At 63.5% G+C, this 56,934-nt stretch carries 54 protein-coding genes and 2 tRNA genes (2 of these 56 running past the window's edge); 20 read left to right on the top strand and 36 right to left on the bottom strand.

All coding sequences use genetic code 11. From position 1 onward, the window contains the following. The 7 genes from mutM to HX613_RS13355 form a co-directional block, all read right to left on the bottom strand. A protein-coding gene (mutM, locus tag HX613_RS13325; RefSeq protein ID WP_235345767.1) for a bifunctional DNA-formamidopyrimidine glycosylase/DNA-(apurinic or apyrimidinic site) lyase crosses the window boundary here: on the bottom strand, positions 1-257 show its 5' portion. Its footprint begins 667 nt before the window's first position; 257 of the gene's 924 nt are visible here — the first part of the coding sequence; it begins with the start codon at positions 255-257; its stop codon lies beyond the left edge, outside the window. 10 nt (positions 258-267) lie between these two features. Further along, positions 268-972 (bottom strand): ribonuclease III, encoded by a 705-nt coding sequence (rnc, locus tag HX613_RS13330; RefSeq protein WP_235345768.1) that lies wholly within the window; start codon positions 970-972, stop codon positions 268-270. Between the two features lie 3 nt (positions 973-975). Continuing rightward, the gene (gene rpmF, locus HX613_RS13335; protein ID WP_009885115.1) at positions 976-1,179 is read right to left on the bottom strand and encodes a 50S ribosomal protein L32; all 204 of its coding nucleotides are present in this window, start codon (positions 1,177-1,179) and stop codon (positions 976-978) included. Positions 1,180-1,181: 2 nt separating this feature from the next. Continuing rightward, positions 1,182-1,700 carry a YceD family protein gene (locus tag HX613_RS13340; RefSeq protein WP_235345769.1) on the bottom strand — a complete coding sequence of 173 codons (519 nt, stop codon included), beginning with the start codon at positions 1,698-1,700 and terminating at the stop codon, positions 1,182-1,184. Between the two features lie 121 nt (positions 1,701-1,821). Then, a complete protein-coding gene (locus tag HX613_RS13345) occupies positions 1,822-3,009 on the bottom strand; it encodes an MFS transporter (protein ID WP_235345770.1) in 1,188 nt (395 codons plus the stop codon). A gap of 3 nt (positions 3,010-3,012) precedes the next feature. Continuing rightward, positions 3,013-3,501 (bottom strand): pantetheine-phosphate adenylyltransferase, encoded by a 489-nt coding sequence (coaD, locus tag HX613_RS13350; RefSeq protein WP_235345771.1) that lies wholly within the window; start codon positions 3,499-3,501, stop codon positions 3,013-3,015. Further along, complete coding sequence (locus tag HX613_RS13355; protein WP_235345772.1) at positions 3,498-4,259, bottom strand: GntR family transcriptional regulator; 762 nt, start codon at positions 4,257-4,259, stop codon at positions 3,498-3,500. Before HX613_RS13355 ends, coaD begins: the two co-directional genes overlap by 4 nt. 115 nt (positions 4,260-4,374) lie before the next feature. Here HX613_RS13355 and ehuB point away from each other — a divergent pair, with 115 nt between their 5' ends. Genes ehuB through ehuA form a run of 4 tightly spaced genes read left to right on the top strand, consistent with a single transcriptional unit; the run spans position 4,375 to position 7,545 of the window. Further along, complete coding sequence (ehuB, locus tag HX613_RS13360) at positions 4,375-5,256, top strand: ectoine/hydroxyectoine ABC transporter substrate-binding protein EhuB (protein ID WP_235345773.1); 882 nt, start codon at positions 4,375-4,377, stop codon at positions 5,254-5,256. Between the two features lie 24 nt (positions 5,257-5,280). Then, positions 5,281-6,084, top strand: coding sequence for an ectoine/hydroxyectoine ABC transporter permease subunit EhuC (gene ehuC, locus HX613_RS13365; protein ID WP_235345774.1), 804 nt, complete (start codon positions 5,281-5,283; stop codon positions 6,082-6,084). After that, entirely contained in the window at positions 6,081-6,740 is a 660-nt protein-coding gene (gene ehuD / locus HX613_RS13370) for an ectoine/hydroxyectoine ABC transporter permease subunit EhuD (protein WP_101571292.1), read from the top strand. Before ehuC ends, ehuD begins: the two co-directional genes overlap by 4 nt. Continuing rightward, positions 6,727-7,545 (top strand): ectoine/hydroxyectoine ABC transporter ATP-binding protein EhuA, encoded by an 819-nt coding sequence (gene ehuA / locus HX613_RS13375; protein ID WP_268826855.1) that lies wholly within the window; start codon positions 6,727-6,729, stop codon positions 7,543-7,545. Before ehuD ends, ehuA begins: the two co-directional genes overlap by 14 nt. A gap of 49 nt (positions 7,546-7,594) precedes the next feature. Here the strand turns inward: ehuA and HX613_RS13380 are convergent, their stop codons facing one another. Genes HX613_RS13380 through thiL form a run of 5 tightly spaced genes read right to left on the bottom strand, consistent with a single transcriptional unit; the run spans position 7,595 to position 13,579 of the window. Further along, the gene (locus HX613_RS13380) at positions 7,595-7,876 is read right to left on the bottom strand and encodes a hypothetical protein (RefSeq protein WP_235345775.1); all 282 of its coding nucleotides are present in this window, start codon (positions 7,874-7,876) and stop codon (positions 7,595-7,597) included. Continuing rightward, entirely contained in the window at positions 7,873-8,667 is a 795-nt protein-coding gene (locus HX613_RS13385) for an RsmD family RNA methyltransferase (RefSeq protein WP_235345776.1), read from the bottom strand. Before HX613_RS13385 ends, HX613_RS13380 begins: the two co-directional genes overlap by 4 nt. Positions 8,668-8,698: 31 nt before the next feature. After that, the gene (locus HX613_RS13390; protein WP_235345777.1) at positions 8,699-10,846 is read right to left on the bottom strand and encodes an ATP-dependent DNA helicase RecG; all 2,148 of its coding nucleotides are present in this window, start codon (positions 10,844-10,846) and stop codon (positions 8,699-8,701) included. Further along, positions 10,843-12,507, bottom strand: coding sequence for a DAK2 domain-containing protein (locus HX613_RS13395; RefSeq protein WP_235345778.1), 1,665 nt, complete (start codon positions 12,505-12,507; stop codon positions 10,843-10,845). Before HX613_RS13395 ends, HX613_RS13390 begins: the two co-directional genes overlap by 4 nt. A 1-nt stretch (position 12,508) precedes the next feature. Continuing rightward, complete coding sequence (gene thiL, locus HX613_RS13400; RefSeq protein WP_235345779.1) at positions 12,509-13,579, bottom strand: thiamine-phosphate kinase; 1,071 nt, start codon at positions 13,577-13,579, stop codon at positions 12,509-12,511. Positions 13,580-13,611: 32 nt separating this feature from the next. On the opposite strand from thiL, the gene HX613_RS13405 reads away from it, so the two are divergent. Further along, positions 13,612-14,130, top strand: a complete 519-nt coding sequence (locus tag HX613_RS13405; protein WP_235345780.1) for a DUF3515 family protein — start codon at positions 13,612-13,614, stop codon at positions 14,128-14,130. 512 nt (positions 14,131-14,642) lie between these two features. Next, on the top strand, positions 14,643-15,317 hold the full coding sequence (locus HX613_RS13410; RefSeq protein ID WP_235345781.1) for a hypothetical protein: 675 nt from the start codon (positions 14,643-14,645) through the stop codon (positions 15,315-15,317). 396 nt (positions 15,318-15,713) lie between these two features. Here the strand turns inward: HX613_RS13410 and HX613_RS13415 are convergent, their stop codons facing one another. From HX613_RS13415 to leuC, 7 genes are all read right to left on the bottom strand, one after another. After that, complete coding sequence (locus HX613_RS13415) at positions 15,714-16,829, bottom strand: D-alanine--D-alanine ligase family protein (RefSeq protein WP_235345782.1); 1,116 nt, start codon at positions 16,827-16,829, stop codon at positions 15,714-15,716. Positions 16,830-16,885: 56 nt separating this feature from the next. After that, positions 16,886-17,419 carry a YbhB/YbcL family Raf kinase inhibitor-like protein gene (locus HX613_RS13420; protein ID WP_143922470.1) on the bottom strand — a complete coding sequence of 178 codons (534 nt, stop codon included), beginning with the start codon at positions 17,417-17,419 and terminating at the stop codon, positions 16,886-16,888. A gap of 84 nt (positions 17,420-17,503) precedes the next feature. Continuing rightward, positions 17,504-18,517 (bottom strand): NAD(P)H-dependent glycerol-3-phosphate dehydrogenase, encoded by a 1,014-nt coding sequence (locus tag HX613_RS13425; protein WP_235345783.1) that lies wholly within the window; start codon positions 18,515-18,517, stop codon positions 17,504-17,506. Then, complete coding sequence (locus tag HX613_RS13430) at positions 18,514-19,281, bottom strand: lysophospholipid acyltransferase family protein (protein WP_235345784.1); 768 nt, start codon at positions 19,279-19,281, stop codon at positions 18,514-18,516. Before HX613_RS13430 ends, HX613_RS13425 begins: the two co-directional genes overlap by 4 nt. Then, a complete protein-coding gene (gene murA / locus HX613_RS13435; protein ID WP_235345785.1) occupies positions 19,278-20,594 on the bottom strand; it encodes a UDP-N-acetylglucosamine 1-carboxyvinyltransferase in 1,317 nt (438 codons plus the stop codon). Before murA ends, HX613_RS13430 begins: the two co-directional genes overlap by 4 nt. Before the next feature lie 155 nt (positions 20,595-20,749). Then, positions 20,750-21,349, bottom strand: a complete 600-nt coding sequence (gene leuD, locus HX613_RS13440) for a 3-isopropylmalate dehydratase small subunit (protein ID WP_235345786.1) — start codon at positions 21,347-21,349, stop codon at positions 20,750-20,752. A 12-nt stretch (positions 21,350-21,361) separates the two neighbouring features. Next, the gene (leuC, locus tag HX613_RS13445; RefSeq protein WP_204232495.1) at positions 21,362-22,852 is read right to left on the bottom strand and encodes a 3-isopropylmalate dehydratase large subunit; all 1,491 of its coding nucleotides are present in this window, start codon (positions 22,850-22,852) and stop codon (positions 21,362-21,364) included. A gap of 196 nt (positions 22,853-23,048) precedes the next feature. Between leuC and HX613_RS13450 the strand changes: the two genes are divergently transcribed. The 8 genes from HX613_RS13450 (at position 23,049) to HX613_RS13485 (ending at position 31,570) form a co-directional block, all read left to right on the top strand. After that, positions 23,049-23,765, top strand: a complete 717-nt coding sequence (locus HX613_RS13450; protein WP_009882470.1) for an IclR family transcriptional regulator — start codon at positions 23,049-23,051, stop codon at positions 23,763-23,765. A gap of 10 nt (positions 23,766-23,775) precedes the next feature. After that, entirely contained in the window at positions 23,776-24,546 is a 771-nt protein-coding gene (locus HX613_RS13455; protein WP_235345787.1) for a DeoR/GlpR family DNA-binding transcription regulator, read from the top strand. A gap of 140 nt (positions 24,547-24,686) precedes the next feature. Continuing rightward, positions 24,687-25,775 carry an ABC transporter substrate-binding protein gene (locus tag HX613_RS13460; RefSeq protein WP_235345788.1) on the top strand — a complete coding sequence of 363 codons (1,089 nt, stop codon included), beginning with the start codon at positions 24,687-24,689 and terminating at the stop codon, positions 25,773-25,775. Beyond that, positions 25,744-27,369 carry a sugar ABC transporter ATP-binding protein gene (locus HX613_RS13465; RefSeq protein ID WP_235345789.1) on the top strand — a complete coding sequence of 542 codons (1,626 nt, stop codon included), beginning with the start codon at positions 25,744-25,746 and terminating at the stop codon, positions 27,367-27,369. Before HX613_RS13460 ends, HX613_RS13465 begins: the two co-directional genes overlap by 32 nt. Continuing rightward, entirely contained in the window at positions 27,366-28,334 is a 969-nt protein-coding gene (locus HX613_RS13470; protein WP_235345790.1) for an ABC transporter permease, read from the top strand. The genes HX613_RS13465 and HX613_RS13470 overlap by 4 nt, the downstream gene beginning before the upstream one ends. Next, complete coding sequence (locus tag HX613_RS13475) at positions 28,331-29,455, top strand: ABC transporter permease (RefSeq protein WP_235345791.1); 1,125 nt, start codon at positions 28,331-28,333, stop codon at positions 29,453-29,455. Before HX613_RS13470 ends, HX613_RS13475 begins: the two co-directional genes overlap by 4 nt. A gap of 115 nt (positions 29,456-29,570) precedes the next feature. Beyond that, the gene (locus tag HX613_RS13480; protein ID WP_235345792.1) at positions 29,571-31,268 is read left to right on the top strand and encodes a sodium:solute symporter family protein; all 1,698 of its coding nucleotides are present in this window, start codon (positions 29,571-29,573) and stop codon (positions 31,266-31,268) included. Positions 31,269-31,285: 17 nt separating this feature from the next. Next, a complete protein-coding gene (locus HX613_RS13485) occupies positions 31,286-31,570 on the top strand; it encodes a hypothetical protein (RefSeq protein WP_235345793.1) in 285 nt (94 codons plus the stop codon). Positions 31,571-31,617: 47 nt separating this feature from the next. On the opposite strand, the gene galK is transcribed toward HX613_RS13485, so the two are convergent. Both galK and galT read right to left on the bottom strand, forming a co-directional pair. Beyond that, a complete protein-coding gene (galK, locus tag HX613_RS13490) occupies positions 31,618-32,856 on the bottom strand; it encodes a galactokinase (protein ID WP_235345794.1) in 1,239 nt (412 codons plus the stop codon). Continuing rightward, positions 32,853-33,989 (bottom strand): galactose-1-phosphate uridylyltransferase, encoded by a 1,137-nt coding sequence (galT, locus tag HX613_RS13495; RefSeq protein ID WP_235345795.1) that lies wholly within the window; start codon positions 33,987-33,989, stop codon positions 32,853-32,855. Before galT ends, galK begins: the two co-directional genes overlap by 4 nt. A 180-nt stretch (positions 33,990-34,169) precedes the next feature. On the opposite strand from galT, the gene HX613_RS13500 reads away from it, so the two are divergent. Both HX613_RS13500 and HX613_RS13505 read left to right on the top strand, forming a co-directional pair. Then, positions 34,170-35,138, top strand: coding sequence for an aldose 1-epimerase family protein (locus tag HX613_RS13500; protein WP_235345796.1), 969 nt, complete (start codon positions 34,170-34,172; stop codon positions 35,136-35,138). Between the two features lie 72 nt (positions 35,139-35,210). After that, positions 35,211-36,080, top strand: a complete 870-nt coding sequence (locus tag HX613_RS13505; RefSeq protein ID WP_235345797.1) for a DUF4282 domain-containing protein — start codon at positions 35,211-35,213, stop codon at positions 36,078-36,080. A gap of 226 nt (positions 36,081-36,306) precedes the next feature. Here the strand turns inward: HX613_RS13505 and HX613_RS13510 are convergent. The 5 genes from HX613_RS13510 to HX613_RS13530 form a co-directional block, all read right to left on the bottom strand. Further along, positions 36,307-36,379: transfer RNA gene (locus HX613_RS13510), tRNA-Glu, on the bottom strand. 38 nt (positions 36,380-36,417) lie between these two features. After that, positions 36,418-36,489, bottom strand: a tRNA-Gln gene (locus HX613_RS13515). Positions 36,490-36,667: 178 nt separating this feature from the next. Next, on the bottom strand, positions 36,668-37,957 hold the full coding sequence (locus tag HX613_RS13520; protein WP_235345798.1) for an alpha/beta fold hydrolase: 1,290 nt from the start codon (positions 37,955-37,957) through the stop codon (positions 36,668-36,670). A gap of 2 nt (positions 37,958-37,959) precedes the next feature. Further along, positions 37,960-39,426, bottom strand: coding sequence for a glutamate--tRNA ligase (gene gltX / locus HX613_RS13525; RefSeq protein ID WP_328284963.1), 1,467 nt, complete (start codon positions 39,424-39,426; stop codon positions 37,960-37,962). 78 nt (positions 39,427-39,504) lie between these two features. Then, the gene (locus HX613_RS13530; protein WP_235345799.1) at positions 39,505-40,311 is read right to left on the bottom strand and encodes a fumarylacetoacetate hydrolase family protein; all 807 of its coding nucleotides are present in this window, start codon (positions 40,309-40,311) and stop codon (positions 39,505-39,507) included. 73 nt (positions 40,312-40,384) lie between these two features. Here HX613_RS13530 and HX613_RS13535 point away from each other — a divergent pair, with 73 nt between their 5' ends. The 3 genes from HX613_RS13535 (at position 40,385) to HX613_RS13545 (ending at position 45,320) form a co-directional block, all read left to right on the top strand. Beyond that, positions 40,385-43,219 carry an ATP-dependent RNA helicase gene (locus HX613_RS13535; protein ID WP_235345800.1) on the top strand — a complete coding sequence of 945 codons (2,835 nt, stop codon included), beginning with the start codon at positions 40,385-40,387 and terminating at the stop codon, positions 43,217-43,219. Beyond that, the gene (locus HX613_RS13540; protein WP_235345801.1) at positions 43,216-44,199 is read left to right on the top strand and encodes a 3-methyladenine DNA glycosylase; all 984 of its coding nucleotides are present in this window, start codon (positions 43,216-43,218) and stop codon (positions 44,197-44,199) included. Before HX613_RS13535 ends, HX613_RS13540 begins: the two co-directional genes overlap by 4 nt. 68 nt (positions 44,200-44,267) lie before the next feature. After that, positions 44,268-45,320, top strand: coding sequence for a zinc-binding dehydrogenase (locus HX613_RS13545; protein ID WP_235345802.1), 1,053 nt, complete (start codon positions 44,268-44,270; stop codon positions 45,318-45,320). A 20-nt stretch (positions 45,321-45,340) separates the two neighbouring features. On the opposite strand, the gene HX613_RS13550 is transcribed toward HX613_RS13545, so the two are convergent. The 9 genes from HX613_RS13550 to HX613_RS13590 all read right to left on the bottom strand — a co-directional run bounded on the left by HX613_RS13550 (position 45,341) and on the right by HX613_RS13590 (position 54,198). After that, positions 45,341-45,775 (bottom strand): HIT family protein, encoded by a 435-nt coding sequence (locus tag HX613_RS13550; protein ID WP_235345803.1) that lies wholly within the window; start codon positions 45,773-45,775, stop codon positions 45,341-45,343. Between the two features lie 15 nt (positions 45,776-45,790). Next, positions 45,791-46,369: a maltokinase N-terminal cap-like domain-containing protein gene (locus HX613_RS13555; RefSeq protein ID WP_235345804.1), complete on the bottom strand. Its 579-nt coding sequence runs from the start codon at positions 46,367-46,369 to the stop codon at positions 45,791-45,793. 1 nt (position 46,370) lies between these two features. Next, positions 46,371-47,156, bottom strand: coding sequence for an FAD-dependent thymidylate synthase (gene thyX, locus HX613_RS13560; RefSeq protein WP_235345805.1), 786 nt, complete (start codon positions 47,154-47,156; stop codon positions 46,371-46,373). Between the two features lie 240 nt (positions 47,157-47,396). After that, a complete protein-coding gene (locus HX613_RS13565; protein WP_235345806.1) occupies positions 47,397-48,281 on the bottom strand; it encodes a peptidase E in 885 nt (294 codons plus the stop codon). Continuing rightward, entirely contained in the window at positions 48,242-48,736 is a 495-nt protein-coding gene (locus tag HX613_RS13570) for a hypothetical protein (RefSeq protein ID WP_235345807.1), read from the bottom strand. The genes HX613_RS13565 and HX613_RS13570 overlap by 40 nt, the downstream gene beginning before the upstream one ends. Before the next feature lie 2 nt (positions 48,737-48,738). Then, positions 48,739-49,827, bottom strand: coding sequence for a lipoate--protein ligase family protein (locus tag HX613_RS13575; protein ID WP_235345808.1), 1,089 nt, complete (start codon positions 49,825-49,827; stop codon positions 48,739-48,741). Between the two features lie 46 nt (positions 49,828-49,873). Next, positions 49,874-52,138: a prolyl oligopeptidase family serine peptidase gene (locus tag HX613_RS13580; protein ID WP_235345809.1), complete on the bottom strand. Its 2,265-nt coding sequence runs from the start codon at positions 52,136-52,138 to the stop codon at positions 49,874-49,876. A gap of 26 nt (positions 52,139-52,164) precedes the next feature. Continuing rightward, positions 52,165-52,803 carry a GNAT family N-acetyltransferase gene (locus HX613_RS13585; RefSeq protein WP_235345810.1) on the bottom strand — a complete coding sequence of 213 codons (639 nt, stop codon included), beginning with the start codon at positions 52,801-52,803 and terminating at the stop codon, positions 52,165-52,167. A gap of 429 nt (positions 52,804-53,232) precedes the next feature. Beyond that, entirely contained in the window at positions 53,233-54,198 is a 966-nt protein-coding gene (locus HX613_RS13590; RefSeq protein WP_235345811.1) for an HNH endonuclease, read from the bottom strand. 555 nt (positions 54,199-54,753) lie between these two features. Between HX613_RS13590 and HX613_RS13595 the strand changes: the two genes are divergently transcribed. After that, positions 54,754-56,256, top strand: a complete 1,503-nt coding sequence (locus HX613_RS13595; protein WP_235345812.1) for a carboxylesterase/lipase family protein — start codon at positions 54,754-54,756, stop codon at positions 56,254-56,256. Positions 56,257-56,599: 343 nt separating this feature from the next. Here HX613_RS13595 and HX613_RS13600 read toward each other — a convergent pair whose 3' ends face one another. Then, positions 56,600-56,934: the 3' end of an alpha/beta fold hydrolase gene (locus HX613_RS13600; protein ID WP_235345813.1), read on the bottom strand. It continues 469 nt past the right edge of the window; 335 of the gene's 804 nt are visible here — the last part of the coding sequence; its start codon lies off the right edge, out of view — the gene reads right to left on this strand; the stop codon is at positions 56,600-56,602.

The following is a 56,934-nucleotide window of genomic DNA, read 5'->3' on the forward strand; positions in this document are numbered from 1 at the left end:
GCCGGCTCGGCAGCCGGGCCGGCACCGAGGTCCTCCCCCAGGGTCAGCCACATGAACTTGCCGCGACGTTCGGCACCGATGATCCGCCGCCCGGACACCGCTGCGACGAACTCGTCGACTGCGGAAGCATTGATGCGACGCTGGGACGTGGTGCCGAGAATTCGGGGGTCGATCACCTCGGCGCCGGTGATGGTGGTGCCGGCAGTCCATTCGTGGACGCCGAGGCGCACGCTCTCTACCTCAGGAAGCTCGGGCATCAGGAATGCCTCAGCGCGTGTAATCCGGATAGATGGTGCGGATGGCCTTGACAGCGACTTCCGCGGCTGCCGCTTCGGCGTTCTTCTTCGAAGAGCCGTCGCCGGTGCCCCAGCCGTTGTCACCCAGAAGGGCGGTGGCGGTGAAGACCATGGCGTGGTCTGGCCCCGAGGAGACGATCTCGTAGCTCACGGCACCCAGATCAAGATCGGCCGCTGCTTCCTGCAGAGTCGTCTTATAGTCCATTCCGGCACCCAGATTCACAGCATCGGAGAGCATCGAATCAATGAGGCGGTGGACGAAGGCGAAGGCCTCTTCACGTCCGCGGGCGACGAAGGTCGCGCCGATGAGGGCCTCGACGGTGTCGGCAAGGATCGAGTCCTTGTCGCGGCCGCCTGTCAGCTCTTCGCCCTTGCCCAGAAGAATGTGGGGGCCGATCTTGTGTCTGCGCGCGATCGATGCCAAGGCTTTGGTGTTGACCACGGCGGAGCGCATCTTGGCCAGTGAACCTTCGGCCAGATCCGGGTTGTCATAGTACAGCGACTCGGTGGCCACGAGGCCCAGGACGGAGTCGCCGAGGAATTCGAGGCGCTCGTTCGTGGGTATGCCGCCGGCTTCGAAGGCGAAGGAGCGGTGAGTCAGGGCCAGACGAAAAGTCTCGGGATCAATATCGATCCCGAGACTCTTCTGCAGTTCTGCTGTGGTGTCAGTTTCCACAGGTCAGACGTCAGCGACCTTGCGTCCCTTGTATTCAAGGAACAGCGGGGTGCCGGCTGCGTCTTCGACAACTTTGGCCTGGTGAGGGCGCGAGTACACAACGCGACCGTTCTCCACAGTCTTGACCAGGCTGGGAGCCTGTGCCTTCCACTGCGAACGACGGTGGCGGGTGTTGCTGCGCGACAATTTACGCTTTGGAACAGCCACGTCTAGCTCTCTTTCTTCTCATCCAACAAACTCTTCAATGATGCGAACGGCGAATCCGATTCGCTGTCGTCGATCTCAAGGTCCTCACCGAGGGTGAAGCTGAACTCTTCGCTCCGGTCCTTTGACGGACTGAAGGGCAGAGCCATGACAACAGCGTCTCTGATCGCGGGCTCGAGGTCGAGCTGATCGCGGTCGATGAGGTAAGAATCCTCGTCGCCATCGGCCTGCTCATAGACATACATCTCTTGGATGTCGACATCTATAGGCAACTCGATTTCGTCGAGAGTCCTCACATCTTCGCCGCGGGCCGTGGCCGAGACTGTGCCCGACACGTAGATTCCCTCCGACACGCTTTCGAACATCAGCTCGAGTGTCAGTGGTGAACCTTCTGCGACCCCGATCACTTCGATCTTGAGATCCGCTGGAGCAGACAGGGTGGTGTTCACCCGTTCCCATTCACCAGGATGACCGAGCAATCCCATCGACCTGAGATCGTAGACGAACTCAGACTGCTTCTTCATGCTCACTCCTCCTTTACGTGATTGAGGATGCCTACTCCTGCGTTCACACGCGACTCACCATTCTAGTCATCATCGGCGGTCATTACCAATCGAGCCTCGAAGTATGCGCAGGTGTTCCTGGTCACCATTTCTCGTGCTGATTGCGCCAGGTCACCCCGCCGGCGGCCAGGAGCAGCGCCCCGGAGATCGTGAACACGATTCCGGATCCGGCGACGGCAGTGAGCAGGGAGGCTGCCGAGGGGATCGCCACCTGGCTGAGTCGGTTGCCGGCAAGGCGGATCGACAGAACTGCCGCCCGATTGGCCGGATCCGACAGGGTCGAGACCCAGGTCATCGTCAGCGGCTGGGTGAGTCCGAAGCAGAATCCGGCCAGGATCAGCAGGATCGCCAGCATCCACGGCTGAGTGAACACCGGGATGAGGATGATGCAGACGCCTGCCGCCGCCGAGGCCGTCCACAGGAGCGAGAGGCTGCGCCACTTGCGTGTGAGCATCCCGATGATCAGCCGCGAGACCACCGAGGCCAGTGTGCGCAAGGTGAGCAGCCACGTCACAGTCGTCACCGACAGCCCGTTCTGCTGGCCGATAAGCGGGAGGTAAGCAGTCATCAGGTCGACGGCGGCCAGGGTGGTCATCGAAGCGAGGATCGCGGGCTTCATCCCCCGGATCGAGAGCAGGGACCAGGGCGTACGGGCACCCTTGGCCGCCTCGGCGCGGGAGACGTGAGGGGTCCGGCCGCGGAGCATGACGATGACCGCAGCAACCAGTGTCAGCGCGGAGATCCCCGTCATGAACCACAGGGCGCTGACGATCTGCGGGGCACCGTCCGTCGCACCGGCGATGGCTCCTGCCACGGGCAGACCGATCGTCTGCCCGATCGAGACGCCGAGAGTGAGGTAGCCGAACTTCGAGGTCAGCGCCGAGGCGGGGAAGCTCTGTGGTATCAGCGCCTGCGATGCAACGGTCGTCAGCAGCTGTCCCAGGCCCAGGCACATCGTGGCGATGAGGAGCACGCCGAGGTTGGGGGCCATCGCTGCGAGTCCGACGGGCACGATCGACAGGATCGTTCCCGTCCACAGCACAGCGGTGGCGTATCCGCGGTCGACGAGTCGGCCGACGAGGAGTGCCGTGAGCAGCGGCACGAGGGAATAGCAGGCGGTCATGAGACCGAGGACGACTCCGCTGCCGCCGAGTTCCAGGGTCCGGTAGGAGATGAGAACGCGCACGCCGTTGTAGGTGGCATGAGCGACCACGGTGTGGAAGATGAGGCCGAGGAACCACGCCCGAGAGGAGGAAGAGGGAATCGGCATGCGTCAGCGGCTGGCGTTCAGCGCCGACAGCACTGCGCCCGGAACGAGACCTTCGATGTTCCCGCCGCCGGAGTGAACTTCCTTGATGAGCGAGGACGAGACGTGTTCGTACTCGGGGCTGCCGGGGACGAAGATGGTCTCCAACTCGCTCAGATGCTTATTCATCAGTGCCATCGGCAGCTCGTAGGCGAAATCCGTGCCCGAGCGCAGCCCCTTGACCACTGCAGGCGCTCCGATGGAGGCACAGTAGTCGACGAGGAGGCCCCCGGCGACGGTCTCGATGGTGACGTTCTTCGTCTCTCGGGTCCGCTCATCGTCGGCCAGCGAGGCGCGGATGAGATCGGCGCGGACCTCGGGATCGAATCGTCCGGATTTCTTGGGATTGTGCACGACGGCAACGACCACCTCGTCGAAGAGTCGGGCGCTGCGGGCAATGACATCGAGATGACCCATGGTGATCGGGTCATAGGAACCGGGGCAGACAACCTTCATGACCTCATCTTATCTCTCAGCTGCGACCACTGGTCGTCGACGAGCTCGTCCTGATCGTCGGCTCTGACGATGACAGCCCCGGGTTCCGTCAGGGGGTTGTGCAGTCGAGCAGCGGCTCCGGCCATGACCCTGCCCACGACTGCCAGGGACCGTGCTTCGTTCCCGGCTGCGATCGCCTCGTTCAGTTCTCTGTGTGTCTCGATGAGGTCGCACCTGACCTCATATCCGCGCGGGTCGGAGAGTGAGAGCAACCGAGTGTGGACCATCGAAACTTTCATCAGGCCGCTGAGCCTGACCGACCCGGAGCAGGCGACGATCGAGTGATGGAAGTCGAGGTCGGCGTCGCCGATGGTGCGGGCGGTGTTCTCCTCGATCGCGAGCTCGAGTTTGGCCAGCGCCTGGTGGATGCGGGCAATCGGCTTGCCCGAGCGGATGACGATCTTCACCGCCTGCGCCTCGATGGCCTCTCGGACGGCATAGACGTCATCGATGTCGTCGGTCGTCATCCGCTTGACCCAGACGCCTCGGCCGGGCGCGTGTGTCATCACCCCTTCGCTGACGAGTCGCTGCAGAGCCTCCCGCAGTGAGGGCCTGGAGACGACGAGGAGTTCCGCCGTGCGCACCTCGTTGATGGACTGCCCCGGTGCCAGTGAGCCGCTGTAGATGGCGTTCCGAATCTGGTCGGCGATGAGGTCGATCGTCGAGGATCTGATGACCTTGCGCAGGACAGGAAGCTCCGAGGTTGGGGGTTGAGGCATATCACGATCATATAACGTTGTCTGACAGTGTGACATCCGGACAACAAAAGTATTGAATAGTGTTCTTGAGACGCATGTCACGAAGATGTGTCGACGTTCAATGAAAGGGACAGCTATGAAAGCCATCAAGGGGCTTGCCGCCGCGACCTCGATCATCGCCCTGACGCTCACACTGGGAGCATGCGGTGGAAGCGATTCCGATAAGAGCGCTCTCCAGAAGGCCGTCGACGATGGAAAGATCACCGTCGGCTTCGCCGGTGAGGCTCCGTACAGCTTCGAAAAGGACGGCGAGCTCCAGGGAGCCTCCGTGGCTATGGCGAAGGCTGTCTTCAAGGAACTCGGCGTCGACGACGTCGAGGGCGTCAACACCGAATTCGGTTCGCTGATTCCCGGGCTGAACGCCGACCGCTTCGGTGCGATCTCAGCGGGCATGTCCATCCTCCCCGATCGCTGTGAGCAGGCCGCCTTCGGCAACCCGGAGTTCATGTACACCACCGCCCTGATGACCAAGAAGGGCAAGCAGGACGGTATGAAGACCATCGATGATGTGAAGAAGAAGGGTCTCAAGCTCGCGACCATGACTGGCGCAGTGGAGTCAGACTACGCCAAGGACCTCGGCATCGAATCGCAGAAGGTCGGCACTCCGCAGGACGGCATGGACGCCGTGACCACGGGCCGTGCCGATGTCTTCGCGCTGACCGCCATCTCACTCAACTGGATGGCCAAGAACAATAAGGACGCGGGCGTCGAGGTCGGCGATTCCTTCGTCCAGGAGATCAAGGGAGTCCCACAGATCGGTGCCGGTGCCACAGTCTTCCGCACCGATGACACCGAACTCCGCGACAAGTGGAATGAGAAGCTCGACGAGATCGTCGGCGACGAGAAGAAGTACCTCGATGTCGTCGGTGACTTCGGCTTCACGAAGGAAGAGCGCCCTGACGGTGAGATCACGACCGATCAGCTGTGCAAGGGCGAACTGCCCACTGCCAAGTCCTGAACCGGCCCCTAGTCGCTGCCGATCATGACTGACAATGTCACAACGTTGCTGAATTTCCTCCCACAGCTGTGGGAGGGAATTCAGACGACGCTCATCCTCACCATCGCCGGCTCGATCGGCACCATCATCATCGCCCTCATCCTCGGACTCGCGATGACCTCCCCTCACGCGTGGATGCGCATCCCTGCCAGGATCATCGTCGAATTCTTCCGCGGCACTTCGCTGCTGGTCCAGATCTTCTGGCTCTTCTACGTCTTTCCGCTCCTCGGAGTCGAACTCGATCCCCTGATGTGCGGTATCGGTGCCCTATCGCTCAACTACGGTGCCTACTCCGCCGAGGTGGTCCGATCGTCGATCAAAACGGTCAACCCCGGCCAGTGGGAGGCAGCCATCGCGCTCAGTCTCTCACCGACACGGCGCATGATCCGCGTCATCTTCCCTCAGGCGTGGGCCCTGATGATCCCGTCCCTGGCTACCCTGCTCATCCAGCTCCTCAAGGGCACGGCAGTGGTCTTCTTCATCACGCTCAGCGACCTTACGGACAAGATCCAACAGCTGCGCCAGTCAACCGGCGACACCTACTTTGCGTTCACCGTCGGCCTCCTCATCTACTTCGTCATCGCGTGGCTGATCCAGGAGGGCATGAACCTTCTCGAACGCCAAGCCACCAAACGGCTGGGACGCAGACGCCCGAACTCCCGGTCCGATCGACGTGAAGCCCGTCGAGATGCTCGTGTGGAATCGAAGCGCGATCATCTCAAATCTCATGCTGCTGCCAACGACGGGGCCTCCAAGCCAGGTCCTGCCGGTCAAGGAGGTGGCCTGTGATCTGGAACTGGGAATTCGCCGCCGAAGCGCTGCCGATCCTCCTCCGCGGATTCGTCAACACACTCATCGCCACAGTCGTCGGCACCATCATCGCCGCGATTCTGGGCCTCCTCATTGCCGTGGCTATACGCTCACTGCCCCGCTGGATCAATTGGCTGGTCAGACTGCTCGTCGCCTTCGTCCGCAATACGCCGCTGATCGTGCAGCTGATGTTCGTCTACTTTGCGTTCTCGGACCTCCCTGGACTGAAGAGCATTCCGGCGCTCGTCATCGGCTGCATCGTCATCGGCATCCATTATTCGACATACATGTCAGAAAGCTACCGTGCGGGCATCGATTCGGTGCCTCCGGGTCAGCGCGAGGCTGCCACAGCTTTGTCCCTGCCACCGGTGCGCACGTTCACCGCCGTCGTCCTCCCGCAGGCGCTGCGCGCCACGATCCCGTCATTGGGCAACTACGCCGTGGCCATGTTCAAGGACACCCCCTACCTGTTCGCGATCTCGGTGGTCGAACTCGTCAGCTCCGCGAAGGACTTCGGCGGTTCCACGTTCGCCTACACGGAAGCCTTCACCTTAGCCGGGATCATCTTCCTCGCCGCCAGCTACCCGACGTCCCTGCTCATCCAACGATTGGACAAGCGCCTTGCCACCTACTGAGAGCACCTCAACAACGCCGACGGCAGACCCCGCAAGCTCGGCCACACCGGCGATCGAGTTCAAAGAAGTGGAGAAGTCCTTCGGCAAGACCACCGTCCTCAAGGACCTCAACTTCACTGTCGCGCCCGGGGAGCGTGTGACTCTGATCGGACCCAGCGGTTCGGGAAAGACGACGATCCTCCGCCTTGTCATGACCTTGGAGGAGCTGACCGGCGGCTACATCTTCGTCGACGGCGAACCGCTGACGCATACGGAGAAGAACGGCAAGCGAGTCGAGCTGCCGTCGAAGACGACCCGCGCCATGACGACGCGGATCGGAATGGTCTTCCAGCAGTTCAACCTCTTCCCCAATATGACGGTGCTCGAGAACATCATCGAGGCGCCCATCCACGTGCTGGGCAGGTCCAAGGCCGATGCCGTGGCAGAAGCGAAGTCGCTGTTGGACAAGGTCGGACTCGCAGACAAGGCCGATGAGCATCCCACTCGCCTTTCGGGCGGTCAGCAGCAGCGTGTGGCCATCGCACGGGCACTGGCGATGAGTCCGGAGATCCTCCTCCTCGACGAGGTGACCTCGGCTCTCGACCCGGAGCTTGTGGGAGATGTCCTCGGAGTCCTCCGCGATATCGCAGAGACGACCGACATCACGATGCTCCTGGTCACCCACGAGATGCAGTTCGCCCGCGAGGTCTCACACCGGGTGATGATGTTCGACGGCGGCCAGGTCCTCGAAGAAGGTCCGCCGGATCAGATCTTCAACAATCCGCAGCATGAGCGGACGCGTACGTTCCTCTCCAGCGTGCAGTAGTCTCACGATCGATCAGCAGAGGCCCACCGGTGTGCGATTCCGGTGGGCCTCAGCTGCGGATGCGGCGCACGAGCCGCCAGATCCTCACGACGACTGCAATGGCGATGAGTACCATGGCCACCCAGAACAGGATGTCCGAAGGCCCGGCCCAGAACACATCGGAGCGCCTCACCGGGTCCGCTGCGTTCGTGCCCGCGTCGCTCCTGCCTGCACCGGCATCAGTCTCCGACTGACTCGTCAGCCACCTGAGTGCCAACCAGAGGAGCAGCAGACCCACCCCGCAGGCTGCGAACACCCAGGGTGTGCGGTACCAGGGACGGTGAGAGCTCACGCCGACTCGTCTGCTGCCGCTGCACCCGCTGCGCTGGAGACATCCGCTGCCTCTTCAGATTCGGCCTTGAGCTGGACGAAGTACAGTGCGGTCTCACCGAAGGTCTTCGAACGGAAGACCTCCAGGGCGGCCGGCATCGTCGGTTCGGGCGCTCGTGATGCCCGCTCGACCACAACGATGGATTCCATGTCGAGGAGCCCAGCGAGTCGACCCAGGATCTGGGTCACGGCGTCCTCCCCCAACGGGTAGGGCGGATCCATGAACACCAGGTCGAAGATGCGACCCCCATCGTCATCACGATCGCTGCGGGCCTCCAACACCTGGCCGTCCTGAACCTCATCAGGGCCGCTGCAGAGCGATGCTCGCCCTCCGTGCTCCGCTCCCCCTGCGTGGACTTCGGGCTCCGCTCCCCCTGTGTGTCCTTCGGGGCGCCGCTGCACCGACGCATGCTGTCCCGGACCACGCTGGGAGCTGAGGAAGGAGACGACATCCGAGGAATGGATCCGAGTCGAGTGATCGATTCCGAGCTTCTGGGCATTCGACTCGACTGCTCGAGCCGAAGCGCTGGCCGAATCGACGAAATCGACTTCGGCCGCACCCCTGGACATGGCTTCGAATCCCAGTCCGCCGGAGCCGGCGAAGAGGTCGAGGACGTTTGCGGCTTGGAGGACCCCGTAGCCGTCGAGCATGGAGAACAGGGATTCCTTGACCCGGTCTGAGGTCGGGCGGGTATTGGATCCGCCCGGTGCGACGAGCTTGGATCCTTTGAACGCACCAGCGATGATTCTCATTGCGCTTCCTCCTCAGTGGGGTGGTCCGACATCAGCTCGCCTCGATGAAGTGAGCCGATTCGGCGGGCAGGACTCTATTGATGAAGGTACGCAGGGCCGGCAGTGAACTCAGATCGGGGTCGACGGAGATGATCTTCTCCGCAATGGTTCTCGCCTCTTCGACGATCGGCGCGTCGCGCAGAATGGACAGGTGCTTCAGCGACGACCCTCCCCACTGCGAGGCTCCGAGCACATCGCCTTCTCCCCGGGTGCCAAGATCGTACTCGGCCAGGGCGAAGCCGTCGAGGGTGCCAGCGACCTCACTCAGACGCTCGAAGCTCTCATCGGATTCGGACGCCTGGGTGAGCAGGAAGCACATGGCTGCGCTGCCGTCTCGTCCGACACGGCCGCGCAGCTGATGGAGCTGAGCGACACCGAATCGCTCCGCTTCGAAGACGACCATCATGGTCGCCCGCGGCACGTCGACTCCCACCTCGACGACAGTCGTAGAGACCAGGATGTCGGTCTCGCCGGAGACGAAGGCAGCCATCGTCCTGTCCTTCTCCACCGGTGACATCCGCCCATGGAGAAGCTCGATCGAACGAGACCCTAGCTCATCGGAGTTCTGAAGCTTGTCCCGCAGGTCCTCGATTCCCTCTCTGCTGCCGACCACCTCGCCCGTTTCGGGATCTTCGATGTCGGAGGGGTCGATCCGCGGGAAGACCACGAATGTGCCGCGCCCGTCCTCGGTCGCCTCGTCGATGAGTTGGAGGACCCGGCCCAGCCAATTCGGATGGTCCCCCAGTGATACAGCGTGGGTGGTGATGTCCTTGGTTCCGGCGGGCATCTCGTCGAGAGTGGAAACATCGAGGTCGGCGAAGACCGTCATCGCCACGGTCCGCGGGATCGGCGTCGCGGACATCACGAGGGTGTGCGGGACCTTGAGTCCGGCCTTCGCCCGCAGTGCCTCACGTTGTTCGACGCCGAACCGATGCTGCTCGTCAACGACGATGAGGCCCAGTTTGTCGAACATCGTCGTATCCGACATGAGCGCATGCGTGCCGACGACGATGTCGATCTGACCGGTGGCGAGGTCGAGTGCCAGCTGTTTTCGTTCCCTGGCCGGCATCGACCCCGTCAGCAGCGCCACCCGCACCTGATCATCACTCGAGAGCAGAGGACTGAGCGCCATCTGATCGCCGAGGAGGTTCTCAATGGAGCGGAAATGCTGAGTGGCGAGCACTTCTGTGGGCGCGAGCATCGCGGCCTGAGCTCCCGAATCGACGGCAGTGAGCATTGCCCGCAGCGCCACGACGGTCTTACCGGAGCCGACGTCGCCGTGGAGCAGGCGATGCATCGCCGTTCTCCGGCCGATGTCTGCCTCGATCTCCTCTCCGACCCGCAGCTGTGAGGCGGTGAGGTAGAAGGGAAGACTGTTGTCGAACCTCTCGCTTCTGGCTCCGACGTTGAGCAGAGGGGTGGCCTCGAGCTTTTCGTAATCGGCCTTGCGGGAGACGAACTCCGCCTGCAGGGCGAGCGCCTCTTCCCATTTCCAACGCTGTTTGGCCTTCTCCGTGGCCGCTGCTGACCTGGGCCGATGCATGTCGTTGAATGCGGTGCGCAGGTCGGGCAGGTCGAGGTTCTCTCGCATGGCGGTCGGCAGGGGGTCCTCGAACTCGGCAGGGTCAGCGACATCGAGGAGAACCTTGATGGCCTTCCACAGTCGTGTCTGCGCGATGCCCTTGACGCGTGAGTAGACGGGGAACGGTGAGTTGAGGTCCTCCGGGGTCCACTTCTCATCGTGTTCGTCCCGATTGAGCCAGGTGGGCGAGTTCAGGGTCAGCTGCCCGCGGTATTCCTCGACCTTCCCGGCGAAGACGACGGTGAGTCCGGGCACCAGCTGGCTGTCCAGCCAGCGCTGGTTGAAGAAGGCGATCTTCATCGACTGCTGTCCGTCGTGGACGATCACATCGGTGATGGTTCCGCGGCGCTTCTGCATGCGCCGGGTGTCCACGGAGATGACCTCGGCCTGGAGGATCGCGGTCTCCCCCAACGGGAGCCCGCCCAGGGGCGTCTTCTCTCCGGGCACGAGGAATCTGCGCGGGAAGAAGCGGAAGAGATCCGCCACCGAGGTGATTCCTCGCTTCTTGAGTACGCCGCGGTCTCGTGCGGTGAAGTAGTCCTCGAGGCGGGCGCTCATTCGACTCCCATGATGAGGAGCGTCGCCCGGTCCCTCGAGTCGATGTCCTGGAACCTCACCTGAGAGTGTGATTTGCGGATCCAGTCCCGCAGGTGCGAGAGGACATCGGGTGCACACCCGGGACCGTGGACGACGGTGAGGAGCTCTCCCCCGGCGCCCAGGAGACGATCGGCGAGCTTCTCGACCAGTGTCGTGAGTTCGGTACTCTGAGTCTTGACCTTCCCGTCGATGAAGACCCGGTAGAACTGCGAGGGATGGGAGAGCGGAATCCTGCGCATGCCCACCGTGCTGGAGTCGAGCATTGATCCAGGATCCGAACTCGCTCCCGGAACATCGTCGATGACCGGCAGAGCACCTGTAGGCGGATTGAGGGCAAGCTGTTCGGCCGAGACGATGGTGCCCACCCGGGTACCGGCGGCAGCCTCGGTCATATCGGCGAAGATCTCTGCGGACGGGGCGAAGGGATCATGGACCGCGAGCGCCGAGAGCAGAGTGGCGACATTGCGGGAGCGGATCACCTGCCCACCGGAGTCCTGCCCCAGTGCTTTCAGGACGGTCGTCGAGCTGGGGACCACGATGACCGCACGTTCCTCCTCGGCGATGATGTCCCTGGTCATGGCCCGCACGTCACCGGAATCCGGCGTCAGGGCACTTGCCCCGTTGAGCGCGCAGTGCATGAGGAGCCCGGTGCCCGAGACGATGGCCACCAGGTGGGTTTCGCCCTCTTCCTCGTGCAGACGGAGATCTTCCATGTCCAGACGGGCGATGCCGTAGCCGGCGAGGTGGTCGAGAATGGTCACGGCGGTGGCCTCGTCGGCGACGTGGACGTGAACCTTGGGCCCGTTGATGACGATCGATGTCCCGCCGAGGTCATCGAGCGCCTCGGCGAGGGTGTTCCTCGTCTTTTCGGACTCCGTGGATGCCGGATACGTGGCCAGGATGGCAACGATCTCAAGTTCATCGGCACTGGCCTGATGGACGATGCGCGGTGACCTGGTGACTTCGCCGAGCATCGAATCCTGCGGTGTCCGGCCGGTGACCGTGGCGTAGAGGAGATCGAAGAGCTCCACGATCCCCGTCGAACCGGCATCGACGACCTCGGCTTCCCGGAGCACTGGCAGCTGCCCGGTGGTCTCGCGCAGGGCCGAGCGGGAGCGGAGGCGCACCGCGGAGATGAGGTCGATAAGGTTCGCCCCATTCTCGGCCTTCTCTGCTGCCTCCGTAGCCATGGCGTCGAGGACCGTGAGCATGGTGCCGTCGACGGGCCGGGCCACGGACTGCCGGGCCCTGGCCGAGGCGAGTTCGAGGGCTGCGGCCATGGCTTCGGGCGTCGCTACGGTCACGCCGTCGAGCGCATCGGCGACTCCTTGGAGTGCGACTGCGAGGATGAGTCCGGAGTTTCCGCGAGCACCGCGTCCTGCCCCCTCTGCGAGAGCCGCGACGACCTGGGGCAGCGTGACGGGTCCGGTGAGTTCTTCGACGGCCAGATAGGCGGCGCGCAGGGTGTGGTACATGTTCGTGCCGGTGTCGCCGTCGGGTACTGGGAAGACGTTGAGTTCGTCGATTTCGACGCGTTCCTTGCGCAGACGATCAACGGCCCGCCGAGCCCACCTGGCGGCCAGACGCCCGTTGAGGCCGATGGCTTGATTGGGTCCGCTCATGTCACTTCCCGAAATGGCTGAAGCCGCTCGTCGGCACCGGTGCGCCGTCGAGACTGACCCCGCTGCCGACTCTCATCTCTCCGATTCTCCGCCAGCCTACCGGAGGTGTGTCGAACTGCGCCGACGACGCGACGAAGCCATGGTCCTCTCCCCCGTTGAGCACCCAGGCCAACGCCAACTCCTCGGCCCCTGCGGCAGCCTGTGCGGTCTCTTCGACCGACTCAGCACCCTCGATGGCCCCCAGCAGGTGCCGTGCTGCGGGCAGCAGCTCATCGATGAGCTCTTGGAGTGAGGCGCGGTCGATGCGAGCGTGGACTCCCGAGGCCGACGCGATCCGTCCCAAGTCCGTGCTCAGCCCATCGGAGACATCAATCATCGCCGAGGCTGCCCCCATCTGCAGGACGGCCGCATAGTCCGGCTGCGGAGCCAATTGGGTGGTGATGAGTGACGTCAGGCTCTCATCAAGTTCAGGATTCCCGTCGACACCGGCATCCCAGTCGACACCGGCGTCCCCGTCGACACCGGCGAAGAGGAGATCCAATCCGGCTGCGGCGCGTCCGATGGTCCCTGCCAGGTAGATCGAGTCGCACGGCCGCGCACCCGAGCGGGTGATCGCTGCACGATCGGCGACGGTGCCCAAAGCAGTGATCGCGATGACGATGAGGCCCGAGGATGAGAGGTCTCCGCCGATGATCGGAATCTCGCAGCCCAGTTCCTCACCGGCACGCCCCGCCTCGGCGACAATGCCGGCAAAGAGCGCTTCGAGGTCCTCTATCTCCGTCGAGTTCGGCACGGCCAGTGACACCAGCAGCCCATGAGGTCTGGCGCCCATGACGCACACATCGGAGAGGTTCTGTGCTGCGGCTTTGATCCCGAGTCTGCCCCAGTCGAGCCAGGCACGGGTGAAGTCCTCGTTCTCCACGAGCATGTCGGCTGTCGACACCAGGTTGCCGTCGACCGCGGTCACCGCGGCATCGTCTCCGGGTCCGATGATCACCTGCGAACCGCTGCGATTGTGAGAGAGAATGCGTTCGAGCACGTGTGATTCGCCAAGTTCGGACAGTCGGGTCATGGCTCAAGGTTATCGGGAGATACGGTAGTTGTATGAGATCTCGTCGCCTCCGCCCGTCGCCTCGACCTTCGCCTCGGAAGGCGCGCACCATCGCCCTGGCCGCCATCGCCGCTGTGGTGGCCGGTGTCAGCCTGGCAGGGTGTGAGCGCACGGTCGTCGTCGAGCCTGCGCAGGACGCACAGAATCCCGACTGCGCCGACATCATGCTGCGTATGCCCGATGAGATCGCCGGCGAGAAGTCACGCACGACATCCTCCCAGGGCACGAAGGCGTGGGGAGATCCCAACATCGCAGTGGTCCGCTGCGGGGTCACCCCACCCGGACCGACCACCGATCAGTGCGTGAGCGTGAGCAGCGTCGACTGGATCTCGAAAGCCTCCGAGGAGGACGACACCTGGGTGTTCACCAGCTACGGTCGCACGCCGGCAGTCGAGGTCCTCGTCAACCGCAAGACGGAATCGGGCAACAATGTACTCGCAGCGATCTCACCGGCGCTGACTGCTGTGAAGCCTGAAGCCAAGTGTGTGGGAGCCCAAGACCTCGACAGCTGAGTCACCAGCATCACCGACTCTCAGCCATGATGAGTTGTCGTCAAGCGGCCCACTTAGCATCGGCGGGAGACGTTATACGGTAGCCGCTGGGTGAAAAGTAGTCCTCTCGACAGAAGTGACCGAAGCGCCTGTCAACGGCGCGCAATGACTAATGTAATAGTTACATGCTCTTTGCTGTTTTTTAATGGCTTTTGTTGCATTTGATGTCACTTGAGGATCATAATGGCACAATGGTCTCGGTGTTCAGATCCAAGGCACTCCATGACCTCGGATTCACCGAGGCAGACATTCGCGATGCACTGAACTGTTGCCTGCGCAGGATACGTCGCGGGCACTTCGTTTTGAACTCGCTTTGCAACACGACGGACCATATGCCGCTCCACCTACTACACAACACCACTGCCACAGAATACCCGCGACGATATGGAGACATCCGAGACAACTCGGAGTGGCTCAGGGTGCTGATCCGCTCCTATGCCGACGAACTCCCGCCAGGAGCGGTCTTCTCTCACGTGTCCGCAGCACTCATACACGGTCTGGACCCGCCATTTCCGGCAACCGATTCAGCGGAGGTGGTTCGGCCCGGATTTCACCGAGCGAAGAAGACTCTGCGAACCCGTGACCGTTCGCTGAATTCCGAAGAACTCACACATGTCGGCGATTTGCCTGTGACAACCGTCGGCAGAACCCTTGTCGACCTTGCCACTGACTATCCGCTTGAAGTCTCCGTGCCTTTCATCTCTGAGGCACTGCGTCGAGGTCTCGCGTCCCACGAATCACTGCACAGCAGCATCCGATCGGGCACACGAGGCTGCAGGCGGGCAGCCCAAGCCTTCGACTTGGCCAGTCCGGCTCACGAATCCTCGGGTGAGGCGCTATGCGCAGTGAAGTTCTTTCGTTTCAACATCATCGGGATGATTCCGCAGGTGAATACCTACGACGCTGCCGGAGCGTGGATCGCCCGCAATGACTTCCGGCATGACAAGCATCCTCTGATCGTCGAGTTCCATGGAGTGGGAAAGTACTATCTCAATAACGCGGGTCCAGATCGCGCCAGCTCTGAGAACCATAAACGACATATGAAGCTGCTCAACGCCGGATACCGCGTCTTCAACCTCGTTTGGGCAGATCTCTTCCGGGCGAGAGAGTTCGCGAAGATCAGGGCAGTAATCGCTGAATTCGGCTGACAGTCGGAGGCTCAAAAGGACAGCGGCACACTGCGGTCAGTCCGAAACCACCTCGGTGCCCATGCCGCCCCGACACTGAAACGACCCCGCTACCGTCTCGACGCACCTGAGATCGCGCCAAAGCTCGGGAACGCCGTCTGCCATCAGCACCGGCGGGACCACTTATCGACGAGGGGCGAGTTTATAGCGTGGCCCCTCGACGCTAAGTAGTCCGCTCGATGACCAATGGCATAGGCCGCCTGCCTGCCAGGTGTGCTCAGGGTTACAGGTGTGCTCAGGAGCTGCAGACGCCTTCATATCGTGCGTGACTCAGATAGAGCGTGACTCAGATCCAGCTTGGCTCAGATAGAGCGTGGCCCAAATCCGGCGCGTGTCAGCGCATGCGCGACTCGGGACTCAGTGGGTGCGGGCGTGGTCGACCAGGGCGATGGTGATGAGCTCTGAGATGAGCGCCGGGTACTCGATGCCCGAGTTCGACCACATGAACGGGTACGCCGAGGTGGGTGTGAACCCCGGGAGCGTGTTGATCTCGTTGATGAGGACGTCACCGGCGTCTGTGACGAAGGTATCGACTCGTGAGAGTCCTGTGCAGTCGAAGAGCCGGAAGACCTGCGCCGAGAGTTCCTGGATCCGGGCCGTCGTCTTCTCATCGACGCGTGCCGGGCAGGTCAGCTGCGCATCGGCGAGGTTGAGGTATTTGGCCTCGAAGTCATAGAACGAGTGCTCGCCTGAGACCTCGATCTCTCCGGGGAACGAGACGCGGACCTCACGGTCATGAACCGAGCCGAGCACCGCGCACTCGATCTCACGGCCGACGACCTGTGGTTCGACGATGACCTTGGAGTCATGCTCGAAGGCAGAGCGCAGCGCCTGATCCAGCCCCTCGGCGGACTCCACGCGGCTGACTCCCATGGACGATCCTGCCCGTGCCGGTTTGACGAATACGGGCAGACCGAGTTCGGTGATTCGAGCCTCGGCGGCGGCCTGCTCTGATTCCCACATGGTTTCGGTCACGAGCTCCCAGGGACACGTCGGAATTCCTGCGTGGGCCATGAGGGACTTCGTGTAGTGCTTGTCCATGCTCGCCGCCGAAGCGAAGACCCCGGAGCCGACGTAGGCCGTGTCGCTGAGTTCGAACAGGCCCTGCAAGGTCCCGTCCTCACCGTACCGGCCGTGCAGGAGAGGGAAGTAGACATCGACGGATCCGAGTTCGGTGTACTGCCCCTCGGCGTCGCGCTGCAGCAGAGGTGAGCCCTGCGCGGAGATCGGCGGGATGACCTCGGTTCCGTTGTCAACGACCTCGGGCATGTCAGCCGGGTCGAAGGCCATCGTCGACCAGTCTTCGACGATGCGCCACACACCGGCCTTCGTGATGCCGATCGGCAGAACACGGTAGGCGTCGGTGTCGATGGCCTGGATGACCCCGGCAGCAGTGACGCAGCTGACGGCGTGTTCGCTCGATCGTCCGCCGAAGAGGACTGCGACGAGTGGCCGGTGATCAGATTCAGGCATAGAAATCCTTGGTCGTTAGCGCGCGTGACCGTTTGTACGGACTGGAAAACTCTAGCTCACTTGAGCTCGAACGTGCATTCCAGGGATGCACGGGCGATGCCTTTGAAGAACATGTTGAACCCGGCGAATGCCGGTGAGGCGGATTCGTCGAGGCCAAGCGGCTCCGCCAGTGCTGTGACGATGAAGAAGTAACGGTGCGGTCCGTGGCCCTGTGGTGGGGCGGCACCGACGAAGCGAGGTTCGCCCGCATCGTTGCGCAGGGTCACTGTTCCGGCAGGCAGAAGGTCCGCCGAGGGATCGCCGGCGTTGGCGGGCAGGCTGGTTGTCGACGCGTCGAGGTCGGTCACGACCCAGTGCCAGAAACCGGAGCCGGTGGGTGCGTCCGGGTCGTAGCATGTCACGGCGAAGGCCTTGGTCTCTTCGGGGAATCCCGACCAGGACAGCTGCGGAGAGACGTCCTGGCCGCCGTCGACGCCCATCGCGCCCGAGAGCTGCGGTCCGCTCAGTTCGCCCCCGTTCTCGATGTCCGTGCTGGTGAGAGTGAAGGTCGGAACTTCGGAAAGGTTGTAGAACGGTGAGTTGACGCTCATGTCTGCTCCTTGTCGTGCGAAATGATGCAGTGGACGATGCTGAGAGTGGCTCGGATCCTCAAGCGGACCAAACCCTTGAGGTCCTTAGGCGGGTGGTCCCTCATGCTTACGCTTCCGAGACAACAGCAAACCGGCGAGTTCGTCAACCCTCAGCTGTCCTCCGAGGACTGCACACACGGCTTCGGTGATCGGCAGGTCTACTGAGTACCTGCGTCCCAGGGCGAGGATGGCGGGCGCCGATTTCACTCCCTCAGCGGTCTGCGAGGTGTGGGCGATGACATCATCCAGGCTCATGCCCTCGCCGAGGTGGCGCCCGAATGTCCTGTTCCGCGACAGTGGCGACGCGCAGGTGGCGACGAGGTCACCGAGTCCGGCCAGCCCCGAGAGGGTGTGCTGCTGGGCGCCCATGGCAGCGGCCAGACGAGAGGTCTCGGCCAGGCCGCGGGTGATGATCGAGGCCTTCGAGTTGTCACCGAGCTTCTGACCGTCGGCGATGCCGACTGCCAGAGCGATGACGTTCTTGACGGCACCACCCATCTCGACGCCGACGACGTCGGTGTTGGTATAGGGCCGGAAATAGCCGTTCGCGCTGATCTCAGCGACCACCTCGGCGGTCTCGATGCTCTCCGAGGCCACGACGGTGGCTGTGGGCTGACGATCGGCGATCTCACGGGCCAGGTTCGGGCCGGAGACGACCGCGATCTGGGTGGAGTCCACCCCGGCGACCTCGGCGATGACCTCGGACATGCGTTTGCCCGTGTCGACCTCGATGCCCTTCATCAGGCTCACGAGCTTCACTCCTGGGCGCAGGTGCGGCTTCCACCGGCTCAGGTTCTCCCGCAGGGTCTGCGCGGGAACGGCGAGGATGATGACCTCGGCGTCTGTCACGGCGGCGATGTCATCGGCGGTCGCGCTCAGCAGCTCGGGCAGAACCCGGTCGCCCAGGTACCGTTCGTTGGTGTGTGAGGAGGTGATCTCCTCGGCGACCTCGGACCGGCGAGCCCAGAGGGTGACGGGGAATCCGGCATCGGCGACGACGGCGGCATAGGTAGTCCCCCATGAACCGGCGCCCAGCACTGCGGTCTTCTCGACGCTCATTCGCCGACCTCCTTGTTGTGGAATCTCGCCGGCAGCTCACGGCTCGAAAGCTCGCCGACCATCGCTGCAATGGTGTTGGTCAGACGGTGGGTGAGCACCGTCTTGGCCCTCTTGTCCTCGCGGTGCGGCCACAGATCCTCGTAGTCGAGGGAAGGCCCGAATCTGACGACGCAGCTGTGGCTCAGAGGTTTGAACCTCGGCAGCCGAGATCCGCGCGGATAGATTCCGTTGAGCCCCCAGTGGGCGACGGGAATGATCGGTGCCCCTGTTTCAAGGGCGAGCCGGGCAGTGCCGGACTTGAAGTGCTGGGGCCAGAAGTCCGGGTCCTTGGTCAAGGTCCCTTCGGGGTAGATGACCACGGTTTGGCCATTGGCCAAAGCATCTTTCGCGTATTCGAGCGAGTCCCCGGCCTGTCCCGAGGATCGCAGCACGGGGATCTGGCCGATCGTCTTGAGGATGGTTCCGAGAACGCCGGAGAACAGAGACGACTTCGCCAGGAAGTGCGGCATCCGACCGTGACGTTTGAGGGCCAGGCCCACGAGGATCGGGTCAAGGTGGTTCGCATGGTAGGCGGCGATGATGGCGCCCCTGCCCGGCGGCGGCAGATGCTCGGCCCCCGTCACCGTCATCTTCGTGGCCGTGCGCATGAGCCCGAAGGCAGCGGTGGCGGCGATGGTGCCAGCCCGGTTCTGCGCACGCACTGAGGCGGGATCGAAGGAGACGAGGTCGTGGTCATTCGAGTCCGGCTCGGTCACCGCACTCATGCGGCTACCTCGGCCCCGAGACCGAGAAGCTTATCGAGGAAGTTCTCGTATCCGCGGTTGATGAGCTCGATGCCGTGGACCTGGCTGGTGCCGCGTGCTGCCAGGGCTGCGATGAGGTGGCTGAAGCCACCGCGCAGGTCGGGCACGTCGATGCGTGTTCCGGTGAGTTCGGTAGGCCCGGAGACCACGGCCGAATGCTGGTAGTTGCGACGCCCGAATCGGCAGGGTGTGCCGCCGAGGCATTCGCGGTAGAGCTGAATCTGGGCGCCCATCTCACCGAGTGCGTGGGTGAAGCCGAAGCGGTTCTCGTACACGGTCTCGTGGATGATCGACAGGCCCTCGGCCTGGGTCATGGCAACGACGAGCGGCTGCTGCCAATCGGTCATGAAGCCCGGGTGTACGTCGGTCTCCAGCGCGAAGGACGTGAGCTTGCCGCCGGGGTGGCGGAAGCGGATCCCGGTCTCCTCGACCTCGAATTCGCCGCCGATGCGGCGGAAGACGTTGAGGAAGGTGATGAGCTCGGGCTGGGAGGCACCTTCGACGAAGATGTCTCCGCCGGTGGCCAACGCGGCAGAGGCCCACGATGCGGTCTCATTGCGGTCCGGCAGCGCGCGGTGGATGAAGCCGCGCAGGGTCTCCACACCTTCGATGCGCACCACACGGTCGGTGTCGACGGTGATGATGGCACCCATCTTCTGCAGCAGGGCGATGAGATCCATGATCTCGGGTTCGATGGCCGCATTGCGCAGCTCGGTCACACCTTCGGCGCGGACCGCGGTCAGCAGAACCTGCTCTGTGGCACCCACAGAGGGGAAGGGCAGTTCGACCTTCGTGCCCTGAAGTCGTCCCCGGGTGGTGAGCATGATGCCGCCGGAGGTCTTGTCGACCTCGGCACCGAACTTTCGCAGCACATCGAGGTGGAAGTTGATGGGACGATCGCCGATGTGGCAGCCGCCCAGGTCCGGAATGAACGCTTGGCCCAGGCTGTGCAGGAGGGGTCCGCAGAAGAGGATCGGGATCCGTGAGGAACCGGCGTGTGCGTCGATGTCGACGATCGATCCCTGTGCCATATCGGAGGGGTCCAGGTGAAGTTCACCGTCGGACAGCTGTCCATCGGCCCCGGGCGTGACCCGGACCCCGTGGAGTTCGAGCAGACCGGTGACGATCTCAACGTCCCTGATCTGCGGCACCCCGCGCAGCACGGAGGGCGTCTCTCCCAACAATGAGGCGACCATGGCCTTGGGGACCAAGTTCTTGGCACCTCTGACCTGGACGGTTCCACCTAACGGATTACCGCCGCGAACTTCGAGCATGTTCCTCCCTGCGTCACACTTGCACCCGGTAGGATCCGGACGTGGCCCAGACTAGTCCGGACTCGTCCAAGACTAACGCAGACGCGGCGTGGGTCCCCTGTGGCACGGCTCTCAGACCGTCGAGTTCGACGATTCGAGCCTTCGCTGAGAAAGGCTCAGACCTTCGCGGGCAGAGTCGTCGGCTTGAACGTCGCTCGCTTGGACTCGAAATCGGAGATCTCGGATTCCTTGGCCAGGGTCAGACTGATGTCGTCATGGCCCTCGAGGAGGCGCCAGCGCGTGTAGTCATCGATCTGGAACGTCACCGTGACCGAATCGCAGGTCACGGTCTTCGCGTTCAGGTCCACGGTGATCGGGGTGCCCGGATGGTTCTCGAGGATCTTCCAGATCAATTCGATGTCGTCCTGTTCCAGCTGAGCCGCCAGGAGGCCCTCTTTGCCGGAGTTGCCGCGGAAGATGTCGCCGAAGCGCGAGGAGAGGACGACGCGGAAACCGTAGTCCTTCAGTGCCCACACGGCGTGTTCACGCGATGAGCCGGTGCCGAAGTCGGGTCCGGCCACGAGGACGGAGCCGGCCGAGAAGTCGGGGTCGTTGAGGACGAAGTCCTCGTTCGTCCGCCACCGGTAGAACAGCGCGTCTTCGAACCCGGTGCGGGTGACCCGCTTGAGGAACTTCGCCGGGATGATCTGGTCGGTGTCGATGTTGGCGCGACGCAGCGGGACGCCGATGCCGGTGTGTGTGCTGAAAGCTTCCATCAGTTGGACTCCTTAAGCGTTCGCCGAGGTGGGGGTGGGTGTCAGTGTCAAGGTGGGTTTATCGTCCGTCCACGCCACCGGTTCGGCGTCGCGTGGGAGATCCTTGACGTCACCGGGTGAGGACAGCGTCCCACGCACGGCGGTGGCCGCGGCCACGAGCGGGGACACGAGGTGGGTGCGCCCGCCCTTGCCCTGACGACCCTCGAAGTTGCGGTTCGAGGTCGAGGCACAGCGTTCACCGTCGGCCAGCTGGTCCGGGTTCATGCCCAGGCACATCGAGCAGCCGGCGAAGCGCCACTCACCTCCGAAGTCCTTGAAGATCACGTCGAGGCCCTCGTCCTCGGCCTGCAGGCGGACCTTCGCCGATCCGGGAACGACCATGAAGCGGACGTTCTCGGCCTTCTTCCGGCCGCGGACCACCTCGGCGGCGGCTCGCAGGTCTTCGATGCGTGAGTTCGTGCACGAACCCAGGAACACGGTGTCGACTTCGATCTCACGCAGCGGGGTGCCCGGCGTCAGACCCATGTAGGCCAGAGCGTTGGCGGCCGATGCCTTGTCGTTCTCGTCGGCGAAATCATCGGGTGAGGGCACGGAGGCCGACAGCGGCAGTCCCTGACCCGGGTTGGTTCCCCAGGTCACGAACGGCTCGATGTCCTTGGCCTCGAGGACGACCTCATGGTCGAAGGTGGCGCCCTCGTCGGTGTACAGGGTCTTCCAGTACTCGACCGCGGCGTCCCAGTCTTCGCCCTCGGGTGCGTGCGGACGGCCCTTGACGTAGTCGAAGGTGGTCTCGTCCGGGGCGACCATGCCGGCACGGGCTCCGGCCTCGATCGACATGTTGCAGATGGTCATCCGTGCTTCCATCGACAGCGCGCGAATCGCCGAACCGCGGTATTCGAGCACGTAGCCCTGCCCGCCGCCGGTTCCGATCTTCGCGATGATGGCGAGGATGATGTCCTTGGCGCTCGAGCCTTCGGGCAGTTCGCCGTCGACGGTGATCGACATCGTCTTGAATGCCTTGAGGCTCAGCGTTTGGGTGGCGAGCACATGTTCGACCTCTGAGGTGCCGATGCCCAGTGCCAGCGCACCGAAGGCGCCATGAGTTGAGGTGTGCGAGTCACCGCAGACGACGGTGGTGCCCGGCTGGGTCAGGCCCAGCTGTGGGCCCACGACGTGGACGATTCCCTGGTCGGCATCGCCGAGGCTGTGCAGACGGATCCCGAATTCCTGCGTATTCTGCCGCAGAGTCTCGATCTGCGTGGCGGAGGTGGGCTCGGCGATGGGCTTGTCGATGTCCCAGGTCGGAGTGTTGTGATCCTCCGTGGCGATGGTCAGGTCGGGGCGGCGCACGGGGCGCCCGGCGAGTCGGAGACCGTCGAATGCCTGCGGGCTGGTGACCTCGTGGACAAGGTGGAGGTCGATGTAGATGAGGTCGGGCGCACCGTCTTCGCCCAGGGATACGACGTGATCGGCCCAGACCTTCTCGGCCAAAGTGCGTGGCATGATTCCTCCCGCTGGTACAGGGATTGCCTGTACGTGCTTACTGCTGTGACGGCCCGCGTTCGGGCGTGGGTGACATTCGATTTGACCACTCGGCGAGTGCGCGATGTGCGCTCAACGAGTTCGTACAGGAAACCTACTCGCCCGTATCGCATTTCGAACTTGCATCTCGCCCACTGAGACGCGCACAATAGTGTCTATGACAAGCAATGGTAGCGGCGTCGGAGTCATCGACAAGGCCGCAATGGTTCTCTCCGCCCTTGAGGCTGGACCCGCATCACTGGCCGAACTGGTCTCACTGACCGGACTCGCCCGACCCACTGCCCACCGTCTGGCCGTTGCGCTCGAATTCCATCGCATCGTCGGACGTGATCTGCAGGGTCGCTTCGTCCTCGGCCCACGTCTGGCCGAACTTTCCTCGGCCGCCGGCGAGGACCGCCTGCTCGCCGCGGCCGGACCGGTGCTCGGCCAGCTGCGCGACCAGACCGGCGAGTCCGCCCAGCTCTTCCGCCGCCAGGGCGACCTGCGCCTGTGCGTGGCCGCCGCCGAACGCCCCGTCGGCCTGCGCGATTCGGTGCCGATCGGCGCCACCCTGAGCATGCGCGCGGGTTCCGCCGCCCAAGTCCTCCTGGCGTGGGAGGAACCCGACCGCCTGCACACCGGCCTGCGCGGTGCCCGCTTCTCCGCCACCATGCTCTCCGGTGTCCGTCGCCGAGGCTGGGCGCAGTCGATAGCCGAACGTGAGCGAGGCGTCGCCTCCGTCTCGGCCCCGGTGCGCGGACCCAGCAATCGCGTCGTGGCCGCCGTGTCGATCTCCGGCCCCGTGGACCGCCTGACACGTCAACCGGGACGTCTGCACGCGAAGTCCATCATCGAAGCGGCCCGAACCTTGAGCGAAGCTCTCATCAGAGGCTGAGGACAATCCCATGATCGCCGCCCAAAGACGAAACGTGATCATCGAGACGATCGAACGAGACGGCGCGGTCTCCATCGCCGCCCTTTCGGATCTGCTGAGCACCTCAGCGGTGACGGTCCGTCGCGATCTCGATCAGCTCGCCGATGAAGGACGCCTGACCCGCACCCACGGAGGCGCGGTCGCCTTCTCAAGCGCCCGCGAATCGACGTATGCAGAGAAGCTCGAGCAGGCACTGGCTGAGAAGACCGCGATTGCGCGGGCCGCAGCCAAGCATGTGCGCAACGGCGACGTCGTCGCCCTGGGTCCCGGCACCACGACCGAGCTGCTGGCCAAGGAGCTCAGCGATCGCTCGGGCATCCGCATCGTCACCAACTCCCTCCTCGTCGCCGAGGCGATGGTCTCCTCCCCCGACGTCGAAGTCATCGTCGTCGGGGGAATTCTGCGGCACTCGATCCGAGCCTTCGTCGGCGGCGGCACGGTCTCACAGCTGAGCGGCCTGAGAGCGGACACCGTATTCCTCTCGGGCAACGGGCTGGCCGCGGACTTCGGTCTCTCCACTCCCGCATTTCCCGTGGCCGACACCGACCGAGCCATGGCCGCCGGAGCTGGAAAGGTCACCGCGCTCGTCGACCACACGAAGGTCGGCGTGCGCTCCTCGGTGCTCACGGTCCCTACGGAGGAGATCGACCAGCTGATCACGGACTCCGGCAGCGACGGCTCCGAGCTGGATGCGCTGCGCACCGCCGGCGTCGATGTCGAGGTCACCACCACCTCGGCGTGACAGCCTCGACTGCCACCTCGGCGCACTTTCTCCTCTCGATCTGATGACGATCCGGTGTCACTTCTTGATTGTTTTGTTGTGATTCTGATAACTTCTGATCAATCGCGGCGATGGCGCCGTGCTGGACAGAAGAGGTACCTATGAAAACCGCACCATCGCGTTCAGTCCTCCAGGCCACTGCGTTCCGAGTGTCCGCAGTCGCGGCAGCAGGAGTCCTCCTGCTGTCCGGCTGCACGAACGAAGGTTCGACGTCCGAGCCGACGAGCAGCGGCGAGGCCGCGCAGGCAGCCGACAGCGCAGGCTCTTCGGGCCCCACCTGCACCATGGACGACTACGGAGTCGACAAGATCGACCTCAAAGGGGCCAAGATCGGCTTCTCCCAGTCCGAACCGGACTCGGCGAGCTTCAGAGCCGCAGAGACGAAGTCGCTCAAAGACGCAGCCAAAGAGGCGGGATCAGATCTCGTGGTCACCAATGCCAACAATGAACTGCCCAAGCAGATCAGCGACATCGAGAATCTGCTCAGCCAGGACATCAAGGCACTGGTCATCGCCCCGGTCAACTCCGACGGTCTGGACTCTGCACTCAAGGCGGCCAAAGAGAAGAAGGTTCCAGTGGTCACCATCGACCGCAAGGTGACCAACAAATCCTGCGATGACTACCTCACGTTCATCGGCTCGGACTTCGTCAAACAGGGGGAGCGCGCCGCCGACGCCCTGGCGAAGGCCACAGACGAAAAGGCCAAGGTCGCGGTTCTGCTCGGACCCTCGGGCAACAACGTCACCGATGGTCGTCAGAAGGGCTTCAAGGACCAGGTCAAGGCCGAGTATCCCGACATCGAGATCGTCGCGGAGCAGACAGCCAATGCCTCACGGTCGGAGGGCCAGGAAGTCACGGCTCAGCTGCTCCAGTCGAACCCCGACATCGACGCCGTCTACGCCTTCAACGACGAAGAGGGCTTGGGCGCGATGGCTGCGATCCAGGAAGCGGGCAAGACACCGGGTGACGAGGTCAAGATCGTGTCCATCGACGGCACCAAGAATGCGGTGGAGGCCATCGTCGACGGCAAGTACAACGCGGTCATCGAATCCAACCCTCGATTCGGTCCGCTGGTGTTCGACACCCTCACGAAGTTCTACGACGGTGAGAAGATCCCTGAGGACATCATCATCAAGGACGGCGAATACACCCCCGACAATGCGCAGCAGCAGGTCGGACAGGCATTCTGAGGTGGAGGAGCCCGGATCTCCCTCGGCCGCGGCTCAGCCTGCATCGGCCGCGGCTCAGCCGGCATCGGCAACCCAGCCTGTGCTGTCTGCGCGTGGACTGAACAAGTCCTTCTCCGGTGTGCATGTGCTCCGCGATGTCGACTTCGTGCTCGGCTCCGGGACCATCCACACGATTGTGGGTGAGAACGGGGCTGGGAAGTCGACCCTGATCAAGTCGCTGACCGCGGTCTATCAGGCGGATTCCGGCAGCATCGAACTTGCCGGGACCCCGGTGTCGTTCAACCATCCGTCTCAGGCTCAGGATGCGGGGATCTCGACCGTCTACCAGGAGGTCAACCTCGTCCCGCTGCTCTCGGTCGCGCGCAACATCTTCCTCGGCCGTGAGCCTCGCACACGCCTGGGACTCATCGACCTCAAAGCACTGAACTCGCGTGCCGCCGAGGTGGTGGCCGACCTGGGCATCGACGTCGACGTGACTGCCGAGCTGGGTGCGCTGGGGTTGGGGGTCCAGCAGATGATCGCGCTGGCGCGGGCGGTGACCACCGAGGCGAAGGTCATCATCATGGACGAGCCGACCTCCTCACTCGAACGACGCGAGGTCGACGTCCTCTTCGGAGTCGCACGTCGGCTCCGGGATCAGGGTGCCGGGATCGTCTTCGTCTCCCACCGTCTCGACGAGCTGTGGGAACTCTGCGATGAGGTCACGATCCTGCGCGATGGTGAGGTCGTCCACACCGGAGCGATGGCTGACCTTGATCGCCGATCCCTCATCTCGGCCATGCTGGGCCGCGACATCGCCGAGCACGGAGTGACATCGTTTGCTGAGGATTCTCCCTCTTCTGCAGACGACTCCCCCGCCGCCGAGGTGGTGCTCGAGGCCATCGGACTCAATGCTCCGGGACGTCTGCACGACGTGGATGTCGAGGTTCGGGCCGGTGAGATCATCGGCCTGGCCGGACTGCTGGGGTCAGGGCGCAGCGAAACCGTCAAGGCGATCTACGGCGCCCTCGACACGAGCGCCGGTTCGATCGCCGTCAAAGGTGCACCCATTCGACGACAATCGGTGCCTGCGGCGCTGAAGGCCGGCATCGCACTGCTCTCCGAAGACCGCAAATCCGAAGGCATCGTGCCCGAACTCTCCGTCCGCGACAACATCGTCCTCGGCATCCTGCCCCGGGTGTCCACCGGCGGAGTGCTGTCGCGGAAGAAGATCGACGAACTCGTCGACACCTACATCGACCGTCTGGGAATCAAGGTGGCTTCGCCCAGGCAGCTCGTTTCGGAGCTCTCGGGTGGCAACCAGCAGAAGGTCCTCATCGCCAGATGGCTGGCCACCCAGCCGTCGGTCTTCCTCCTCGACGAACCCACCCGCGGAATAGATGTCGGAGCCAAGCAGGAGGTCCAGGCACTCATCGACGAACTCGCCGATCGAGGGATGGCCGTCGTCCTCATCTCCTCGGAGACAGAGGAACTCGTGGCCGGATCCGAATCCGTCATCGTACTGCGTGACGGTGAGATCAGCGAGATACTCACCGGCGACGAGGTCGACAATACGCGCCTCCTGCAGTCTCTGGTCTCGGGAGGTCAGGAATGACGAGTGCCGCAGCCACCACCTCGGCGCCGGTGAAGCGCTCGACCTCGGTGCGCACATGGATCGCCGCCTACGGTGTCTACCTCGCTCTTGCCCTGCTCGTCGTCGTCAACGTCATCATCACCCCGCACTTCCTCACCCTGTCCAACCTGCGCCTGCAGCTGATCCAGACCGCGCCGGTACTCATCGTCGCCCTGGGGATGGCGATGGTCATCGGCACGAAGGGCATCGATCTCTCCGTCGGCAGCGTCATGGCCCTGTCGGCCGCGGTCATGCCGCTCTACATCGGGTATGGGACGATGCCGGCGATCATCGTCGGCATCGTCGCCGGTGGGCTCAGTGGGCTGATGATCGGCCTCCTCGTCTCCCATTTCGGGCTCCAACCGATCGTCGCCACTCTCGCCGTCCTCATCGGCGGACGGGGTTTGGCCAATGTCATCGGCGGTGAGATCAAGAATCTCTCCGATCCCGGCCTCGCGGTCCTGGGCACCGGCTCCCTGTTGGGCGTGCCCTATTCGGTGCTCAGCGCGATCGTGTTCGTCATCGTGGTCGGCTTCATCATGCGCCGGACCTCGTTCGGGGTCATGATCGAGGCGATCGGCGGCAACAAACGTGCAGCTGAGCTCGCCGGCATTCGGATCAAGTCGGTGCTCGTCACCGTCTATGTCCTCTCGGGCCTGCTCGCGGCCTTCGCCGGGATTCTCGTCGCCGCCCGGTCGCAGGCCAGCGACCCGCGCACCTTAGGTCTGCTCATGGAACTCTCCGCCATCGCAGCCGTGGTCATCGGCGGCACGTCGCTGAACGGCGGCCGCGTCAGAGTCCTCGGCACCGTCGGAGGCGCACTGCTCATGCAGCTCATCGTCTCCACCTTGGTCTCCCACAATGTTGCGGACTCCATCTCGCAGATGGTCCAGGCCGTCGTGATCGTCGTCGCGGTCGCACTCCAAGTCGGAAGGAGGAGAACATGACGAACCAGGATCCCGTCGATGTGGTCTCTGCCAACCAGACCAATCGCTCACGCATCGAGATGCTGGCCAGACTCACCCAGCGCAACGGCGCCCTGGCCATTCTGCTCGGACTCGTGGTGATCACGTCAATCGCGTTTCCGTCATTCGCCTCGGCGGGGAATCTGACTCAGATCGCCCTGCAGTCCGCGTTCCTCGCTCCCCTGGCCCTGGGGCTGACCTTCGTCATCTTCACCGGCGGAATCGATCTGTCCGTCGGATCGGTCTTCGCCCTCGGCGGCGTGCTTGCGGCTTGGGCCTCGCAGTACGGCTTCCTGGCCGCGGTGCTCCTCCCTCTCATCGTGTGCACACTCATCGGGCTCATCCAAGGGGCCATCATCGCCGGGACGTCGATTCCGGCGTTCATCGTCACCCTGGCCGGACTGCTGTTCGCCCGGGGGCTGCTGCTGGCGCTGACCCAGGAGGGTTCTGAAACGTACAAGGTGCCCGCCGAGGCGGCGTTCCTCCAGCTCAGCCGCGGCTCGTTTCTGGGATTGGGCTATCCCGTCTGGATCGTCGTGGTCCTCTTCGCCATCGGCGTCCTCATCCTGCATCGGACCTCCTATGGCTCCACCCTGCTGGCGATCGGAGGCCAACCGGATGCCGCTCGGCTGATGGGTCTGCCCGTTCTGCGCTCGACACTCATCGTCTATGCGGTCAGCGGCACGATGGCGGGTCTGGCCGGTGCCTTGACGGCCTCATACACGGCCTCCGGTGTCACGACTCTGGGTGTGGGCCTTGAGCTCACCGCCATCGCCGCGGTGGTCTTGGGCGGGACCCTGCTCACCGGCGGTGCCGGCACGGTCGTCGGTTCGCTGGTCGGCGTCACGCTGCTGCAGGTAGTCGCCAATCTCATCAACCGCCTCGGGCTGACGAATTCGAACTGGCAGGCCGTCGTCAACGGCGCCGTCCTCCTCGTCGTCGCGGTCGCACAGGTCCTCCTCTCCCGGGTCCAGGCGAAGGAGCGGGAGCGCAGACGCGGAGGTGAGACCGACGGCGAAGGTACCGGCGCAGGCGAGGTCGTGGGTGCCTCCGACACGCCGAGGGCGGAGAGAGAATCCCCGCTCACAGGCGAGCGATCATAAACAATCAAAACTTTTCATGTTCGATCACTGGAGATCGGTCGATCTGTCCTCTAGAGTATCCGTTTGAGGTGGCTTTGATCACAAGGAGCCATTCACCGAAGACGTTGGAGGAACCTTGGAAGACATCCGGCTAGACGCCCAGTGGATCGACTATCTGCTGATCGCGATCTACTTCGTATTCGTCCTCGGAATCGGCTGGTTCGCCAAGCGCGGCATCTCCTCGAGCATCGAATTCCTTCTCTCCGGGCGCAGCCTTCCGGCGTGGGTGACAGCCTTGGCCTTCGTCTCAGCGAACCTCGGTGCCGTAGAGATCATGGGCATGTCGGCCACCGGCGCCCAGTACGGCATGCCGACGATGCACTACTTCTGGATCGGCGCGGTCCCGGCGATGCTCTTCCTCGGTGTGGTCATGATGCCCTTCTACTACGGTTCGAAGGTCCGGTCCGTTCCCGAGTTCATGCGCAGACGTTTCGGCACCGGCGCCCACCTCGTCAACGCGCTGTCCTTCGCCGTCGCTCAGATCCTCATCGCCGGCGTCAACCTCTTCCTCCTCGGCACGATCGTCAATCGTCTCCTCGGTTGGCCGCTGTGGATCGCCCTGGTCGTCGCTGCCGCCATCGTCCTGTCATACATCACGCTCGGCGGGCTGACCGCTGCCATCTACAATGAGGTGCTTCAGTTCTTCGTCATCGTCGCGGCCCTGCTGCCGCTGACGATCATCGGCCTCAATCGCGTGGGCGGTTGGGACGGTCTCGTGGCGAAGGTCAGCAATGACGGCATGCTCGGGGCCGAGCAGCTGAGCAGCTGGCCGGGTGAGCAGCTCTCCGGGTTCTCCAACCCGGTGCTCTCGGTGGTCGGGATCGTGTTCGGGCTCGGCTTTGTGCTCTCCTTCGGCTACTGGACGACGAACTTCGTCGAGGTCCAACGTGCCATGGCGTCGAAGAGCATCAATGCCGCACGACTGACTCCGATCCTCGGCGCCTTCCCGAAGATGCTCATCCCGTTCATCGTCATCATCCCCGGAATGATCTCGGCGGTCCTCGTGACCCAGATGACGAAGTTCAAACAGATCGCGTCCAGCGTCGATGAGGCGACCGCCCAGTCCCAGACCGGAGTGACCTACAACGATGCGCTCCTGCTGCTCATGCGCGAGGTTCTGCCCAACGGTCTCCTCGGCGTGGCCATCGCCGGCCTGCTCGCCGCGTTCATGGCCGGCATGGCCGCCAACATCTCCGCGTTCAACACCGTCTTCAGCTATGACCTGTGGCAGCAGTACGTGGTCAAGGACCGCGATGACGCCTACTACCTCAAGGTCGGCCGCTACGCCACGGTCGGCGCCTGCATCGTCGCGATCTTCACCGCCCTCATCGCCGGCAACTTCGCCAACCTCATGGACTACCTGCAGACTCTGTTCGGCTTCTTCAACGCACCGCTGTTCGCCACCTTCATCCTCGGTATGTTCTGGAAGCGCATGAGCCCGACCGCCGGCTGGGTCGGCCTGGTCGGCGGCACCCTCTCGGCCGTCGCGGTATTCGTCCTCAGCGAGACCGGCGTGTTCGACCTGCCCGGTCAGGGCGCAGCGTTCCTCGCCGCCAGCACGGCGTTCGTCGTCGATATCGTCCTCTCGGTGATCGTCACCTTCAGGACCACACCGAAGCCTGCCCATGAACTGCGAGGGCTCGTCTATTCGGAGACGCCGAAGACCGACTTCGAAGATCTCAATGAACCGAAGCCCCCGATCTGGAAACGCCCGGTGCCCGTTGCGGGAGTCGCGCTGGTCCTCGTCATCATCCTCAACGTGGCCTTCGGCTGAAGGAGCAAGTGAGAACAATGAGCAAAGCCAACGAACTGACCAAGACCGCAGGTGCCTTCGACATCCGAAATTTCATCGGCGTGCTGCTGGGGATCTTCGGAGTCATCCTCGCCATCGCAGGGGTTGTCGACTACACCCCCGACGAGGCGGAGCGGACCGGCGGAATCGATGCCAACCTCTGGACGGGAATCGGCCTCATCCTCGCTGCGATCTTCTTCATCGCCTGGGCCAGGCTGCGCCCGATTCGCATCATCGCCGATGAGTCGACCGAGGTGTCCGAGACCGGCGATACCCGCCCCTAGCCCGGACAGGCGATTCCGCTGCCTGGCCGGCCCATTCTCCTGCGGGGTCAGGCGATTCTGCCCGCGCCCTTTCCCGGGCTGACTGCGAAGATGTCGGGCCTGCGGAATCCGTGGTCGGCGAACGTCGCGCGGATGGCCTCGCCCACCTGGTCGACACTCGCCGTGTCGACGAGTGCGATCGCCGAACCCCCGAAGCCGCCGCCGGTCATCCGCGCTCCGATCGCACCGGCCGACATGGCGGCCGCGACAGCGGTGTCGAGTTCGGTGCACGAAACCTCATAGTCGTGGACGAGGGAGTCGTGGGAGGCAAGCAGGAGCTCGCCGATTCCGCGAATGCTGCGGCTCTCATCGCCGCCGCCCTCTAAGAGTTCGACGGTGGCCCGGACCCGGGCGTTCTCACTGAAGACGTGCCGCACCCGCTTCTTCTGCTCCTCGTTGAGCGGGCCAAGGTCCAAGCTCTCATCCAGTTCGCGCAGACTCGCAGTTCCGAGGATCCTGGCGGCCTCCTCGCAGGTGCGCCGCCGGTCGCCGTATCCGCTCTCGCTGTGGGAGTGGGACACGCGGGTATCAATGACGAGCAGCCGCAGCCCTTCGGCTTCGAGATCGAAGGGGATCTGTCGAGTCCGAAGGTCCCGACAGTCGAGGAAGAGTGCATGCCCGGCCTCGGTCATGATCGAGGCCGCCTGATCGACGATTCCGGTGGGAGCGCCGACGAAGTCGTTCTCGGCGCGCTGGGTCAGCAGCGCCTTCTCTCGATCGTCGAGTCCGAGCCCGAAGATCTCGTCGAGGGCGATGAGGACCGCCACCTCGAGGGCATGGGAGGAAGACAGACCGGCTCCTACGGGCACTGTCGATTCGATGTAGAGGTCGATGCCGCCGACGATCGTGCCCGTCGTCTTGGCGATCTCATCGACAACACCCGCCGGGTGGCTGAGCCAGCTCGGCAGAGCTCCGGGTACGAGCTCTTCGGCCGCGAACTGGCCTGCGAGCCTCTCGCCCGACTCGTCTCGATGGTCGGAGACGATCCGGATGCTCTCCTGGCGCCGAGGTGGTGCCGCAGTTCCGTGTTCATGAGGCTCCGATCGGCCCTGAGGACGCCGGCCGATGGCCACGTGGACTGCCCTGTCAATGGCGATGGGAAGGACGAATCCGTTGTTGTAGTCTGTGTGTTCTCCGATGAGATTCACGCGCCCGGGAGCACGGAAGCAGTCATCCGGCGGATAGCCGAACACCGCTTCGAACTCGCGGCGCAGGCTAGGGGCCGTCGGAGCGGTGGCCGCGCTCATCTGCGACCGTCTTCGAGCGCAGGCGACGCCGCACGCAGCCGTGCAGCGGTCTCCTCGGCGGAGACGTCGCCGACGAAGGCGCCCATGGCCGCTTCGGATCCAGCGAGGAACTTCAGCTTGTTCTCGGCACGTCTGGGGCTGGTGATCTCGAGATGCATCCACTCTGCCGAGTGGTCCGCGCAGTTGACCGGCGCCTGATGCCACGCTGCAATGTATGGGGTGGGAGTCGAATAGAGATTGTCGATCCTTCGCAGCACCTCGGGGTAGAGGCCAGCGAGGTCGTCGCGTTCGGCATCGTCGAGTTCGTCGAGTCCCAGCACCTGCCGATGCGGGACGATGTGGACTTCGACCGGCCACCGAGCTGCAAAGGGCACGAAAGCAGAGAAGTATGCCGACTCAAGGATCATCCGCTCCCCCGAGCCGCGTTCGAAGTCGAGGACGTCGCCCAGCAGCGGCCTGCCCGTCTCACGTTTGTGCTGCACCGCTCGAGCCGAGGTGATCACGGTGTGCGGGGTGACGAACGGATAGGCATAGATCTGGCCGTGCGGGTGGTTCATCGTCACACCGATCTCCTCGCCCCGATTCTCGAACACGAAGACCTGCTCGATCCCCTCTTGTGCGGCGAGCTCGCTGCTCCGGTTCGCCCAGGCGTCGATGACCGTGCGGGCACGTGCCGGGTCGAGGTCGGCGAACGATCCGTTGTGCTCGGAGGAGAAGACGACGACCTCACAGCGCCCATGGGCCGGGGCGGTCAGTGCGGCTTCGGAGGCCGCCTCGGCGAATTTCTGCCTCGGATCGGCAGGCACCGCTCCGAGTGATGGCCCCAGCGAAGGGAACCTGTTCTCGAAGACGACGACGTCGTAGTCGGCAACAGGGATCTCTGTGGGGCGTCCGGGCACCGAGGGGCAGAGGGGACATTCGGCGGCTGCAGGAAGATGAGTCCGCGACTGGCGATGCGTGGCCACGGCCACCCACTCGCCGGTGAGCAGGTCGAAGCGCAGCTGTCCGCCGGTAGGACGCGGCTCTGCCGGGCGATGGTCCTCAGCAGGTGGTGCCGCCGTCGAATCTGCGTCCTGGAAGAACAGGATGTCTCTGCCATCGGCAAGCGTGTTCCGACGAACCTGTGTGCTCAACGGACACCTACGAGTTCAATGGCTCGTCGGTGGAATTGAGAAACGCTACACTGACCCATCAGACCTCCCAAAAGTGATCATTTTCGATCATAATGCTAACATCTGCATGGGAGAGATCCCATATCTCGCGTAGAATTCTGGGACACCGGAATATCCGCTCACCACCTGCTCAGGAGTCGCATGACCGATCTCATCGAGCTCGCCCTGGGCGACGACAGCGCGGTCGTCTCCACAAGCGGAGCAGCTCTGCTCGACTACACCGTCGGGGATCGTCCCGTCGTCGTCCAGATGTCCGCCTTCGATGGCGCCGTCCTGGCACCGTGGCCGAACCGAATCGCCGATGGACGCTATGACTTCAACGGCCGCTCCCACCAGCTGCCCATCACCGAGGCCTCACGCGGAACGTCTCTGCATGGTCTTGTGGCCGAGACCGACTGGAAGGTGAGTGAACGCAACAACGCCTCGGTGCGGCTCGAAACGGACATCTCCGGCCCGCCGGGGTATCCCTTTGAATTGTCCCTTGAGGTGACCTACACCCTCGTCGCGCGTGAAGACGAGGACGAATGTGCGAATGACTGCGAGGGCAGCGGCGAGCTCCAGGTCTTGGCTCTCGCGCGAAACATCGGGCAGGAGCCCGCTCCCTTCGGTTTCGGCTTTCATCCCTGGATCCACCCAGGCGCACAACGAGTTGATCGGGCACAGCTCCTCATTCCGGCAGAGACCTGGTTCGAGACCGATGACAGACTCATCCCCCAGACGATCAGGCATTTCGACACCGGATCGTACATTCCCGCCGATCACGGGCCCGAAGAAGCATCCTGCCTCCTCTGCAAAGACTTCCGCGCTCTGCGCACCCTTGGCCCGGCGATCCTCGATGACGCCTTCGGCACCCCGCAGCGCGGTGAAGACGGGTGGTCACGAGTGAGGTTGAGAGGAGCCGACGACAGGACGGTCACCATCGGAATGGATGAGAGCTTCCGGGCCTGGCAGTTGTGCACCGGAGACGAGCTCGACCAGCCGCTTCGCCGCAGCGCCATCGCCATCGAACCGATGACGTGTCCACCTAACGCCTTCGCCTCAGGTTCGGACTTCGATGTCATAGAAGCGCAAAGCGAACTCAGCGTGGAATGGACCATCTCCTTACGTTAAGAGTTCTGGCTGCAAAGTCAGCTTGCACTGATAAGTTGCGACTATCGGCTTCAACTCGTGCGAAGGAAGATTATGTCGACACCACAGAACCCGTACTCCGGTTCGGATGCAGAGAACAATCAGAACATCCCGGGCGATCAGCCTGATCCTGACCTCAACCAGCCGCAGGAACCCGCGGCCGGGGAACAGACGGCTCACGAGCCCACTGTTCACGAGCCCGCTGTCGGCGAACAGCCAGATGACCCCCAGTCTCTTGCTGGCACTGCCCAGTATGGCCAAGGCTCACAGTTCAGTCAGAGCGAGCAGTACAACCAGGTAGATCAGTTCGGTCAGAGCGAGCAGTACAGCAGCCAGCAGAGCCAGTTCGGTCAGCAGCAGCAATTTGGCCAAGGCGGCCAGTACACGCCTCAGGATCAATACGACCAAGGCGGCCAGTACGACCCACAGAATCAGTACGGTCAATACGGGCAGCCAGCCCAGCAGGGTCAGTACTATCAGGATGCTGACTACGCCGCATACAACCAAGGAAATTACGCCGGCTCCCAGCACGCCCCGGTGGGTAATTTCCAGCAGCAGGCAGCGCAGCAGAAGCCTGGCGGAAGCGGCGGTTTCTTCAAGTCGCTCTTCGACTTCCGCTTCGATAATCTCATCGCCGTGCGATGGGCGGGATTCATCTACATCATCGCCATCGTTGTGGCTGCATTGTCCTGGTTGGGATCGATCATCGGCGGAATCGTCACGGGTGCGGCAGCAGGAGCGGCGACCAGCTATCTGAGCGATGGCCCGAGCTTCAGTCCGTGGCCGCTGCTGCTGGCGATCATCTTCGGCTGGATCATCCCCGCCCTCTGGGTGATCTTCGTCCGATTGGCCCTCGAGCTCATCGTGGCCAACGTCAAGACGGCGGAGAACACGAAGAGGATCGCGGACTCCCTCGGACGCTGAATCGCCTCAGCGTTCTCTCTGAGTGCATTCGCTCTGAGCTCACTTGCTCTGAGTTGCAGTGATCGGCTTCGAAGCCGGGCTCTGTGACTCAGAGCGAGCTGCTTCAGAGACATCCGGACCGGCGACGCTCAATGGGGCTCGCGCATCTGCAAACATAACCGTTGCAGAAGAATGACCGTGAATTAGAGCGAGCCCCACACCGATTCCTCGATGCGGGACTCAACCGTACCCCCGAGCAGGTTCGAACTGCCGTTTCCGCCTTGAGAGGGCAGCGTCCTAGGCCACTAGACGACGGGGGCCAATAAACAGCTCAGAGTCATACTCCCGATGCTGTTCGCTGGGGTACCAGGACTTGAACCTAGACTAAATGTACCAGAAACACTCGTGCTGCCAATTACACCATACCCCAATGTCATTCAGGCTCATCCCCGGAGGAATTTCCCTGAGCAACGAGATATAACTCTACACAAACCCCCCGCTCGACTCCAAATCATCGGGGCTCATTTTCGGTGTGACCTTCTTAACACCACTTCCCGCGAGAACGATTTGCCTCTGGCTCGAACGATGTGCCACCTACACGAACGAATTCACTCCCGCGCCAGGGAGATGAGGCGATCGAGCACCCGGTATCCGTCGGCACGCAGTCCGTTGTGCTCGTACTCGTTCGTCACCCATGGCTTCACTCCGTCGAGGAGGTCCGCTGTGGCCAGTGAGTACTCCGGAGGAATGTAGGCATCCTCGAAGTACACTGCTGCGCCTCCGCGCACGTTTGAGGACCGCAGCGCATCAACGTCGTAGAGCCTGGGCCATTCGTGCTGTGCCACGAGCTGGGCCACCTCGGCGAAGGGGGCAAGCTCCGGATCCTCGGCAAGTGACTCGGGCCCGGCGTGCTCGCCGGCCAAAAGGGTCGGATCGGCTTCGACGTCCGCAGGCATTGCCCGCCGAGCTGCCCAGTTGGTGACCGCACCGTCGGCCCAGCAGGACTCGTGGACCACGGCGTAGAGCGGATTTCTTCCCGAGAACGGCAGTGCGGCAGCCAGATCATGACGGAATGCCGCCGAGGCGGGGTCCAGGTCCAGCAGGTAGTGCAGCTTCTCGGGTCCGTCGGAGGCTCCGAGGAAGTGCCCGAGGAGCCGGATGCGTTCCGTCGTGGCGCGCGCTCCGCCGGGCAGTGCGATGCCCCCATCCGCCTCGGCGAGGTCGATGATCCGGGCGAGCTTGTCGCGGTCACCGGGGAATGCTCGGTAGAACTGCTCCGACTTCCGCTTCATGCCTTCCCACGTCGTGGCGTACACGGTGGCGGGGTCGGTGCCGATCGCCGGCAGTCCGCCGGTGAAGTAGACCTCGTTCAGCGTTTCCGAATGCGCGGAGACATACCGCAGGGCGGTGAATCCTCCGAACGACTGGCCCAGCAGCGACCAGGAGTCGACTCCCAGCCCGCGGCGCAGGATCTCAGCGTCCTCGACGATCGAATCGGCACGGTAGTGGCTCAGCGCCGCAGCGATGTCTGCGGGAGCCTCGCCGAGCCCGTCGAGACCGGTGATGCGTCCGCCCACGGAGCCGATGGGGCTCGATCTCCCGGTTCCGCGCTGGTCGAGCATGACGACTTGGAAGTCCTCGAGTGCTCGCGCCAACCAGGTGGACTCGCCGACGGGGGTGGTGGGCCTGGGTGCTTCGACACCCGGACCGCCCTGCAGAAACACGAGGTACGGCTTGGTGCTGTCCGCCTCGGTCGCGGTGATCCGGGCGAAGACCTCGATGTGCGCCGAGGCGGCCGCGGACAGTCCCGCTCCCCCACCGAAGTGGTCGAGCGGGGCTTCGAAGGTCACGTCCTTCAGGTGCAGTCCCCCACGCGTCCAGGCCGCCTGATTGAGCATCGTCACAGCTGGGCTGCCAGCGCCCGCAGGCGAGTCAGTGACGAGTCCTTGCCGAGGATCTCCATGGACTCGAACAGAGGTGGTGAGACCTTGCGTCCGGACACGGCCACGCGCAGCGGGCCGAAGGCCAGTCGAGGCTTGATCTCCATCTCGGTGACCAGTTTGACCTGAAGCGTTTCGTGCAGCGTGTCCGTCGTCCAGTCCTCGACTCCTTCGAGGACCTCGATCGAGGCGGCGAGCACCTCGGGAGCCGAATCCTTCAGGGTCTTCAGACCGTCCTCGGCCATGGTCAGCTCGGAATCGGGAGTGAACAGGAATGCCAGCAGGTCAGGTGCTTCGCCGAGGAGGTTCATCCTCGTCTGCACAAGCGGAGCCGCCTGGCTGAGGATCTCCAGCTGAGCCTCCGATGGCTTCTCCGGGAGCACCTCGGCGGCCTGGAGATAGGGCACCAGACGGTCACGGAAGTCGCTGACGTCGAGGAGCCGGATGTGGTCGGCGTTGATCGACGTCGCCTTCTTCACATCGAAACGGGCAGGGTTGGGCAGAACATCGTGGATGTCGAAGGCCTCAACGAATTCCTTGACGCTGAAGACGTCTCGGTCGGGTCCGATCGACCAGCCGAGCAGGGCCAGGTAGTTGATGATGCCTTCGGGGATGAAACCGTTGTCGCGGTGGAGGAACAGATTGGATTCCGGATCGCGCTTGGACAGTTTCTTGTTGCCATCGCCCATCACGTAGGGCAGGTGACCGAACTCGGGGGTCGCCTCGGCGACGCCGATGTCCTTGAGCGCTTCGTAGAGCACGACCTGACGTGGGGTCGAGGACAGCAGGTCCTCACCGCGCAGCACATGGGTGATGCCCATGAGGGCGTCGTCGACGGGGTTGACCAGGGTGTACAGCGGCTGGCCGTTCGCTCGGACGACGACGTAGTCGGGAATGGTGCCTGCACGGAAGGTGATCTCTCCGCGCACCAGGTCGGTGAAGGTGACGTCCTCGGCCGGCATGCGCACACGCCAGACGGGTTCGCGGCCTTCGGCCTTGAAGCCGGCGATCTGCTCGGCGGTGAGGTCCCGGTCGTAGCCGTCGTAGCCGAGCTTGGGGTCGCGGCCTGCGGCCTTGTGCCTGGCTTCGACCTCTTCGTTGGTCGAGTAGGACTGATAGATGTGTCCGGCGGCCTTGAGCTTCTCGATCACGCCGGCGTAGATGTCGCCGCGCTGGGACTGGCGGTAGGGTCCGTCGGGTCCGCCGACGTCGATGCCTTCATCCCAGTCGAGGCCGAGCCACTTCATGGCCTCGAGGACCTGGCCGAAGCTCTCCTCGGTGTCACGGGCGGCGTCGGTGTCCTCGATGCGGAAGACGAACTTTCCGCCGGTGTGCTTCGCATACGCCCAGTTGAACAGGGCGGTGCGGACCATACCGACGTGCGGGGTGCCGGTGGGTGATGGGCAGAAACGAACTTTGACGCTCACTGTGATCCTTCGGTCTCTGGTGCTGCGAGTTGTGGGGCTGCTGCGTGGTGGGGCTTGAGCTGGTGATGTGTGCTGGTCTCAGGCGTCCATGACCATGTTGGTGAGGACTCCGAGACCGTCGATCGCGATATCGACACGGTTTCCGGCGACGATCTGACCCACACCGGCGGGAGTGCCGGTGAGGAGGACGTCTCCGGGCAGCAAGGTGATCGTTTCGGACAGGTGCTCGATGATCGTCGGGATATCGAAGATGAAGTCGGCGGTTGTGCCGTCCTGCTTCAGATCCCCGTCGACCCAGGACCGGATGGAGAGGTCATCGACGTCGAGTTCGGTTTCGATCCATGGTCCAAGTGGGCTCGAGGTGTCGAAGCCCTTCGCCCGGGTCCACTGATTGTCCGACTTCTGGATGTCCCGCAGTGTGACATCGTTGCTCGCGGTGTAGCCGAGGACGTAGTCGAAGGCGTTCTCTGCCTTCACGCCTTTGGCGACGCGACCGATGATGACGGCCAGCTCTGCTTCGTAGGACACGTATTCGCTGATGGCGGGCAGACGGATCGGGTCTCCGGGTCCGATGACCGAGGTGTTGGGCTTGAAGAAGGTCAGCGGGCTGACGGGCACCTCATTGCCGAGCTCGGCGGCATGGTCGGCGAAGTTGCGGCCGACGCCGATGACCTTCGACCGCGGCAGGATCGGGCTGAGCAGACGAACATCGTCGAACTTCAGCCGCTCCCCCGTCGACTGGGCCGGAGCGAAGAACGGGTCCTGGTCGAGAACGGCGAGGCTGAGGCCGGACGTGTCCCACGTGCCGTCCTCAATCTGCGGCACGTCGCCTTCGACGACTCCGTATTTGGGTTCATCCTGGTGCACAAATCTGGCAATACGCATGTGCCCCAGTCTAGTCAGTCGCTTGAGTGCCTGGCACACGGGCTTTCCGGCTTTCGGCTGAGACACTGGGGACATGCCCGATTCTCGACGCCTCGACCTGCAGACCATCTCTGCGGGCCTGCCCGCTGCTGCGCTCATCGACCAGTTGGCGCACTCCTCTGTCGGTACCTTCCCCCGTCTGGTCGTCGAGGCCCCGCCCGGAACCGGCAAGACCACCTTGGTGCCGCCGCTCATCGCCGAGCATCTGACCAGAAGCCTGACAGTGCCCGCTGATTCACCCGCTGACCTGGGGCGCATCATCGTCACTCAGCCAAGGCGCATGGCGGCTCGAGCAGCGGCCAGGCGACTGGCGACGCTGACGGGGACCCGCCTCGGCGAGGACATCGGGTTCACGGTTCGCGGCGAATCGCGGACCTCGGCGCGCACGAGGATCGAGTTCGTGACCACGGGAGTGCTGCTGAGCAGGCTTCTGCGCGATCCCGAGTTGGCAGGAGTCTCAGCGGTCATCCTCGATGAAGTGCACGAACGGCAGCTGGACACCGATCTGACGTTCGCGCTGTGCCGAGAGCTCATCGATCTGCGTGAGGACCTTGGTCTCGTCGTCATGTCGGCCACCCTTGACGCCAGGATGTGGGCGAGACGCTTGGGCTCCGGAGACAGCACTGTCGGAGACTTCTCTGACGGGATCTCCTCCGACAGCGGTGGGGAGCCTGCCGTGCTGCTCTCGGTCGCCGCCGAGGTCCATCCCCTCGACGTCAGATGGGCACCGGCGAAGCAGCGACCTCTGGAGGCACGCGGGGTGACCTGGGACTTCCTCGATCACGTGGCGCGAACGACCGTCGATGCCCTGTCTCGGCACGAGCGTGGCGACGTGCTCGTGTTCGCCCCCGGCGCCCGGGAAGTCGAGGAGATCGCGTCACGGATCACCCGGTCGCTTCACACCGGCGCGGGAACACAAGTCCACACTCTGCTCGGTCGCACTCCGGCCAAGGACCAGGATGCGATCCTGCGCCCACATCCCGCCGAGGCTGGCCACCGTCGCGTGATCGTGTCGACCTCGGTCGCGGAGTCGGCTCTGACGGTTCCCGGAGTGAGCATCGTCGTCGACTCGGGGCTGGCCAGAGGACCGCGGTTGGACACTCGTCGTGGAATGTCGGGGCTGGTCACTACCCGTGAGTCCAAGGCCTCGGGAACTCAGCGTGGTGGTCGTGCCTCACGGCTGGGCCCGGGCACGGTCTATCGCTGCCTGTCCGAACCGGATTGGGCGAGTCTGCCCGAGCACACGCCTGCGGAGATTGCGACCTCAGATCTCACCTCTGCGGTGCTGACCCTCGCCGTGTGGGGCGGCGACACGGACCTGCTGCCGGATCCGATGCCAGAGGGCCCGCACCGCCTGGCCATAGAGAATCTCGTGGCCCTCGGCGCGATCGAGGTCGCAGAATCCGGGGAGACGGCAGAATCCGGGGAAGCGGCGGGCAGTGAGGACAGGGCGAGCGCCGAGTCTGGGGCGCTCGAGGACGCCGCTGTCACCGTGACGGAGCTGGGGCGGGCCATCGCCCGGATTCCTGCCTCCGTGTGGTCGGCGCGAGGTCTCTTCGACGGAGCCGCAATGCTGTCCCCGACCGCGGCAGCCGAGGCGATCGCTGTGATCGAATCCGAGCACCGTGCTCCTGGCGCCGATCTTGTGGCCACCCTGCGCGAGCTGCGGCGCAGCAAGGACCGGCGGTTCACCCAAGATGTGAAGCGTTTCGCGGGCCTGGCCGCGGAGTTCTCGGATCCGCCTGGCGCTGCTCCACGAGACTCTGCCGCACGCGACGCTGCCGGGCACGACACAGCCGCACGCGAGGCAGCAGTCCACCAAGCGCAAGGCCACAGCTCAATTCGAGGTGGTTCTCTGCGCCCCGATGATCTGGGGCTCGTGGTGGCGCTTGCCCACCCGCTGCAGATCGGACGGCTGCGCAGTTCCTCTGCTTCCGAGTATCTGCTGGCATCCGGCACGGCGGCGTCCCTGCCCCGGAACTCGTCTCTGCAGGGCAGCCCGTGGTTGGCGATCTCCGATGTCGGGCTCTCGGGCGGTCGCGCCGTGATCAGGGCCGCTGTGGTCATCGACGAGGACACCGCTGAACTTGCAGGCGCCGGACTGATGGCGACCGAGGAGACTGCGACCTTCGATCAGGGGAAGGTGCGCGCGGTGCGCCGGACCCGCCTCGGCGGCATCGAACTCACTGCCACGCCGATCAAGGCGAGTCCTGATCTGGCTCGGTCGGCGATCGCAGCGTCTGTGCGCCAGCGCGGGGCCCGCGAGATTCTGCGACCCAGCGAGGCATTCGAAGAGCTGCGGTCACGGTTGGGGCTGCTGCATGCCGTCTATGGGTTTCCGTGGCCGGACGTGCGCTGGTCGCGGCTGTCCCAAACCCTGATCGACTGGTGCCCGGCAGCCCTGGATCGGATCGCACGTGGAGCGGACCCGGGCAAGGTCGATCTGGTGTCGGCGCTGCGCACACTCCTGCCCTGGCCGCAGGCGGCTCGCCTCGAGGAGTTGGTGCCAGTGAGCATCGAGGTGCCCAGCGGTTCACGGATCCGCCTCGACTACCCCGATCCCGACCTGGTGGATACGGATTCCGAGTCCGAGCAGGGGCCGGTGCTCGCGGTCAGGCTCCAGGAGTGCTTCGGTTGGCAGACGGCTCCGAGCGTGTGTGAGGGCCGGGTGCCCGTGGTGGTCCACCTGCTGTCCCCCGCCCGCCGCCCGTTGGCGGTCACCAGCGATCTAGCTTCCTTCTGGGCAAATGCGTATTCCCACGTCAGAGCGGAGAACCGCGGCCGGTATCCGAAGCATTCATGGCCGGAGGATCCGCTGACGGCACCCCCGCTGCGCGGGACCAAGCGGTCTGGGACAATGAAGGGGTGACCTCCACCGCCTCGCTGACAGCCGACAGCACCGACTTACTCGGTGCTGCCAATGGTGCTGCCGGAGGTACTGCCGATGGTGCTGCAGGAACCGCCGGTGCTGCGATCAGCGCGTCCAGGTGGCGCGGCCTGCGTGATCATCACGCAACGCGGATCGCAGAGAGGACCGATGCGCACCTCGCCCGCCGTCTCAAGGGCGAGAAGCACCCGGTCGAGGACTTCCTGTTCACCTACTATCCGTTCAAAGCGGGTCAGCTGGCCAAATGGAACCCCGGCCCCGGGGTGCGGCTCGAACTGGCCGCTGAAGCCGATCAGTCCTATTTCGACCGTCGCTGGTACCAAACGAACCCCGCCGGCACGGTCGCCGAGGTCGATGTCGAAGCCTGGCGCGAAGACCGGGGCGATGGGGCGAAGTTCATCGCCTCCCTGCTCCAGTCGACCCTCCATCGTGAGGCGAACTTCGGGTGCTTCGGCATCCACGAATGGGCAATGGTCTACAAGCTCAGCGAAGAACAGCGCCGCCACCAGCAGGTGCCGCTGCGCCTGAGCCATGAGGCCACCGATGCCGTCGTCGAGAGCCACCGGATCCAGTGCTCGCACCACGACGCGTTCCGCTTCTTCACCGAACCCGCCCGGCCCCGCAACACCCTTCAGCCCACCCGCGAGTCCATGGTGGCCAACGAGCAGCCCGGCTGTCTGCACGCGGGAATGGACCTGTACAAATGGGCGATGAAGATCGGCCCCATCGCCCCCTCCGACCTCGTCGTCGACTGCTTCGATCTGGCGCTCGACATCCGCACCCTCGATATGGAGGCCTCGCCCTACGATCTGCGTGGCTGGGGCTACGGTGTCGTCGCCATCGAAACCGCCGCGGGCAAGGCCGAGTATATGGACCGGCAGAAGGCCTTCTCCGAACGTGCGCAGGCTCTGCGGCAGCGACTGCTCGACGCTCTGAGCCACGTGGGAATCCACGCCCGGTAGAGTTCGCCGGCCAGCACACAGTGTGGACCGCGCTGTGCAGCAGGAACGCCTCTGCATAGGATCGGCGTGTGCGCGCAATCGTCTATGAAGAATTCTCTGTCCTCCCTCAGTTGAGAGACATCGAGCCTCCCTCCACCCCCAGTTCTGGTGTCGTCATCGACGTCGAAGCCACCGGAGTGTGCCGCAGCGACCATCACGCCTGGTCAGGCCACGATTCGACGATCACACTGCCCCACGTGCCCGGGCACGAGCTGGTCGGACGCATCGCCTCGGAGGGGCCCCAAGTCACGAAATTCCACACCGGCCAGCGTGTGACCGTGCCATTCGTGTGCGGCTGCGGTCGCTGCCGGTGGTGCTTGAGCGGCAACGCACAGGTGTGTCCCGATCAGACTCAGCCCGGGTTCACCCACTTCGGCTCCTGGGCGGATCAGGTGGTCATCCACAACGCCGATGCCAACCTCATCGCTGTTCCGGACGATCTCCCTGCCTCGGCGATGGTGGGACTCGGTTGCCGATTCGCCACAGCCTTCCACGGACTGCGTGTGCGGGCGAACCTTCACGAGGGTGAGACGGTTGCCGTCTTCGGCTGCGGCGGAGTCGGGCTGTCGGCGATCATGATCGCCCAGGCCATCGGCGCGAAGGTCATCGCGATCGATGTCAGCGATGCTGCGCTTGACCGGGCGCGTGAGCATGGAGCCGGCCACACGGTCAACGCCACCGGTAAGAACCCGGACGAACTGTCCGCCGAGGTGATCGCGCAGTTCTCGGATCAATGCCCCGATGGTGTGGCGGTGAGCGTGGATGCCCTCGGCCGTGAGGACACGATCACTGCCGCGATCGCTTCGCTGGCACCCTTGGGTCGGCACGTGCAGATCGGACTGTTGGCCGCGCCTCCTGTCGTCGACGTGGGACGTGTCATCGGTCTCGAGCTCAGCGTGCTGGGTTCCCACGGGATGGCCGCGGCCGAATACCCGGAGATGCTGGACCTCGTCGTCGACGGCAAGTTGCGCCCGCAGGATCTGGTCACGAGCGTCATCGGACTCGAGGACGCGCGAGCAGCCATGGAGGCTCTGGGCTCGAACACCGGTTCGGGGATGACGATCATCGACCTCAAGCGGTGAAATCGGGTCGCTGAGTTGGCTCAGCGATCCTCCAGCGCCGACCTCATCGACGCCGCCAGGTCCTCGATGATCTCGGCGTCACCGCGGACACCGGGTGCGAACGGCAGCCTGAGCCGGTCCTTGCCCTTGTCGCGGTAGCGCGGGATGACGTGCATATGGAAGTGGAAGACCGACTGCCAGGCGTCCTTGCCGCAGCAGTTGAGCAGGTTGACTCCATCGGCGCCCCACACGTCGAAGACCTGCTTCGCGATGCGCTGCGATTCGATCGCCACATCGGCGAGGTCAGCGGGCGGGATGTCGCGCAGATCGGTGCTGTGACTTTTCGGGACGACGAGCAGATGCCCGTCGGAGCCCGGCTGGATGTCCATGAACGCAAAGGTCGTATCCGTCTCAGCGACCTTCGCGCTCGGCACGTCACCTGCGACGATCCCGCAGAACAGGCAGTCCTGACTCATCGGCGCATCAGCCCGTCACACCATGACGGCGAGGACGACCGCGGACTCCTGACCCGACCAGCGGCCCAAGAGCAGTCCCGCGTCAGATCCCTCAGCCGGAGAGTCGAGGTTGAGCTCATACAGCACCTGCACGTCTTCGGCACCGGCCAGCGGACCCGTGCCCCAGGCATGAGCCACATCGGTGATCTCTTCGATCCTGTTGCCCTCATCGTCGACGCGGTACTGCTTCGCAGATGTTCCAGCGGTGGCGATCGTGTGGTCCAGTCGCTGCCGGAATAGAGGATCGCCCATCCCGGCGTAGACCCAGCGCTTGCCGAGGATGGAATGTTCTATGGTGGCGATCAGGTGCTTGTCGGCACCTGCCAACTCTGCGCCGCGGTAGGTCAGGGGCACCTGGAAGACACGGTCACCGGCGGCGACGATGTGGATCTCGGCTCCAACCTTGCCTTCCGGATCATCTAACCGGTAGGAAGTGACCTTCTGCAGCGAGTCCGGAGCCACGTCGGCCTCGGCTGCCCACGCCTGCTTAGTCAGCCAGGCAGAGATGACGTCGAGTTTTCCGGGGTTGAGTTCGGCCTTGTAGATGTCTGCCATGTCATGCCTTTCGGGTTCCGGGGATCCATTCCCCGTCGACGACTTCGTAGTCGGAGAATACTGCTGGGGCCTCTTCGAGCATGGCCTCACCGATCTTGTTGAACACCAGTCGGATCTCTTCCTCAGCGCCCTTGGCGGTGCGCATCTCGATGACGTGACGCAGGGAGCGGAGGTTGGCGGTGTAGACGATGCCAGTAGCCAGACCCTCGGGAGCGAAGCGACGCATGAAGGAAGTCATGTGCTTCTTATGGGAGAACTTGGTGCTGGCTTCGTCGAGTTCGAAGTGCTCGGTCATCCACTTCTGGTGCTCTTCGAGCGTGTCGAGGACCTTGAGGGAGCGTTCCATGAGTTCCGAGTCCTCACGTGCCCATTCAGGGAACCAGAACGGAATGTCGGCCAGGCGGACGTAGCGCAGGGATTCCTGTGAGAACGCCGATCCTGCACGGTGGCGGATCAGTTCGTGGGTGAGCACTCGCGAGACGTTGTGCAGCACGAAGGTGAAGTTCGCGTGTTCGAGCACCGAACCGTGGTGGGATTTGATGACATTGCCCAGGTACTGGGCCGAATCCGTGCGCACGCGGGACACGTTCGGGTTCAGTCCCGGCTCCCATGAGCGGTAGCACATGCGTCCGGAGAACTCCACGATGTCCTCAGCGTCCGGGGACTCGGCCTCTTCGACACGATCCGCCCAGGTAGTTCCGCCCACCTCGTCGAGGTATGTCCTCATCGATTCCCAGTCGATGCTGGGTTTTGCGAGCAGTTCTACGGACGGTTCGACCTGGCGCATGGCTCTCCTTGTGCAGGGTATGGCTTGATTGATTCCCAATCCTACAGACCAGATCGCCGAGGTGGTCCGACGGTCCGTGCCGAATGTTTCCAGATACCTCGAACGCGCGTGAAAAAGTGAACGCTCAGGAGGGCCGCTCCGCCGCCGAGGAAGGGTACGCGGCGCCGACCGGGGAAGGGTATGCGGCGCCGCGCTGCTGCCGCTGGGCAAAGGCGAGTGCCTCCCGCAGCTGCTCGTCGTTCATCGCAGCACCTGCCTGGGGACAGTGCCGGCGTGGGTGTCGGGGCCGGTCACAGGATCGCTGTCGACGCCGCTGTCGCCACCGGCGTCGAGTCGTGTTTCGCCTCGGCCGTCAACGACGTAGGCGTGTGCCTCGGATTTCTCCGCAATCACCGAGGTGGCTCTGAAGTTCTCGAAGACGACGCCAGCATGGTCATCGATGGCAAGTCCGGGTCCCGGAAGCTGGCCGGCCTCGATCCATGTTCGGAAGGTCTCGACCCGACCGGGTTCACCGTGATAGTGCGGACAGGCGCTTCCGGGGATGAGTCCGAAGCCGTCGTTCAGCGGAGCCAGGGGCCCGAACGAATCTGTCGACGAGGCCTCGAACCAGCAGTTGGCACCGGCAATGATTCCGGCCAGGATGGTGCCCCGCGAAGCGGCGAGCGCCATGAGGTCATCGACTCCGTGGTCACGCCACAGCGTCAGCAGGTTGGCGGTTGATCCACCACCGACGTAGATGAGGTCCATATTCAGAAGCAGCTTCGGGTCCTGGTAGCCCCAGGGGCTCTGTCCGAACAACGAGAGCACGGATGTTTCGGCCAGTCCGGCGAACGCGGCCTCGAATCGGTGGATGTAATCGGGATTGTCTCCCGATGCCGTCGGGACGAAGCACACGCGAGGGAGCTCGCCACCACCTCGGCGGCGGTTGACTTCTGTGCTGCGTCTGCTGTGCACAGTGCGTCTGCTGTGCACAGTGTCAGCCAGCTGAAGCAGGTAGTCATCGATCGCTGATGTCCCGGACTCCGACATCGAGAACCCGCCACCGCCGAGAGCGACGATCGTCGACGGTTTCAGAGCATCATCCTTCATCGTCCGGTGGGCACGTGAGGTCGTCTGTTCTGCCATTGGTCTCGGGCTTTCCGCCCCGTTCGGCCAGCCTTCACCAATGCCACGACGGCGCCGACTCCGAGGAACAGGAAGCCGATTGCTGCGACGACGAGCACCACGATCTGGTTACCGCTCGCCCCATAGGTCAGGGCTGATAAGAGTGTGAAGATGAACAGCAGTCCCATCCCGAGCCCCATCAGCAGCGCCACCCACAGTGTGAGCACGAAGGTGGTCCGGGAATTGGGACCCCTGCGCATCAGGATGCCAGCGAATAGACAGGCACCGAAGAAGACCAGACATACCAGGCCGATCAGGCGGAGAGTGCCGATGAACATACATAGCATCGAGACCGCCACGAACACGGCCGAGACGATGATGAGTGCGGTTCCCTGCCGTCGCTCCAGGCGTTGTGCTTCCGCGGCCAGGGCCAGAGCTTGAGCCTGCCACCAGGTGCCTTGATCGTCTGGGGACATACTCACGGCACCCGGTGTGTCCACTTCTCGGTGCCGAACTTCTCGTCAACCAAGGCCTGAGCCTTTTCCAGTTCGTCGGCGGTGAAGGTGTCGAAGCTTGCCCCATAACGGTCGGCGAAGGTGTTGGCCATGACGTCGATGATGTCTTTGCGGGCTTCACCGGTCTGGCTGCGGAGGGGGTCGACGCGCTTCTTGGCACTCGAGACTCCCTTGTCAGAGATCTTCGCCTCACCGATGCGCAGGACTTCGACCATCTTGTCGGCGTCGATGTCGTAGCTCATCGTCGCGTGATGGAGCAGAGTGCCATCGCGCAGTCTCTTCTGTGCCGCTCCGCCGATCTTGCCTCCGGTCGAGGAGATGTCGTTGATCGGTTTGTAGAAGGCTTCGACGCCGAGGCTCTTCAGCGCTGCCAGCACCCATTGGTCGAGGAAGACATATGACTCCTCGTAATCGAGGCCGGCGACCAGCGAGGGCGGCACGAACATCGAATAGGTGATGCAGTTCCCGCCTTCCATGAACATCGCTCCCCCGCCGGAGATGCGACGCACAACTTGCACGCCGTACTTCTCGACACCTTCCGGACGGAGTTCGTTGACATAGGACTGGAAGGCTCCGATGACCGTCGCGGTGTCGTCCCACTCCCAGAATCGCAGCGTCGGTTTCCGACGTCCCGCCGCCACCTCCTCCAGCAGAACTTGGTCTAGTGCGACATTGACCTGTGTGGGCAGCACCTGGCCGCGGATGACCTGCCAGTCGAAGTCGGTGAAGTTCGCCGCCGACCCCAGAGCACGACGAACGACGGTGGCGATGTCCGAGGTGGAGAATCCGTGCATCGCCAGTTCAGAGCCGTACCCGGCGAGTGCCGCATCGAGGCGCTGCCGCAGATTCGCGTTGTCGGCGATGACGCTGGCGCCCACAAGAGCGGGGGCGAGGTCGAAATAGGCCTCTTCGGGTTCGAGGAAGAAGTCACCGGAGATCTTGACCTCGGTGATGTGCTTCCCGTCGGTCTCCACATCGGCGACCACAAGCTTCCCGCCGATGACCTTGTATTCGGCGTGAAAACGCTCGGGTTCGTGCATATCGTTCTTCATGTTTCCAAACCTACTCTCGGGGCCCTCACCGAGGCTGTGAACTTGCTCACTCGCCGGTCAGCGAGTTCCACAGGAACCGGTAGCTCAGTGCACGAGTGAAGGCTGCCTGCTTGTTGTCCGAGGCTGCGGAGTGTCCGCCTTCCGTATCTTCGAAGAACCACACATCGTCAATGCCGCGGTTCTGCATTCGAGCAGCCATCTTGCGTGCCTGCACTGGTCCGACACGATCATCAGAGGTTGCCGTCCAGAACAGCACGGGCGGATAGTCTGTGCCGTCTTCGAGCAGGTGATAGGGCGAGAATTTCTGGATGAACTCCCAGTCCTCGGCCACATCTGGGTCGCCGTATTCGGCCTTCCACGAATAGCCTGCGCTGAGTCTGGTGTAGCGGCGCATGTCCAGAAGAGGCACTCCGCACGAGATCGCGCCGAAGAGCTCGGGGTGCTGCGTGAGCATGTTCCCCACCAGCAGCCCACCGTTCGATCCGCCGGCGCAGGCCAGTTTCGACGGGCTCGTCACCCCACGTGTGATCAGGTCCCGGGCAACGGCAGCATAGTCCTCATAGGCTCGCATCCGGTTCTCCCGCATCGCCGAGGTGTGCCACCGTGGCCCGTATTCTCCACCGCCGCGGATGTTGGCGAGAACATAGACCCCGCGACGTCCTACGGGAATCGGTGCCTCGGCAGTCTCATCGGCCTGTCGATCGGCGGGAACTTTTCGGGTTTCAGCCGTCGTGCGACCCAACCAGCCGATGCCCATCACCGGGGAGTACACGGGAGTCCGGCTGACTTCGAAACCGCCGTAACCGTCCAGGAGGGTCGGATTGCTCCCATCGAGGACCAGCGTGCTGTCGGCGATCTGGAAGTAGGGGATCTTCGTCCCGTCCTCGCTGGTGGCGAAGTGCTGTTCCACGCTGAATCCATCGCTGGGGAAGAGTGCTGGTGCCGACTTGATGACGACGGGCTCACTGTCGCCTTTCGACGATTCCAGGCTCCCGTACGACAGGGTCGATGGAGTCAGAAACCCCGTGCTCACCAGCCAATAGTCGTTGGCGCTCGCGTCATCATGCTTGTCGACGGCTCCCAACCCGACCATGTGATTGGCGGGGACTCCTGGCAGGGAGGACGACGAGAATTCGTCGTTCGGGTCAAGAACGCTCAGTTGTGACTGCACATCGGTCAGCAGTTCGAGGATCAGGTAGTCCCGTGTCCACGTCCATGACTGCAGGGCCGTGTGCTCATCCGGGGTGAAGATGACGGTCGGTGTGATTGTTCTGGCCTTCACCTCGGCGATGTCAGCGACGGCCAGACCTCCGGCCGGGACCGAGTAATCCTCGTGAATCCACTCAGATTGGGGACGGAAGAGGACGTTGTCCCTTTCGAACCCGACTTCCACATCGGTCGGCACCTCGACGACGGTCCAGCTGTTCTCCCACGCCGAGGCGACGGTTGAGACGGACCCCGACTCATCGGTGACTGCGTCGAGGTCGATGAAGCTGAGCTGCGTATTGAAGAAGTCGATGGCATCGATGGCGAACGCTCTGTCGGTGGCATCGGCTGCTGCCGCTCCCACATCGCTGCCCACGAAGATGGCGACATGCTCGCGGGGCACTTCGGCCACGATCGGGGCATCGGAGATGGCCTGTCCGCGTGTGAGGACACGTGCCTGGCGCGGATAGGACGATGTGGTCAGTGAGTCTTCGCCGGTATCGGTGGCGACGATGAGCGTGTCATCGTCCAACCACGCGAAGCGAGTCTTCGCCGAGGGCAGGTCGAATCCGCCGTCGACGAAGGTCTTGGTCACCAGGTCGAATTCGCGCACCCGGTGGGCGTCGCCACCGTCGGGAGAAAGTGAGACGAGTGCTCGGGAATCGTCCGAACGACGCACCGAGGCTCCGGCCCATACCCAAGGCGTCTCCTCAGCTGCGCCGAGTTCGTCGAGGTCGATGAGGATCTCCCACTCGGGGGAATCTGAGACGTAGCTGTCCCATGTGGTTCGTCTCCACAGGCCTTTGGGGTTCGTGGAGTCACGCCAGAAGTTGAAGTAGTGCTCACCACGTTTGGCCACCATCGGGATCTTGCCCTCGGAGTCCAACGCTGTCCGAATCTCTCCGGCGATGGAGTCAAACAGGTCGTCCTGGAACCGGGAGATGGTCTTCGCGTTCTGGTCCTTGACCCAGCCCATCGGTTCGTCACCGTGGATGTCTTCGAGCCACAGGTTCTCGTCGTGTGGCATCGGGGCAGTGTTCTGCGACTCTGTGGCCGTGGTGGAGGTTTCGGTCTTCTGATTGTCTGCCGGAGCTTCTTTGCGCATGCCACCATCCTAGTGAACGGTTCGGCTCAGGCCGCTGGTCTGAACATCACCAGCCCCGGTTGGCCGTTGGGTGCCTGCGGCCCATGACCGAGCGTGAAGAAGCCGAGGCTCTCATAGAGTCGGCGGGCGGGGCTGTCGATGTCACTTGTCTGCAGCCAGCAGCTGTATCCGCTGATTCCGGCCAGCCACGTCTGCAGAGTAGCCCGTCCGAGACCGGAACTGCGCAGATTTGGGTCACGTGCCAACAGGTTGAGCGCGAACGACCATTCGATTGTCTGAGCGGCGTCTCCGAGAGCCGAGCGGAGCTCATGTGCCCAGTCGTAATCCTGTTCCAGCCACGACCAGAAATGTCCGTAGGCGATCGATCTTAAGCGCCCGTCGGATCGCCCTGCCACGACGAGGACCTGACCATTTCGGACCGAGAGGTCGTAGAGGTTTGCGAACAGTGACGCGTGCGTCGGATCTTCGCTCAAAGGCGGTTCGGCTGCCGCCGTTGCGTAGAGTTCTTCGACCTCGTGGGGAGGAGGCAGCATTCCCGGGATTCCGGCTGCGGAGCCGACGGGTTCCCAGCTTTGGCCCAGCCCACCTGGTAGACCCCACACGAGTTCGACGTTGAGCTCTGCAGGTGAAGTTCCGAGAACCTCACACTCGGCATATTCGTCCATGCTCCCAGCCTAGCCACGTCGGCAGTCGCGCAGTTGAACTCAGTGGGAATTCTCGCTGCGCGGCCGAGGACATGATGCTCTGCCGGGTGCATCAGAGTGCCGAGAGCCTGGTGCATCAGACTGCAGAGACGAATTCGGCCAGTTGTCCGACAAGGCACATTTCCACCTCGCTCGGCAGCTCTTCACGACGGTGCCACATATCTACCTTGAGGGATTCGAATCTTCCCTCCTCGGCGCTTCGACCTTTCGAAATGGAGGAATCCTCACAGTGAAGGTGTTGGGGTTGCTGGCTTCATCCAACGACCGTTCGTTGGCGAGGTTGGAGCGAGGAAGCTCACTGGAATTCTTCGTCGGGGTCCCGAGCGGTCTGGTGCCGATCTGATATCTGTGCCCGGTGGGAGTTCGTACGACCAGCTCTTCTGCTGTGGCCTAGTGTCGCCAACCTGGCAGCTCCTTGAGGAAGTTGCAGGCAGCGCAGAGTCCCGATGCATTGTCCCAGTCGGTCTCACCACCGGCGGCGAATGTCTGCGAGTGGTCTGCGTGTTTGATCTGGGCATCGCACCACGGTGATCGGCAGACGTCATCGCGGATCACCACCATGCGTCGAAGCAGTCCGGAGAACTCACGTCGCTTCGAGTCCATCCGGACCAGCTGTCCGTCGGACGGACGCGTGTACAACCTCCGGATGAAGACTGAGAATTCGTTCTGGGCGATGAATTCGCGCGCCGTCTTTGCCGGAATCGGGCCGAAGCCGGGAAACCATGCTGGAGTCTCGCCTGGGTCGAAGAGGCTGTTTTCGTTCATCACCACGTGGACTTCGGTAGGAATGGCCTCAGCACTGTCTTGGCCTGTGGTCCTCTCGACCAAGAGATCGGCCATGACCTGTCCTTGAGTTCGCCCTTCGGATTGTCCTGTCCCGACGATGGACTGTGCCGATCTCGACAGGTTGGCATACGCTGCCACAGACTGCGACAGGGGCAGGAGCGCTGTCAGATAGGCCATGCCTCCTGGTGCAGGACGCACCGTGACGGCGCGTCCTTCCACACATCTGTCGAGGTGTTCGACGGCTGCTTTCTGGCCGAGCTGCTGAGCCAGAGCGCGAACCTCGTTGCCCAGTCGACCAACACCCACCTCGGCGAGGCGGTCGGCCATCCGGTCATCGACCTGGTGACGCTTGTCTCTGGGGAACCAATCGGTCTCCTTCGCAACAACTCGCGCCTTCTCCTCTGAGATGTCTCCGCTCTTCAATGAGGCATAGGTCTTCGGCAGATCCAACAACAGGGACCGGGCGAAGCCGAGCAGTTTGCTGCCTCTGGCCCGCGACACCTTCCGAGCCAAGCCGAGGTCGTCAATTATGCCGACAATTCTGTCGAGGCAAAGCTCGCCGACGGCCATCGACACACGCTCATCGCTGCTTTCGGGGAAGCGTGTTGATGTCAGGCAGCATCCGGCACCACACGAGATTCCACCCTGGCTACCACCCAGTAAATTAACACCACCAACTACCGGCTCCGAGGTGAAAGCCCAACGCCTTAAGCGCTGGCACCCCGACAAGTTCAAGCGCAATTGTCTCCCGTCAGCCGGAGGCGAGGAGTCGCTGTTGCCGAAACTTCCGAGGATGATTGGACCGGATATTTCTTGGGATTCATTGCCAAGGACGAGAACGTCGGCGAGGCGAGCGGGGGGCGATTTTGCCGTCGGTGATCGCCTGGCGAATGATTTGCTCGACCATCCGCTATTCACCACGCTATTCGACCGCCACGCTCGCACAATTTCGAGCTGTGCAGCCTTCTAGGTCACTGGCGCCTCTGCTCCACCATCCGCAATAGAGCGCGGACGATTGCTTCATGGCGCACTTGTGCGTCTACATTCTTTGGCATTGTCAGCTCCGCCCGTTCCATGTCATGTGTCATAATGCTTGTGATTTGGAACAAGGTCACAGGGAGCGACATGGGACACGAGCCAGGCTGTCCTCGGGTTCAGACGACAGAGGGCATGGTCGAAGGTCGATGGCGTTCGCAGATGGCGGAGTTCCGGGGACTTCCCTATGCCCGTCCTCCCGTGGGCAACCTCAGGTTCGTCTCCCCCGCACCTCCCGCGCGCTGGGAAGGTACGCGGGAGGCCATCGAATTCGGGCCGCCGCCCCCGCAGTCCGGGCCCGTCCAGACTGAGTCAGTGCAGCAGACCGAATGGCTGACGCTGAATGTCTCCACCCCGGACCCGGGGTCGGCGGGGTTGCCGGTGATAGTTTGGATCCCCGGAGGTGCCTACATCACGGGAGTGGGCAGCGATCCTGCCTACGATGCCACGAGACTATGCCGAACCGGGGTGGTCGTGGTGACGATCAACTACCGCGTCGGCGTCGAAGGGTTCGCCCATTTGGAAGGGGCTCCGGCAAACCGCGGTCTTCTCGACCAGATCGCCGCACTGGAATGGGTGCAACGCAACATCGGCTGGTTCGGCGGCGACCCCTCCCAAGTGACCGTTGCGGGCCAGTCGGCCGGAGCTGGATCGATCGCCGCCCTGCTAGCGATGAGCTCGGCGCGCGAATTGTTCCAGCAGGCCACCGCCCACTCGGTCCCAGGTAGCCACATCACTCCCGCGCTGGCCGAGCAGGTGACGTCCGAGTTGGCACAGAGACTCGGAGTGTCACCTACCGCTGATGCGATGGGCGATGTCGATCCCTGGCGACTGGCCGACGCGCTCACCGCGTTCAACGGCGAACTCGCGGTCGACCCCGCGCGCTGGGGCCGACTCGCCCAGATGGGAGTGGCAGTCTGCCCGGTGATCGACGGCCAGGTTCTGCCCGAAGATCCGTGGTCTGCGTTGCACAGTGGCCGCGCGGACGGCATAGATCTTGTCGTCGGGCACACTCGCGACGAGTTCCGGCTCTTCTCGGTGATGGCGGGCCGGGCGGGGACCTTCACCGACGCCGAGACTCGAGCCGCCCTCGACGTTTGGGCTCCGAAGCCACATGGAGCGGCTGACTACCGGTCGGCCTTCTGCGAAGCCGCTGCCAGCGAGTTGCTGGAGACGGTGGAGTCTGACGCACTGTTTCGGATGCCGTCACTTCACCTGGCCAAGGCAAACACGGCTGCTGGTGGCACGTCATATCTGTTCGAACTATGCCTGACCGCGACCGCGCTTGATGGCATATTGGGAGCCTGTCACAGTCTCGACGTCCCACTCGCCTTTGGCACTTTGGACAGCCCAACCGGTAAGGGAGTGTTTGGTGCTGCGCCAAGCCCCGCAGCCCGCCGCGTCTCCCAGGAGATCGGTGAGGCATGGGCCCGGTTCGTCGCCATCGGCGATCCTGGGTGGCCCGTCTATCGAGACGAGCAACGTCTCACCCGCGTCCTGGATGCGATGTCGGCGACCGTGCCATACCCGGAGGAGTTCTCTCGTCAGATCTGGGAGAACAGCCCGCCGACCCCGTTTGATATCACCGGCTGAGTCGAAGATACCGATCGCGGTGAAGGAAGCTTCAGCATCGTGGACGGCCCTTTCCGCATTTTCCCGCAATATGTTGAGGCCGCCCGGGCAATGTAAGCGCTGTTCGCAAGACTGGGGCAAACGGTTGCGCGTCATCTGCTGGGTCGTCGCGAACGTCCCAGCGTCAGACATCGCAGCAGCCAGGTGCCTCTGTACGGAACTTCTCAACCTGGGGATGAGGAGGGCAACCTGGAATAGGAGGCCTGGTCGATCTCGGCGAATATGGCTGAGAGGCACGACACCAACCTGCTCTCACAGGCGCTCGCGATTTTTGAGCCGCAAGACGTAAGTCGCTGGGGTCTCATCACGTGGTGTACGTAGGGCGCGTGCATTCCCACAGCGTCGCCAACAAGGCATTGACTCGTTCCGATTGCTGGGTGTGGGGGTAGTATCCCGGAACGCGCACCAATTCCGCGTCGATGATCTGCGACAGACTCTCCGCGCACTCCATCAACGCCTCACCGGCGTATTTCCTATACATTTCAGGTGCGTCCTCCCACGTTCCGGCTATCACGAGTTTCGGCCAATTGGAGTTGCGCAGTGCCTCAGTCGGGACCTCCGCCTCCCAGACTGGCCGTTCACGCATCGATGTCGCGACAGCGCGGAGCCTGTCGTGGGTAGGTTCGGGCATAGTCATGC

The sequence above is a fragment of the Brevibacterium sp. UCMA 11754 genome (assembly GCF_021532275.1).
Lineage (GTDB): Bacteria > Actinomycetota > Actinomycetes > Actinomycetales > Brevibacteriaceae > Brevibacterium.

What these genes read in the sequence shown, in the direction of transcription:
- HX613_RS13535 (WP_235345800.1), top strand. Translation starts at nt 40,385, where the DNA reads ATGCCCGATTCTCGACGCCTCGACCTGCAGACCATCTCTGCGGGCCTG.
- HX613_RS13415 (WP_235345782.1), bottom strand. Translation starts at nt 16,829, where the DNA reads ATGCCTGAATCTGATCACCGGCCACTCGTCGCAGTCCTCTTCGGCGGA.
- HX613_RS13390 (WP_235345777.1), bottom strand. Translation starts at nt 10,846, where the DNA reads ATGAGCGCCCGCCTCGAGGACTACTTCACCGCACGAGACCGCGGCGTA.
- HX613_RS13465 (WP_235345789.1), top strand. Translation starts at nt 25,744, where the DNA reads ATGCGCAGCAGCAGGTCGGACAGGCATTCTGAGGTGGAGGAGCCCGGA.
- HX613_RS13455 (WP_235345787.1), top strand. Translation starts at nt 23,776, where the DNA reads ATGATCGCCGCCCAAAGACGAAACGTGATCATCGAGACGATCGAACGA.
- HX613_RS13420 (WP_143922470.1), bottom strand. Translation starts at nt 17,419, where the DNA reads ATGAGCGTCAACTCACCGTTCTACAACCTTTCCGAAGTTCCGACCTTC.
- HX613_RS13555 (WP_235345804.1), bottom strand. Translation starts at nt 46,369, where the DNA reads ATGGCAGACATCTACAAGGCCGAACTCAACCCCGGAAAACTCGACGTC.
- HX613_RS13430 (WP_235345784.1), bottom strand. Translation starts at nt 19,281, where the DNA reads ATGAGTGCGGTGACCGAGCCGGACTCGAATGACCACGACCTCGTCTCC.
- HX613_RS13405 (WP_235345780.1), top strand. Translation starts at nt 13,612, where the DNA reads ATGAGATCTCGTCGCCTCCGCCCGTCGCCTCGACCTTCGCCTCGGAAG.
- HX613_RS13585 (WP_235345810.1), bottom strand. Translation starts at nt 52,803, where the DNA reads ATGGACGAATATGCCGAGTGTGAGGTTCTCGGAACTTCACCTGCAGAG.
- HX613_RS13355 (WP_235345772.1), bottom strand. Translation starts at nt 4,259, where the DNA reads ATGCCTCAACCCCCAACCTCGGAGCTTCCTGTCCTGCGCAAGGTCATC.
- ehuB (WP_235345773.1), top strand. Translation starts at nt 4,375, where the DNA reads ATGAAAGCCATCAAGGGGCTTGCCGCCGCGACCTCGATCATCGCCCTG.
- HX613_RS13590 (WP_235345811.1), bottom strand. Translation starts at nt 54,198, where the DNA reads ATGGCCGTCGGCGAGCTTTGCCTCGACAGAATTGTCGGCATAATTGAC.
- HX613_RS13385 (WP_235345776.1), bottom strand. Translation starts at nt 8,667, where the DNA reads ATGAGAATCATCGCTGGTGCGTTCAAAGGATCCAAGCTCGTCGCACCG.
- HX613_RS13470 (WP_235345790.1), top strand. Translation starts at nt 27,366, where the DNA reads ATGACGAGTGCCGCAGCCACCACCTCGGCGCCGGTGAAGCGCTCGACC.
- HX613_RS13520 (WP_235345798.1), bottom strand. Translation starts at nt 37,957, where the DNA reads ATGCTCAATCAGGCGGCCTGGACGCGTGGGGGACTGCACCTGAAGGAC.
- HX613_RS13475 (WP_235345791.1), top strand. Translation starts at nt 28,331, where the DNA reads ATGACGAACCAGGATCCCGTCGATGTGGTCTCTGCCAACCAGACCAAT.
- HX613_RS13530 (WP_235345799.1), bottom strand. Translation starts at nt 40,311, where the DNA reads ATGCGTATTGCCAGATTTGTGCACCAGGATGAACCCAAATACGGAGTC.
- HX613_RS13485 (WP_235345793.1), top strand. Translation starts at nt 31,286, where the DNA reads ATGAGCAAAGCCAACGAACTGACCAAGACCGCAGGTGCCTTCGACATC.
- HX613_RS13580 (WP_235345809.1), bottom strand. Translation starts at nt 52,138, where the DNA reads ATGCGCAAAGAAGCTCCGGCAGACAATCAGAAGACCGAAACCTCCACC.
- HX613_RS13450 (WP_009882470.1), top strand. Translation starts at nt 23,049, where the DNA reads ATGACAAGCAATGGTAGCGGCGTCGGAGTCATCGACAAGGCCGCAATG.
- HX613_RS13565 (WP_235345806.1), bottom strand. Translation starts at nt 48,281, where the DNA reads ATGGCAGAACAGACGACCTCACGTGCCCACCGGACGATGAAGGATGAT.
- HX613_RS13340 (WP_235345769.1), bottom strand. Translation starts at nt 1,700, where the DNA reads ATGAAGAAGCAGTCTGAGTTCGTCTACGATCTCAGGTCGATGGGATTG.
- murA (WP_235345785.1), bottom strand. Translation starts at nt 20,594, where the DNA reads ATGCTCGAAGTTCGCGGCGGTAATCCGTTAGGTGGAACCGTCCAGGTC.
- HX613_RS13505 (WP_235345797.1), top strand. Translation starts at nt 35,211, where the DNA reads ATGTCGACACCACAGAACCCGTACTCCGGTTCGGATGCAGAGAACAAT.
- HX613_RS13460 (WP_235345788.1), top strand. Translation starts at nt 24,687, where the DNA reads ATGAAAACCGCACCATCGCGTTCAGTCCTCCAGGCCACTGCGTTCCGA.
- HX613_RS13595 (WP_235345812.1), top strand. Translation starts at nt 54,754, where the DNA reads ATGGGACACGAGCCAGGCTGTCCTCGGGTTCAGACGACAGAGGGCATG.
- thyX (WP_235345805.1), bottom strand. Translation starts at nt 47,156, where the DNA reads ATGCGCCAGGTCGAACCGTCCGTAGAACTGCTCGCAAAACCCAGCATC.
- leuD (WP_235345786.1), bottom strand. Translation starts at nt 21,349, where the DNA reads ATGGAAGCTTTCAGCACACACACCGGCATCGGCGTCCCGCTGCGTCGC.
- HX613_RS13570 (WP_235345807.1), bottom strand. Translation starts at nt 48,736, where the DNA reads ATGTCCCCAGACGATCAAGGCACCTGGTGGCAGGCTCAAGCTCTGGCC.
- HX613_RS13550 (WP_235345803.1), bottom strand. Translation starts at nt 45,775, where the DNA reads ATGAGTCAGGACTGCCTGTTCTGCGGGATCGTCGCAGGTGACGTGCCG.
- thiL (WP_235345779.1), bottom strand. Translation starts at nt 13,579, where the DNA reads ATGACCCGACTGTCCGAACTTGGCGAATCACACGTGCTCGAACGCATT.
- leuC (WP_204232495.1), bottom strand. Translation starts at nt 22,852, where the DNA reads ATGCCACGCACTTTGGCCGAGAAGGTCTGGGCCGATCACGTCGTATCC.
- HX613_RS13345 (WP_235345770.1), bottom strand. Translation starts at nt 3,009, where the DNA reads ATGCCGATTCCCTCTTCCTCCTCTCGGGCGTGGTTCCTCGGCCTCATC.
- HX613_RS13500 (WP_235345796.1), top strand. Translation starts at nt 34,170, where the DNA reads ATGACCGATCTCATCGAGCTCGCCCTGGGCGACGACAGCGCGGTCGTC.
- ehuC (WP_235345774.1), top strand. Translation starts at nt 5,281, where the DNA reads ATGACTGACAATGTCACAACGTTGCTGAATTTCCTCCCACAGCTGTGG.
- HX613_RS13575 (WP_235345808.1), bottom strand. Translation starts at nt 49,827, where the DNA reads ATGAAGAACGATATGCACGAACCCGAGCGTTTTCACGCCGAATACAAG.
- HX613_RS13395 (WP_235345778.1), bottom strand. Translation starts at nt 12,507, where the DNA reads ATGAGCGGACCCAATCAAGCCATCGGCCTCAACGGGCGTCTGGCCGCC.
- coaD (WP_235345771.1), bottom strand. Translation starts at nt 3,501, where the DNA reads ATGAAGGTTGTCTGCCCCGGTTCCTATGACCCGATCACCATGGGTCAT.
- galK (WP_235345794.1), bottom strand. Translation starts at nt 32,856, where the DNA reads ATGAGCGCGGCCACCGCTCCGACGGCCCCTAGCCTGCGCCGCGAGTTC.
- HX613_RS13425 (WP_235345783.1), bottom strand. Translation starts at nt 18,517, where the DNA reads ATGAGCGTCGAGAAGACCGCAGTGCTGGGCGCCGGTTCATGGGGGACT.